This window comes from Pseudomonas sp. ITEM 17296 (assembly GCF_028895205.1).
GTDB classification, from domain to species: domain Bacteria; phylum Pseudomonadota; class Gammaproteobacteria; order Pseudomonadales; family Pseudomonadaceae; genus Aquipseudomonas; species Aquipseudomonas kermanshahensis.
The window spans coordinates 170688-228358 of the sequence record NZ_WJRS01000005.1 but is presented as its reverse complement, the minus strand read 5'-3'; the positions used below and the strand labels follow the sequence as shown (position 1 = coordinate 228358).

The following is a 57671-nucleotide window of genomic DNA, read 5'->3' as shown; positions in this document are numbered from 1 at the left end:
GGCCTGGGCTCCAGCTGCCAGGACTGGGAGCTGCAGATACCGCTGTTGAGCCGCCACTACCGGGTCATCGTCATGGACATTCGCGGGCACGGCCGCTCCGACAAACCCCGCGACGGTTACCAGATCGCCACCTTCAGCGAAGACCTGCTGGCCCTGCTCGAACACCTGCAGACCGGCCCGGTGCACTTCGTGGGCCTGTCGATGGGTGGGATGGTCGGCTTCCAGTTTGCCGTCGATCACCCGCGCTGGCTGCGCAGCCTGTGCATTGTCAACAGCGCCCCAGAGGTGAAGCGCCGCACCCGCAGCGACTGGGCCTGGTGGGCCAAGCGTTGGGGCCTGGCACGCCTGCTCAGCGTCGAGACCGTGGGCAAAGGCCTGGCCCAGCGCCTGTTCCCCAAGCCCGGCCAAGCTGACCTGCGCCAGAAGATGGCGCAGCGCTGGGCACGCAACGACAAACGTGCCTACCTCAAGAGCTTCGACGCCATCGTTGACTGGGGCGTGCAGGAACGCATTGGGCAAATTCGCTGTCCCACGCTGGTGATTGCCGCCGACCACGATTACACGCCGATACATCTCAAAGAGCGCTACGTAGCCCTGATGCCGCAGGCCAGGCTGGTAGTCATCGACGATTCCCGGCACGCTACGCCCCTCGATCAACCCGAGGTCTTCAACCAGACCCTGCTGCAGTTTCTTGCAGCTGCTTCCACCTCTCAAGGATCTTTGAGCCCATGCTGAAAAAACTCCTGCTCACCGCCTGCTCGGTCGCCTTCGCCACCAGCGTCATGGCGTCCGACAAGACCCCTCACGTGTTGCTGGACACCAGCTTCGGTCAGGTCGAAATCGAGTTGAATGCCGAGAAGGCGCCGATCAGTACCAAGAACTTCCTCCAGTACGTCGAGAGCGGCTTTTACAACAACACCATCTTCCACCGCGTGATCCCGGGCTTCATGGTCCAGGGCGGCGGCTTCACCGATCAGATGGTGCAGAAGGACACCAAAGATCCGATCCGCAACGAAGCCAGCAATGGCTTGCTGAACACCCGTGGCACACTGTCCATGGCCCGCACCTCGGACCCGAATTCGGCCACCAGCCAGTTCTTCATCAACGTGGCTGATAACGACTTCCTCAACCCAGGCCGTGACCGTGGTTATGCCGTGTTCGGCAAGGTGACCAAAGGCATGGAAGTGGTCGACCAGATCGTCAACTCACCGACCACCGTGAAAAAGGGCATGCGCGACGTGCCGGCCGATCCGGTCTATATCAAGTCCGCCAAACGTATCGACTGAATGCAGGTTTCACAGGGACGTGAACCCGCCTGAAGGCCGGACCAACAGGAGTGTTGTCACCCATGCTGTACCGCCGTTTCGAACGACTCATCGACATTTTTCGCGAGGCACCGAGCGAAGCACCGCCGAGCACGGTGTGGCCGTTCTACCTGTATTACCTGCGCCAGGTCTGGCCAAGCTTCGCCGCCCTGCTGGTGGTCGGCCTGGTCGCTTCGTTGATCGAAGTGGCGATGTTCAGCTACCTGAGCCGCATCATCGATCTGGCCCAAGGCACGCCCAATGCCAACTTCTTCAGCGAACACAGCGGTGAGCTGATCTGGATGCTGGTGGTGATCCTGCTGCTGCGCCCGCTGTTCTTCGGCCTGCACGACCTGCTGGTGCACCAGACCATCAACCCAGGCATGACCAGCCTGATTCGCTGGCAAAACCACTCCTATGTGCTCAAACAGAGCCTGAACTTCTTTCAAAGCGACTTCGCCGGGCGTATTGCCCAGCGCATCATGCAAACCGGCAACTCGCTGCGCGATTCGGCGGTACAGGCAGTGGATGCCCTGTGGCACGTGCTGATCTATGCCGTCAGCTCGCTGGTCCTGTTCGCCGAGGCCGACTGGCGCCTGATGCTGCCACTGTTGGCGTGGATCGCCTGTTACATCGCCGCGCTGTTCTACTTCGTGCCGCGGGTTAAGGCGCGTTCGGTGATTTCGTCCGACGCACGCTCCAAACTGATGGGGCGCATCGTCGACGGCTACACCAACATCGCCACCCTCAAGCTGTTCGCCCATACCGACTACGAACAGCAGTACGCCCGTGAGGCGATCCGCGAGCAGACCGAAAAAACGCAACTGGCCTCGCGGGTGATCACCAGCATGGACGTGGTCATCACCACCCTCAACGGCTTGCTGGTGGTCGGCACCACCGGCCTGGCACTGTGGCTGTGGAGCCAGTCGCTGATCACCGTGGGGGCAATTGCCCTGACCACCGGGTTGGTGATCCGCATCGTCAACATGTCGGGCTGGATCATGTGGGTGGTCAACGGCATCTTCGAGAACATCGGCATGGTCCAGGACGGCCTGCAGACCATCGCCCAGCCGGTCACCGTCACCGACAAGCCCAATGCGCCGGCATTGAAGGTGAGCCGTGGCGCGGTGCATTTCGACGATGTGGACTTCCACTACGGCAAAGCCAGCAACGTGATCGAAGGGCTCAATCTGAACATCCGCCCGGGCGAGAAGATTGGCCTGATCGGCCCTTCTGGCGCGGGCAAATCGACCCTGGTGAACCTGCTGCTGCGGCTGTATGACGTGCAGGGTGGGCGCATCCTCATCGATGGCCAGGACATTGCCGAAGTGAGCCAGGCCAGCCTGCGTGCGCAGATTGGCATGATCACCCAGGACACCTCGCTGTTGCACCGCTCGATCCGTGACAACCTGCTGTACGGCCGCCCAGAGGCCAGCGAAGCGGCACTGCTTGAAGCCGTACGCCGCGCCCGCGCCGACGAGTTCATTCCGCAGTTGACCGACGCCCAAGGGCGTACCGGCTTCGATGCGCATGTGGGCGAGCGTGGGGTCAAGTTGTCTGGCGGCCAGCGTCAACGTATCGCGATTGCCAGGGTGTTGTTGAAGAACGCACCGATCCTGATCATGGACGAGGCCACTTCAGCGCTGGACTCTGAGGTTGAAGCAGCGATCCAGGAGAGCCTTGAGACACTGATGCAGGGCAAGACCGTGATTGCCATCGCCCACCGGCTTTCGACCATTGCCCGGATGGACCGGCTGGTGGTGCTGGACAAAGGGCATATCGTCGAGAGTGGCAGCCACAGTGAGTTGCTGGCGCAGCAAGGGTTGTATGCGCGGTTGTGGCATCACCAGACCGGCGGGTTTGTTGGGGTGGATTGAGATGTGCGGTTGCCTGCGCCGGCCTCTTCGCGGGGCAAGCCCGCTCCCACAGGTTCATCACTGCCCTTAAAACCAGTGATGCACCTGTGGGAGCGGGCTTGCCCCGCGAAGAGGCCGGGGAAAGCGACATAAAATTCAATCCCTGCGGTAAGGCAACATCCCCCGCGCCTCTTCGGCATACCCCTGCACCCCTTCCCGCTCCTGCAACAAAAACCCTTCCACCGCACGCCGCAACCCGGGATGCAGCAGGTAATGCCACGACCGCGTCAGCACCGGCTCGAACCCTCGGATCAGCTTGTGCTCACCCTGAGCCCCCGCATCGAACCGCTGCAAGCCTTCAGCAATGGCAAAGTCCATGCCCTGGTAGAAGCACGTTTCAAAGTGCAGCCGGTCGAACTCATCCAGGCATCCCCAGTAACGGCCATACAGGCTGTCACCGCCCACCAGGCTCAGGGCCATGGCCACGTCACGCCCGCCTTGCCTGGCCATCACCACCCGCAGCGCCTCGGGCATGCGCTCGGCCAGCAGGCTGAAGAACTCACGGGTCAGGTACGGCGCACGCCGGCGTACTGCATAGGTGTTGGCGTAGCACAGGTAGACGAAGTCCCACTGCGCCTCATCCAGTTCATCACCCCGGTACCACTGAAAGTCGATGCCCTGCCCGGCCACTTGCTCGCGCTCTTTGCGCATCTGTTTGCGCTTGCGCGAGCTGAGCGTGTCGAGAAAGTCCTGGAAGTCCCGATAGCCTCGGTTGCGCCAGTGGAACTGGCAACCCAGCCGCTCCATCCAGCCTGGCAAGCCGGCCATCTGCTGGTCCAGTGCCGGGTCGGTGAAGTTGATGTGCGCGCCAGAGAGCCCGCCCTTGCCCAGGTACTCGGGCAATGCTTGCAACACCAGCAGGCCATCGGCGGGGTCGGCGGCCATCAGGCGCGGGCCGCTGACCGGGCTGAACGGCACGGCGCCCAGCAGCTTGGGGTAGTAGGCAATGCCTGCCCGCTCACAGGCATCGGCCCAGCCGTGGTCGAACACGTATTCGCCAAACGAATGCCACTTGCGGTAGGCCGGCAGCACGGCGCGTACCTGCCCTTCACGCTCCAGCACCAGGTGCTCGGCAGCCCAGCCGGTCGCGGGGGCAACGCTGCCACTGTCCTCCATCGCGCTGAGAAAGGCGTGGCGCAGAAACGGTTGGCCCGCAGGCACCAGGGCATCCCAGGTGGCCGCCGGAAGATCACGCAGATGAGCAAGGCTGTACAGGCTGGTCACGGTTTCGACTCGCTGTCTTGAGGTCCTCAGTATCCCGGAAGAATGGCCCATCACTCAAATGACGATCACCTGGCCAATCCGTTCATTGCCGATTACTTAACAACAGTGCCACTAATTAGACATTAATCTGTCATTCCCCCCCGCAATACTTGCGCCTGTTTTCCGGAACCCCAGAACCTGTCTATTCAGGCCCTTTCCGAAGACATGCCAACACAGGGGCGGGCGCTGAGCCTCCCCCATTTTTTTCTAGTAGGGAGAACCTTATGCGTCTTGTTTCCACACTTACCGGAGTGAGCCTCACCGGCATGATGCTGGCTCTGAGTACTCCGGCCAGTGCTGCTGTCGACGCCAAGCTGCTCGAAATGCTCCGCGCCAATGGCTCGATCAACCAGGCGCAGTACAACGAACTGCAAGGCGATCTGGCAAAAGAGACCAAGGAAAAGGCCGACCAGAAAGCGCAGTCCGAGCGTATGAGTTCCTTTGAACAAAAAGTGGCATGGGCCGCCAAGACCCAGATCAAGGGTGATGTGCGCCTGCGTTACGAAGACGTCAACGTTGACGACCCGAACAGCAGCAGCGGCAACCAGGACCGCCAGCGCGTCCGTGCCCGTGTCGGCTTCTACAGCGAAATCAACCCGCAAGTCGATGCTGGCGTGCGTATCGCCACCGGTAGCAGCGCCGACCGCCGCTCGACCAACCAGAGCTTCGACAACTATTTCGACAAGAAATCGCTGTGGGTCGACCTGGCCTACCTCGACTGGCACCCGACCGCAGTGCCCAACCTGCACCTGATCGGCGGCAAGATGCCACAGCCGTGGGTGAGCATGGGCGATATCATCTGGGACAGCGACATCAACCCGGAAGGCGTGGCCGCGACCTACAAAGCTGACCTGGGCGGCGCCGAAGTGTTCGCCAGTGCCGGTCAGTACACCCTCAAGGACAACGTCGACGGCGACGGCGTGCAGTACAAGCACGATGCGCAGGTCTACCACGGCCAGCTGGGCGCCAAGTTCGCCCCTGCCGACGTGCTGAAAGTCACTGTGGGTGCGAGCATCTATGGCTACGACAACGACAAAGAAGCGGCCATTCTGCAGTCGTTCGGCAACACCACCAATGAGTTCAACCTGGTGGAAGGCTTCGGTCAGCTCGACTTCACTGGCTTCGCCATCCCGCTGTCGGCCTACGGCCAATACGTGAAAAACACCGAGAGCACCGACGGTGAAGACCAGGCCTGGCTGGCCGGTCTGAAAACCAAGGTCGGCGCTTGGAGCCTGGACTACAACTACCGCGATGTTCAACGTAACGCCGTGGTCAGCCTGTTCACCGACTCCGACTTCGGCAACGGCTTCACCGGCTCTCGCGGCCACAAGTTCAAGGTCGGTTACGAGATCGACAAGAACTTCTCGCTGGGCGCGGCGTACCTGATGGCCAAGACCGATCTGTCGCAGCTGCCAAACAGCAATGCTGACGTAGACACGCTGCAGGTAGACCTGGAAGCCAAGTTCTAAGCAACCGCTTCACTGCTTCACTCAAGGCGGGAAATGCCGACCCCATCCGGTATTTCCTGCCTTTTTTTGTGTGTGACATTGTAGGGGGCTGCTTTGCAGCTCATTCGCAGCGCAAGGCTGCTCCTACAGGTGCGGTTCGCGTTCCCTTGTAGGCGCAGCCTTGTGCTGCGAAAGGGCCGCAAAGCGGCCCCGGCAATCAGCGTTTGCGCAAAATCACGCTACCCACCGAATACCCCGCGCCAAACGAACTCAGCACGCCCACCGCTCCCTCGGCCAGGTCATCCTGGTACAGGTGGAATGCAATCACCGACCCCGCCGAACTGGTGTTGGCATAACGGTCCAGAATCACCGGTGCCTCTTCTTCGGTGGCTTCACGCCCCAGCAGCTTCTTGACGATCAAGTGGTTCATGCTCAGGTTGGCCTGGTGCAACCAGAAGCGCTTGACGTCGCTCGGCTGCAGGTCATTGGCTTCAAGGTGCTCACCGATCAGCTCAGCCACCTTCGGGCACACTTCACGGAACACCTTGCGGCCTTCCTGGATGAACAACTTGTCCGCAGCACCTTCCCCCTCCTCCGCCGCGCGGTTGAGGAAGCCGAAGTTATTACGGATGTTGTTGGAAAACCCGGTCCACAACTTGCTGCTGACAATCTCGAACTGGTGCTTCGAGGTGGCCTGGTCGGCACGCTCGATCAGCACGGCGGTGGCGGCATCACCGAAGATGAAGTGGCTGTCGCGGTCGCGGAAGTTCAGGTGGCCGGTGCAGACCTCGGGGTTGACCATCAGTACCGAACGCGCCTGGCCCAGCTGCACGCTGTTGGCGGCGGTCTGGATGCCGAAGGTGGCTGACGAGCAGGCCACGTTCATGTCGAAGGCAAAACCCTCGATGCCCAATGCATTTTGCACTTCGATGGCAATGGCCGGGTATGGGCGCTGCAGGTTGGAGCACGCGACGATCACCCCATCGACATCGGCAGCGGTACGGCCCGCACGTTCAAGCGCCTGGCGAGCAGCGGCCACCGCCATTTCACACAGAATCGACGGCTCGTCATTGGAGCGCTCTGGCAGGCGTGGCTTCATGCGTTGCGGGTCGAGGATGCCAGCCTTGTCCAGCACGAAGCGGCTCTTGATGCCCGAGGCCTTCTCGATGAAAGCGGCGTCGGACAGCGGCGCTGCCTCGACCTCGCCGCGCTCGATGGCGGCGGCGTTGTCGTGGTTGAACTGCTGCGCCCACGTGTTGAAGGACTCCACCAGTTCTTCGTTGGAAATGCTCTGGGCCGGGGTATACAGGCCGGTGCCGCTGATCACGACGTTATGCACGGTCGTTCCTCTGGTCAAAGGCCATCGCCACGGGGCGCTGGCTGGAAAATGCGTAATAGCACTTTAGTGCCAACTCGAAGGCGAGGGCGTTGCCCTCGTTCGCGGGTAAACCCGCTCCCACAGAGGCCGCTAGGCGGCCCCAAATTGCATCAATATTGCCACATCTTCTGCGGTTTAGGCTTCCACCTGAGCCCACTGTTTGCTGAGACGCTTGTCAGAAATCGGCACTTTGGTACCCAACTGCTGAGCGAACAACGACACCCGGTATTCCTCCAGCAACCAACGGTACAGCGTCAGTTGCTCATCACGCTTGCCCTCCTGGGCGTGCTTGTCGGCACGTGTCTTGTACTGGGCCCAGAGGTTTGCCAGCTCGCCACTCCAGACGCGGTCCTTCTGCACCTGCGAGCCGAGCTTCTCCAAGCGTAACTCCACGGCCTTGAGGTAACGCGGCAACTCCTTGAACCAGGCGCCCGGGGTTTCGCGAACGAAGCCCGGGTACACCAGGTTGGCCAGCTGTTGCTTGATGTCGTTCAGCGCCACCGCCTGGCTCAGGTCGATCTTGCCTTTGAAGCGCTTCTGCAGCCCGTGCCACAACTTGAGCACTTCCAAGGTCTGGCGCGCCAGGCGTTCAGCGTGCTCGGCCCAACTGCCACGTTTGCGCTCGGCCAAGCCGGCCAAGGCGGCACCGTCGCGCGGCAGCGGGTGTTCACCCTCGAGGATGCAGCTGTCCAGGCTGGCCAGCAGAATGTCTTCGACCAGTGCCTCGACACGGCCCAGCTCGCGGTACAGCAAGCCCAGTTCGGTCAGCCCGGGCAGCTTGCCACGCAAAAACTTGGCAGGCTCCGCCAACTGCTGCAGCAACAGGCGCTGCAAGGCGCGACGGTGCTGAAACTCGGCTTCGGCCTGGGTCGAAAAACGCCCTTCGCGCACGGTGCCGTTTTCGTCCACCAGCGCCGGGTAGACGGTCATCGACAGGCCGGCGATCTTCTGCTGGGTGCTCTGCGCCACTTCACTGAAGGCCTTGGCCTGCACCGGGCGTTCGGCGTTTTCGCTGCGTGGCACGGCCAGTGCGGCCTGGCTGGCGGCGACAAAGCGTGCGGTCAGCTCGGCCAGGTCGCGGCCTTCGCCGAGGAACTTGCCCTGGCCATCGACCACTTCGATGTTCATCCGCAGGTGGCCTTCGACCAAGTTGACCGATTCTGCCCAGGCCTCGTCGGACACACGCGCACCGGTCATGCGCAGCAGCTCCTGGCCCAAGGCCTGGGGCAACGCGCCCTGGCCGAAGGTCATGCGCGCCAGCGCGGCCTTGACGAAGTCCGGTACCGGCACGAAATTCTTGCGCAGGGCCTTGGGCAGGTTGCGCACCAGCGCCACGCACTTGGCTTCGATCAGGCCCGGCACCAGCCATTCCAGGCGCTCGCCCGGCAAGCTTGGCAACAGCGGCGCCGGTACGCGCACGGTCACACCGTCGCGGGGGTGGCCCGGTTCGAAGTGGTAGGTCAACGACAGGCGCAAGTCCCCTACCTGCAGGCTGTCCGGGTACTGCGCCGCGGTGACCTCACTGGCTTCACGCGCCAGCACGTCTTCTTCGCGCATGATCAGCAGGTTGGCGTCCTTCTGGCTGGTCATGCGGTACCAGGCATCGAAGGTCGCGGTCTGGTGGATTTCCTCGGGCAGGCGCGCTTCGTAGAACGCGTAGAGGGTCTCTTCATCGGCGAGAATATCGCGCCGACGGGCCTTGGCCTCCAGTTCGTCGAGCTGTTCAAGCAGGCGTTTGTTGGCCGCCAGGCACTTGGCCCGCGACTGGATCTCGCCGCCCACCAGCCCCTCGCGGATGAACAGCTCGCGGGAGGTCACCGGGTCGATCGGGCCAAAGTGCACCGGCCGGCGCCCCACCAGAATCAGCCCATACAAGGTGATCTGTTCAAAGGCCACCACTTGCCCGCGCTTTTTCTCCCAGTGCGGTTCGAAGTGGTTCTTCTTGACCAGGTGGGTGGCCAGCGGCTCGATCCAGTCGGGCTCGATCTTGGCGACCACCCGCGCATACAGTTTGGTGGTCTCTACCAGTTCGGCAGCCATGACCCACTGCGGGCGCTTGCGGCCCAAGCCCGAGGACGGGTGGACCCAGAAGCGCCGCTGACGGGCACCTTGGTAATCGCCCTCTTCCGTCTTCTGGCCGATCTGGCTGAGCAGGCCGCTGAGGATGGCCTTGTGCATGCGCTGGTAATCGGACGGTTCCTTGTTGACCGTCAATTGCAGGTCACGGCAAATCAGCGCCAGCTGGCGGTGGGCATCGCGCCATTCGCGCAGGCGCAGGTAATTGAGGAAATTCTTTCGGCACCAGTTACGCAACGGGTTGGCCGTCAACGCCTGGCGCTGTTCTTCGAAACCACGCCACAGGTTGACCAGTGCGGCGAAATCGGAATCGACGTCCTTCCACTGAGCATGCGCCTGGTCGGCCGCCTGCTGGCGCTCCGGCGGCCGCTCGCGCGGGTCTTGCACCGACAGGGCGCTGGTCACGATCAACACTTCCTGCAGGCTGCCCTGGCGGGCGCCTTCAAGCAGCATGCGGCCCAGCCGTGGGTCGATCGGCAAGCGCGCCAGCTGTCGCCCAAGCGGGGTCAACTGGTTCTCGCGGTTGACCGCCGAAAGCTCCTGCAACAGGTTGAAACCGTCGCTGATGGCCTTGCCATCCGGCGGCTCGATGAACGGGAACGCGTCGATCGCACCCAAGCGCAGGTGCAGCATCTGCAGGATCACCGCCGCGAGGTTGGTGCGCAGGATCTCAGGGTCGGTGAAGGCCGGCCGGCCGTTGAAATCCTCTTCGCTGTACAAGCGTACGCAGATGCCCGGTTCGACCCGGCCGCAGCGGCCCTTACGCTGGTTGGCGCTGGCCTGCGACACCGCCTCGATCGGCAGGCTCTGGACCTTGGCGCGGTAACTGTAGCGGCTGATGCGGGCGGTGCCGGTGTCGATCACATAACGAATGCCCGGCACGGTCAGCGAAGTCTCGGCGACGTTGGTGGCCAGGATCACGCGGCGCCCGGTGTGCGACTGGAAAATGCGCTGCTGCTCGGCGGGCGACAGGCGCGCATACAGCGGCAGAATCTCGGTATGGCGCAGTTGCGCCTTGCGCAAGATCTCGGCGGCGTCGCGGATTTCCCGCTCGCCCGGCAAGAAGATCAGCACATCCCCAGGGCCCTTGCCCTCGCTGCGCTCATGCTGCGCCAGTTCGTCCAGGGTGGCGAGGATCGCCTGGTCGACGGTGAGGTCTTCCTCGATCTGGTTGCCTTCCTCGTCCTGCTCGCTGGTCAGCGGGCGGTACCAGGTTTCGACCGGGAAGGTGCGCCCCGACACCTCGATGATCGGCGCGCCATCGAAGTGCTGGGAGAAGCGCTCAAGGTCGATGGTCGCCGAGGTGATGATCAGCTTCAGTTCCGGGCGGCGGTGCAGCAGGGTCTTGAGGTAGCCGAGCAGGAAGTCGATGTTGAGGCTGCGTTCGTGAGCTTCGTCGACGATGATCGTGTCGTAGCGTTCGAGGAAGCGGTCGTGCTGGGTTTCGGCCAGCAGGATGCCGTCGGTCATCAGTTTGACCAGGGTATTGGCATCACTCTGGTCTTCGAAACGCACCTGGTAGCCGACCAGCCCGCCCAGCGGCGTGCCGAGTTCTTCTGCGACACGGGTAGCGACGCTGCGCGCGGCGATACGGCGTGGCTGGGTGTGAGCGATCAGGCCATGGCTACCGCGCCCCAGCTCGAGGCAGATTTTCGGCAACTGAGTGGTCTTGCCCGAGCCGGTCTCACCGGCAATCACCAGCACCTGATGCTCGGCCAGCGCCTTTTTGATCTCGTCACGCTTGGCAGCAATCGGCAGGCTGTCGTCGTAGCGCACGGTTGGCACGCTTTGCTGGCGTGCGGTGACCTGCGCGCAGGAGGCCTGGACCTTTTCCACCCACTGGGCGAGCTTCGCTTCGTCCGGGCGTTTGCGCAGCTCGTGCAGTTGCCGACGCAGACGGTGGCGGTCGGCGATCATGGCGTGGTCGAGGTTTTTCAGGAGCTGGTCGATGGCTTGGTCTGTCATGGGGCTTTTTAGTGATGCAGGTGAGCCTGCTTTTTCATGATCGGCATTTGAAGAGGCGCGATTGTCGCAGATTTGAGGGTTCTTTGCTGTCCGCGCTGACCCCACCTTCTGTTTGTAGGAGCAGCGTTGTGCTGCGAAGAGGCCGGTGACAACAAAGGTGATGTCGGTTGCTATCACCGGCCTCTTCGCAGCACAAGGCTGCTCCTACAACGATCAGGCAGGCGCGCTATGTTTAGTGAAGGCTGATGTAAAGGTTGCCATTCACTGCTTTAATCAACCTTACGCCGCATGTGAGTATCAAAGGCATGACTCCCGCCCAGCCTATCGCCCCACCGTCGTCCCGCCCTTCGCTGCCGAAGGCCAGGAGCCGTGCTGGGGAAAATCCGCTGGTCCACATCATCCTCGCCTTCTGGGCTTTGTGGCACTGCCGTCACGCGCGCCCACCGGACACTTCGCTCACGCCATTGTGACCCAACCCGGCCACCGCCTGGCCGTTTGACTCAACTGGGCCGCCAGCATGCGCGGTGGCCCTGTGCACCCGTGAGCGAATTCATCATGCACTTTGCACCCGTAGAGCACGCCAGCCAATTCCTGGCCGACAACCCCGATATCGAGCTGTTCGAGCTGTTCATCCTCGACGCCAATGGCGTCCCCCGCGGCAAGCTGCTGCACCGCGAGGAACTGCTGGCGGTCTACCAGACCGGCCGCCCGCTGCCCAGCACCATCCTGGGCCTGACCCTCAATGGCGATGACGTCGAAAACTCTGGCCTGGTCTGGGACGTTGGCGACATCGACTGCCGCGCTTACCCGCTGGAAGGCAGCTTGGTGCGCCTGCCCTGGCGGCGCGTACCCACCGCCGCAGTGCAGGTCAGCATGCACCCCAGCGAAGGCCTGCCGGCGAGCATTGCCGACCCACGCCATGTGTTGCTGCGCACTGTCGAAGCGCTCAAGGCCGATGGCTACCACCCGGTGATGGCGTGTGAGCTGGAGTTCTACCTGCTCGACCAAAAACGCGATGCCCAGGGCCGCCCGCAGCCGGCCCTGGACAACGACGGTGGGCGCCCGCGCAGTACGCAGGTGTATGGCCTGCGTGAACTGGAACAGATCGAGCCCTTCCTCGCCGACCTTTACGCCGCGTGCAAAGCCCAGGGTATCCCCGCCCGCACGGCGATCTCCGAGTACGCACCTGGTCAGGTGGAAATCACCCTTGAGCACGGCGATGCGCTGCTGGCCATGGACCAGGCCGTGCGCTACAAGCGCCTGGTCAAAGGCGTGGCCCATGCGCATGGCATGCAGGCTTGTTTCATGGCCAAACCCTTTGCACAACTGGCCGGCACCGGCATGCACATGCACCTGAGCCTGGCCGACAGCGCTGGCAACAACCTGTTCGCCAGCGAGGACAAGGCCGGTACGCCGTTGCTGCGCCAAGCGGTGGCCGGCATGCTGCGCCACCTGCGCGATTCGCTGCTGCTGTTTTGCCCCAATGCCAACTCGTTCCGCCGCTTCCAGGCCAACAGCTACGCGCCACTGGCGCCCACCTGGGGCGTCGACAACCGCACGGTCAGCCTGCGCGTACCGGGCGGCCCGGCCAACAGCCGACACGTGGAGCACCGCATCTGCGGTGCCGATGCCAACCCGTACCTGGCCGCAGCGGCCATCCTCGCCGCCGGCCACCGCGGCATCCGTGAACAGCTGGACCCCGGCGCCCCCGTTGAAGGCAACGGCTATGCCCAGGCCACCGAGCACTTGCCCACCGACTGGCTGACCGCCCTGGATGCCCTGCAGCATTCGGGCTGGGCCCGGGAGGCACTGGGCGATGAATTTCTTGGGGTATACCTGAAGGTCAAGCGCGCTGAGTACCGCCAGTTCATGGCCGAAGTCAGCGAACAGGACTGGCGCTGGTACCTGCACCAAGCCTGAGCCCCACTCATAACAAGGAACACCCATGAACGCAGCATTGAACAAGGGACCGGCCCAACGCGCGCCGTCCTATTACAGCGCCACCCTCAATGACCACACGCAGTACCCGACCCTCAAGGGCACCGTGCACGTCGACGTGGCCATCATCGGCGGTGGGTTCACCGGCGTGGCCACCGCTGTGGAGCTAGCAGAGCGCGGCCTGAAGGTGGCCATTGTCGAAACCAACCGCATCGGCTGGGGCGCCAGTGGGCGTAATGGCGGCCAGGTGACCGGCAGCTTGTCGGGCGACGAAGCCATGCGCACGCAAATGCGCGATCGCCTGGGCAGCGAGGTGGATGATTTCATCTGGCACCTGCGCTGGCGCGGGCACCAGGTCATCGAGCAACGGGTGGCACGCTACGGCATCGACTGCGACCTCAAGCGCGGCCACCTGCATGCCGCGATGAAGCCGTCGCACTTGAACGAACTGCGCGGTTTCGCGGCCGAGGCAGAGCGTCGCGGCATGGGCGATCAGGTCGAGATGCTCGACCGCAGCGCCATGGCCCAGCACCTGCAGAGCCCGCTGTACCTGGGCGCCTTGAAAAACCGCCGCAACCTGCACCTGCACCCGCTCAACCTGTGCCTGGGCGAGGCCCGCGCCGCCCACAGCCTGGGCGCGTTGATCTTCGAGCATTCAGAGGTGCTGGACATCGTCCACGGCCCGCGCCCGGCAGTGGTTACCGCCGAGGGGCGCATCGAAGCCCGCCAGGTGATGCTGGCCGGCGATGTCTACCACAAGCTGGAGCAACGCAAGCTCAAGGGCAAGATTTTCCCGGCCATGGGCGGCATCGTTACCACTGCGCCGCTGGGTGAACTGGCCGAGCAGATCAACCCGCAGGACCTGGCGGTGTATGACTGCCGCTTTGTCCTCGACTATTACCGCCTGACCGCCGACAAGCGCTTGCTGTTTGGCGGCGGCGCCAACTACTCCGGGCGTGATTCACGCGACATCGAAGGTGAACTGCGACCCTGCATCGAACGCACCTTCCCGGCGCTCAAAGGGGTGCCGATCGAGTTCCAGTGGAGTTGCGCCATGGGCATCGTGGTCAACCGCATCCCGCAACTGGGCAAGCTCTCGGACAATGTCTGGTACTGCCAGGGTTACTCCGGGCATGGCATTGCCACCAGCCACATCATGGGCGAGATCATGGCCGAAGCGCTGACCGGGACACTGGAGAAGTTCGACACTTTCGCGCAGTGCAAGCACGTGCGGGTGCCGATGGGGGACTTGCTGGGGAATCCGCTGTTGGCGGCAGGGATGTGGTACTACCAGATGCTCGAGAAATTGCGCTGATTTCAGCGGCCCTTTCGCGGGCAAGCCCGCTCCTACAGTGAGATACCTGTGGGAGCGGGCTTGCCCGCGAAGGGCCAGCAAAGCCAGCCCAGAATACAGGCTCAAGCGATCTTCTTGAGCCCTTGCTTCTTCAGCTCTTCATCGCGCAACTCACGGCGCAGGATCTTGCCCACGTTGGTGGTCGGCAACGTATCGCGGAACTCGATGTAGCGCGGCACCTTGTAGCCGGTGACGTTGGCACGCATGTGCTCCATCACCTGCTCCTTGGTCACGGTCATGCCCGGCTTGACCACGATGAACATCTTGATCACTTCGCCCGACTTTTCGTCCGGCACGCCGATGGCCGCACACTGCAGCACACCTGGCAGGCCGGCCAGCACGTCTTCCAGCTCGTTGGGGTACACGTTGAAACCGGAGACCAGGATCATGTCCTTCTTGCGGTCGACGATGCGCATGTAGCCGTCCGGCTGGATCAACGCGATGTCGCCGGTCTTGAGCCAACCCGCGCTGTCGAGGATCTCGGCGGTGGCGTCTTCGCGCTGCCAGTAGCCCTTCATCACTTGCGGGCCCTTGATGCACAGCTCACCCACCTCGCCCAGCGGCAGTTCATTGCCACTGTCGTCGATGATCTTGCACAGCGTCGAAGGCACCGGAATACCGATGGTGCCAACCTGGTTGGCCTCGGACGGGTTGACGGCGGCCACCGGGCTGGTTTCGGTCATGCCGTAACCTTCGCAGATGGCGCAACCGGTAACGGCCTTCCAGCGCTCGGCCACGCTCAATTGCAGGGCCATGCCGCCAGACAAGGTGATTTTCAGCGCAGAGAAGTCCAGCGCGCGGAACCCCTCGTTGTTGCACAGGGCGACGAACAAGGTGTTGAGGCCAACGAAGCCGCTGAATTTCCACTTGCTCAGCTCTTTGACCATCGCCGGCAAATCACGCGGGTTGCTGATCAGCACGTTGTGGTTGCCGATCAGCATCATCGCCATGCAATGGAAGGTAAAGGCATAGATGTGGTAAAGCGGCAGCGGCGTGATCAGGATCTCGCAGCCTTCATGCAGGTTCGAGCCCATCAGCGCCCGGCATTGCAGCATGTTGGCCACCAGGTTGCGGTGGGTCAGCATCGCGCCCTTGGCCACGCCCGTGGTACCGCCGGTGTATTGCAGCACGGCGACATCATTGGGTTGCGGGTTGGCCTCGGTGACCGGCTGGCCCTTGCCCAGCGCCAGGGTGTCGTTGAAGCGCACGGCACGCGGCAGGTCATAGGCCGGCACCATCTTCTTCACGTACTTGATCACACTGTTGATCAGCAGGCGCTTGAGCGGCGGCAGCAGGTCGGCCACTTCGGTGACGATGACATGCTTGACCTGGGTCTTGGGCACTACTTTTTCGGCCAGGTGGGCCATGTTGGCCAGGCACACCAGCGCCTTGGCACCGGAATCGTTGAACTGGTGCTCCATCTCCCGCGTGGTATACAGCGGGTTGGTATTGACCACGATCAGCCCTGCACGCATGGCGCCGAATACCGCTACCGGGTATTGCAGGACGTTTGGCAGTTGCACGGCAATGCGATCACCCGGTTTCAGGTCGGTGTGTTGCTGCAGCCAGGCGGCAAACGCCCCCGACAGCGCATACAGCTCGCCATAGGTGATAGTCTTGCCCAGGTTGCTAAAGGCCGGTTTGTCGGCAAAGCGTTGGCAGGATTGCTTGAGTACCGCCTGGATATTGGGGAATTCGTCAGGATTGATTTCCGCCGTAATCCCGGCTGGGTATTTATCCTTCCAAAAATGTTCGATCATGGAAGCCCACTCCTTCAGCAACAGCGAAGTTCGATTCACGCGTCGATGCGCTTATTATTGATATGTGATGGCGGCTCATTGCAAACCGGATCATCTGAAAGCGGCCCGAGAGTAACAGCTTTGCCAGGGGTCGCCTAGAGGCCAAAACAGGCCTCACGGTCACAAAAATGACTCAATGAACGATACAAGTCATTTTTAGAGTATTTATCCAAAATGTCGCAAAACGGGCCAAAAGGCCCGTTCCAGAGGTATCCTGCACCGCTATCAAGCGATGTCACGTAACTCGCGCCGCAAGATCTTGCCCACTGGTGTCATCGGCAACGACTCGCGCAGCACGATGTGCTTGGGCACTTTGTAGCCGGTGAAATTGGCTTTGCAGTACGCCTTCAGTTCATCGATGCTCAAGCCGCCCTCGCGCGGCACCACGAACAGTTTCACCGCCTCGCCAGAACGCTCGTCCGGCACGCCGATGGCCGCGCAGTTGGCCACCTGCGGATGGCCCATGATCACATCCTCGATTTCGTTGGGGTACACGTTGAAACCCGAGACGATGATCATGTCTTTCTTGCGGTCGACGATGCGGGTAAAGCCATCCGGGTCGATCACCGCGATATCACCCGTCTTCAGCCAGCCTTGTGCGTCCAGGGTCTGCGCGGTGGCCTCGGGTTGCTGCCAATAGCCCTTCATCACCTGCGGGCCCTTGATGCACAGTTCACCCCGCTCGCCTAGCGGCAGCTCGTTGCCGTCGTCGTCGATTACCTTGAACGCCGTGCCTGCCACCGGGATACCCACCGTGCCCAGCCGCGCCAACTGGCCATAAGGGTTGGTACTGGCGACCGGCGAGGTTTCGGTCAGGCCATAACCTTCGACGATGCGGCAGCCCGTGAGGCTCTCCCAGCGCTCGGCGGTGGCCTTGACCAGCGCGGTGCCACCGGAGTTGGTGACCTTCAGCGCAGAAAAATCCAGTTGCCGGAAGCCGGGGTGGTCCATCAGCGCGACGAACAGCGTGTTGAGCCCCAGCAGGCCGGAAAAACGCCACTTGCCCAACTCCTTGATGAAGCCGGCAATGTCCCGCGGGTTGGTGATCAACACATTGTGGTTGCCGGTGACCATCATGCACATGCAGTTCGCGGTAAAGGCATAGATGTGATAAAGCGGCAGGGGCGCGATCATCACCTCCTGGCCTTCTTTGATCATCTTCTGCCCGTCTGGCCCATGCTGCGAGAAACACGCCAGCACTTGGAGCATGTTGGCCACCAGGTTGGCATGGGTGAGCATCGCGCCCTTGGCCAGGCCGGTGGTGCCGCCGGTGTATTGCAGCACGGCGATATCGTCCAGGCTAAGCGGCACCGGCTTGTGGCTGAGCGAGCGGCCCTCGCGCAGCACCTGCTTGAATGACACCGCCTGGGGCAATTGATAGGCCGGCACCATCTTCTTCAGTTTGTCGACCACGGTGTTGATCAGCCAGCCCTTGGCGGCGGGCAGCAGGTCGCCCATTTTCGCCTCGATCAAATACTCGATACCGGTATCGGGCAGCACCTCCTGCACGCGCTTGCCGAACATGTTCAGGTAGACCAGCGCGCGGGCGCCGGAGTCCTTGAACTGGTGGCGCATTTCACGCTCGGTGTAGAGCGGGTTGGTGTTGACCACGATCAGCCCCGCACGCAACGCGCCGAAGACCGCGATCGGGTACTGCAGGACGTTGGGCATCTGCACGGCGATGCGGTCGCCCGGTACCAGGTCCGTGTGTTGCTGCAGCCAGGCGGCGAAGGCTGCCGAATGGCGCTCCAGCTCGGCGTAGGTCAGGGTCACGCCCAGGTTGCTGAACGCCGGGCGGTCGGCGAAGCGCTTGCAAGAGCGCTCGAACACCTCGACGACGGAGGTGTAGGCATGGATGTCGATGGTGGAAGGCACGCCCGCCGGGCGCTTGTCATTCCAGAAGTCGGCTTGCATTTATTATTGTTCCTCTGCCTGGACCTGCTGCGGGGGGTGTAGCGGGTCGTTTAGTCCTTTGACCTGATCGCCAATGGCAAACAGGCGTTTAACCGACGTTAGCAGGTAAGCCCAAGGCGGCATATACGCCAAGCTCCGCCATTAACATTGTGAATCTTATTTGTGCCCTTCCTGCAATCCAGCCGGTTGCGCATACACTGTGCTCGTACCCCCCGCGCAAAGGACCGGCCATGCCCCACGACGCCTTCTGGCTGCCCGCCAGCGAGCATTGCAGCCTGTACGTACACCAATGGCTGCCGGCCACGCCGGTCAAGGCCGTGGTGCTGCTGGCCCATGGCATGGCCGAGCACGCCGGGCGCTACCAGCGCCTGGGCCATGCGCTGAGCGAGGCCGGCTTCGCCCTGTTCGCCCCCGACCTGCGCGGCCACGGGCGCACCGCCGAACTGGGCAGCCTCGGCCTGTTCGCCCGCCATCATGGCTGGAATGCCGTGGTCAATGACCTCGGCTTGCTCGCCCAGCACATCGGCCAGCAATACCCCTGCACGCCGCTGTTCCTGTTCGGCCACAGCATGGGCAGCTACATTGCCCAGGCGTACCTGCTGCACCACAGCGCCAGCCTGCACGGGGCGATCCTCAGCGGCTCGAACTTCCAGCCCGCGGCGCTGTACCGCGTGGCGCGGCTGATTGCCCGGGTCGAGGCCTGGCGCCAAGGGCCGCTGGGCAAGAGCGCGCTGATCGAGTGGCTGTCGTTCGGCTCGTTCAACAAAGCCTTCAAGCCCAACCGCACCGCCTTCGACTGGCTAAGTCGCGACCCTGGCGAGGTGGACCTGTACGTGAATGACCCCCTGTGTGGCTTTCGCTGCAGCAACCAGTTGTGGCTCGACCTGCTGCAAGGCTTGGCGCAGATCAGCCAGGCAAGTAACCTCGCGCAGATCGATCCGAACCTGCCCCTGCTGGTGATTGGCGGTGAATGTGATCCGGTCAGTACCGGCAAGCGTCTCACCCATCTGGCCGACGCGTTACGCGCGACCGGCAACCAGCATGTACAGCTGCGCATCTACCCAGAGGCACGGCACGAAGTGCTCAACGAAACCAACCGTGACGAGGTCACCGCCGATATTCTCGGCTGGCTCGAACAGGCGCTGGCCCTTGGCCGCCCTGCGCGCAGTGAATGATAGCCGCCCTCGCCCACCGCTTAAGGAAGCCCCGATGTCCCAGGTCACCAACACGCCTTACGAAGCCCTTGAAGTCGGCCAGACAGCCACCTATGAAAAGTCTGTGGAAGAACGTGACATCCAGCTGTTCGCCGCGATGTCCGGTGACCACAACCCGGTGCACCTGGATGCCGAGTTCGCGGCCAAGAGCATGTTCCGTGAGCGCATTGCCCATGGCATGTTCAGCGGCGCGCTGATCAGTGCGGCGGTGGCGTGCACGCTGCCTGGCCCTGGCACCATATACCTGGGCCAGAAGATGAGCTTCCAGAAGCCGGTGAAAATTGGTGACACCCTGACCGTACGCCTGGAAATCCTCGAAAAGCTGCCCAAGTTCAAGGTGCGGATCGCCACCAATGTGTACAACCAGAACGATGAGCTGGTGGTCGAGGGCGAGGCCGAGATCCTGGCGCCGCGCAAGCAGCAGACGGTCGAGCTGGTATCGCCACCGAATTTCGTGGCAAGCTGATTTCAGAGCGGGTTTCTTCACAAGGACAGCCCCTTGATTGAGTGGGAGCGGGCTTGCCCCGCGAACACCGGCGAAGCCGGTGCCCTGCACCGCGTGAACCCTTCGCGGGGCAAGCCCGCTCCCACAGGGGCAGTACTGCCCGCTCATTTCAGGGCCTGGAGCCGCCGCTCGATATGCCGCCGCTCCGGCGCCTGCCGGGTCAAGGCCAACGCCTGCTGCCACGCCGCACGGGCCTCTTCGACATGGCCCAGTTGAGCATGCAGCTCCGCCCTTGCCGCATGCGCCAGGTGATAGTCGTGCAGCTCACCCGCCGCCAGGATCGCCTCAACCTCCGCTAACCCCACCTGCGGCCCATCCCGTTTCGCCAGCGCCACTGCCCGGTTGAGCGCCACCACCGCCGACGGCCAATGCCGTTGCAACACGTCATACAGCCCGACGATCTCGTCCCAGTCCGTGTCATCCGCCGTGGCCGCCTCGGCATGCACCGCGGCTATCGCCGCCTGCACGGTATAGGCGCCATAGCTGCGGCTTCGCAGGGCATGGCGCACCAGCTCACAGCCTTCTTCGATGCGCTCACGGTCCCACACGCTGCGGTCCTGCTGTTCAAGCACCACCAGGTTGCCCTGCGCGTCGATGCGCGCACGCTGCCGCGATGCCTGCAACAGCATCAGCGCCAGCAAGCCGATCACCTCCGGGTCTGGCAACAATTGCCCCAGCAGGCGGCCGAGCCGGATCGCTTCGTCTGTCAGGTCCTGCTGCAGCAAGGCGTCGCCGGACGAGGCCGAATAGCCTTCGTTGAACACCAGGTAAATCACCCGCAACACGCTCTCGAGGCGCTCGGGCAACTCATCGAGCGCCGGCACCTGGTAGGGGATGCCCGCGTCGCGGATCTTGGCCTTGGCGCGCACGATGCGTTGGGCGATGGTTGCCGGGCGTTGCAAAAACGCCCGGGCAATCTGCTCGGTGGTCAGGTCGCAGACCTCGCGCAGGGTCAGCGGCACCTGCGCGTCGGCGGCCAAGGCCGGGTGGCAGCAGGTAAAAATCAGCCGCAGGCGATCATCGCTGAGCAACGCTTCTTCGCTGGGGTCTTGCACCTGGCCTTCCAGCAGCATGATCAGGTCCGCCTGAGAGCGGTCGAAGCGGGCACGTCGGCGCAACGCATCAATGGCCTTGAAGCGGCCGGTCGACACCAGCCATGCCCGAGGGTTAGCGGGGATACCATCGCGCTGCCAGCGCTCAACAGCGATGAAGAACGCATCGTGCATGGCCTCCTCGGCCAGGTCGAAGTCGCCCAACAAGCGGATCAAGGTCGCCAGGATGCGCCGCGAATCGCGACGGTACACCGCCTCGACTTCGGCGCGCACCTGCGCCAGCCCTGCCATCAGTCCGGCATCCGCTGGGTCACCACCTCCACCAGGCGGTCCAGGCTTTCTCCCCAGCCTTGGTGAAAGCCCATTTCTTCATGGGCTCGGCTGTCGGCGGCGCTCCAATGCCAGGCGCGGGCGGTGTAACGGGTCTTGCCGTGCTCCTCGTCGAAGGTCACCACAGCGGTCATGAACGCTTTGTCAGAAGGTACCCAGCCCGGCCCGAAGGCGTCGGTAAACACCAGGCGCCTCGGCGCGGCAATCTCCAGGAATACGCCCTGGGTCGGGTACTCGGTGCCATCCGGGGCCCGCATCAGGGTGCGGAACAGGCCACCGACCCACAGTTGCATTTCGCATTCCGGGGTGGTCATGCCGTGCGGCCCCCACCATTGCATCAGCCACTGGGGCTCGGTCCAGGCGCGGAACACCTTGGCCGGGGGCGCGTCGATCAATCGGCTGATGGACAACTCGTGCTGCGCTTGCGCAGGGTGTGCAAGGCTCATGCTGGTGGTTCTCCGTGAGTGTCAGGGTTGCAGTTCGCGCACAGGTCGCACTTCAACGCTGCCGACCCTTGCGGCGGGGATGCCTTTGGCGATGTTCAGCGCCTCGTTCAGGTCTCGGGCATCTACCAGATAAAAGCCGGCCAGTTGTTCCTTGGTTTCGGCGAACGGGCCATCGGTGAGGCTCATGTGCCCACTGCGCACACGCACCGTGGTGGCGGTTTGCACCGGCTTGAGCGCCTCGGCCGCGAGCATGCGCCCAGCGCCCTGCAACGCCTCGGCATAGGCCATGCATTCGGCGTCTTCCGGGCTGTCGGGCAGGCTGTGCAGCAGCCCTTCGTCACAATAGACCAGGCACAGGTATTTCATGGTCGCCTCCAGGGCATTGGCAAAGTGCGTTTGGCGATATCAGATCAGGGCTTCAGATCGAACAGGGCTTTTTGCGTTTCCATGTCGAACGGTGCCGACCAGTGTTCATGGATGACTTGCCATTGCCCGCCCTGGCGACGATAGCCGACCGTGGCGCGCATGAAGCCGCATTGGCTCTCGTCGTCCGACGGGCCGCAGCGGTTCAACCAGTGCGCCAGGCCCAGGTCGCCGTCGGCGTATAGGGTGAGCTCGGCCAGCTCGAAGATCATCGGGCCGGTGCACAGGCCCATGCACATTTCCCAGTGGGCCTGGTAAACAGCCTTGCCTTTGAATTGCAGGGTTTTGATGGCATCGAAGGCGACGATGTCGTCGGCATAGGGCGCAGTGATGCCGGGGATGTCACGGTCGCGCACGGCCTGCATCCAGCGGTCGATCAATTGGCGGAGTTCGTTTTCGGCTGCGGTGCTCATGGGGGGGCCTCCGATCGTTCGTCAGGTTTGGGCACAGGTGGGGCCTGTGCTTTCAACTGTTAGTCGAACGGTAGCGGGGGAAATCGACAGGTCGGTGAAAATAAATGGGCTTGAGATTAGGTGAGGGCTACAAGGTGCTTGCCTCGGGTTATTTAGCGCCTGGGAGATCGAGCGCCGCCCGCGCGGCGCTTCGCAGCACAAGGCTGCTCCTACATCTGTTTCCGGCCAGTAAAGCCTGTGAGAGAGGCGCGCGACCGCCTTGTTTGTCCGTCTCGATATCGTGTCAGGCGCCTAGGGACCGCGCGCTAATGCCTCAGGAATAATTGGCCCGAAACAGATGTGGGAGCAGCCTTGTGCTGCGAAGCGCCGCGCGGGCGGCGCTCGATCTCCCAGGCGCTGAAAGACCCAAGGCAAGCACCCTGCCTTACACCCCAGGGCTGGCGAGAATGAACTCGCGATACCCCGAAACAATCACGTAAACCGCGAAATAGCAGAAAATAGCCGCCGACAGCAGGTACGACCAGGTCAGCAATCGATCCCCCAGCAATCGCCCTCCGTGGCTGGCAATGCCGCACAGGCTCAGGCACCAGACCAACCCCGCCGCAAAAAAACCGCTGAGGAACAACCCGGCCTCCAGCAAGCTGCCACCACCGGAACGGGAAATCAGCACCCCACCGACCGCCGCGAACCACAAAATCGCGGTGGGTGAGGACATGGCCAAAAAGATCCCGCGCAAGAACTCGCGCCAGCCCGACTCCACCACCACGTCTGCCCGCGTGTCCATGTGCCCGCCGCGCCACGCCGCCAGCAGCATCTTCACTGCGAACCACACCAGCAGCGCAGAACCGCCCAGCCACAAGGTCCAGCGCACGCTTTCAAACTGCAGCAGCACGGTCATCCCGGCCAGTGCGGCCACGGCATAGATCAAATCCCCCACACAGGTCCCCAGCCCCAGCCAGAAACCCTTGAGAAAACCACGCTGCATGGCCAAGGTGATCATGGCGATGTTGGCGATGCCGATGTCCAGACACAGGGACAGGCTGAGGAGAAAACCATTGGAGAAAGGCATTGAGCACTCGATGACCGGCCAATTAAGCGCCGTAGAGCCTGCCACGAGTGATCACGGGATGGGAAGAAGAAGTGTTCGATCAAGCAAAGGCCGCCTGCTCGAATACCTCATCCGCCCATTGGTTCAGGCTCTTGCCGGCGGCCCGGGCGGCAATGCTGGCAGCAGCGTGGACTTCTGGCCGGATACGCAGCATGACCTTGCCTGATGCCGGCTTTTCAGGGGTGATGCCCTGTTCTGCACAATCAGCGAGATAGTCGTCGAGCGCTTCACGGAAGGCTTCATGCAACTCAGGAACGGAGCTTGCGTGAAAGCTGATGATGTCGCGCATGCCAAGCACGCGACCCACAAAAATGTCGTCACGCTCATCGTATTCGATTCGGGCGGCATAGCCCTTATAGCGCATGCAACTCATAGGCTGACTCCTGCCAAGTGCTATCAAAATACGATAGCACTTATTGCGTGTCATTCAGGATTTTTCATCACCCGCCAGCACGCGCGCATAACGCGCGCGATCCACGTTCGCCCCGCTCAGCACCACGGCCACCCGCCGGCCCACTTGCCGCTCGCGCTCCTGCATCAACGCCGCCAGCGCCGCAGCGCCCGCACCTTCGGCGGTGTTATGCGTGGCCTCGTGGTACACCCGCATGGCTTCGGCGACTTCACTGTCACTCACCCGCACGATGCGCGCGGCATGCTCGCACACCAAGGCGAACGCCTCCGGGTGCGGCACCCGGCAGGCCATGCCATCGGCGAAGGTGTCGGCAGTGGCAGTGGTGACGATGCGCCCGCGCTCGAAGCTTTGCGCATAGGCATCGGCCGCGCTGGACACCACCCCCACGATCTCGGTCTTCAACCCCAGCAGGTTGCGTGCCTGGATCAGCCCGCAGATGCCCGACCCCATGCCGATAGGCACGTATACACAGTCCAGCTCAGACACGGCCTCGAACAGTTCCAAGGCATAGGTGGCTACCCCGCGCACCAGCTCCGGGTGAAACGACGGCACCATCATGTAGCCCAATTCGTCAGCCAGCCGGGCCGCCTCTTCACGGGCCACATCAAAATCGACACCGTGCTCTACCAGCTCGGCACCCAGGGCGCGCATGGCGGCGTTCTTCTCGGTGGAGTTGCCTTCGGGCACGACGATCACCAAGGGTATGCCCGCCTGGCGTGCGGCCAGTGCCATGCTCTGGCCATGGTTGCCGCGCGTGGCGGTGACCAGGCCACGGGGCGGCGCGCCATCCGCCAGCAGCGAACGCACGTAGACCAACCCGCCCCGCACTTTGAACGCCCCGGTGGGCGCGTGGTTTTCATGTTTCACCCACACTTGGCAGCCCAGCCGCTCGGCCAGCAAAGGCCAGGCGTGCTGGGGCGTTGCGGGCACATGCTGGTGAACGAAATCGGCGGCTTCGCGCAGGGCTTTCAAGTCGAACATGGCGATCATCCCTCATCGGTAGGTGGTTGATCCGATCCTAAGCGCCGGGCATTGTATGGGTACAACCTTATATTGCATGGGTAGCAATTTCGTGTGGATCCCAACGCTTGTGGATGATGACCAACCCCGCTACCTGGCCTTGGTCGATGCGATTGCCGACGCCATCGAGCGCGGCGAGCTCAAGGTCGGCGACCGCCTGCCACCCCAGCGGCGCCTGGCCTGGAAGCTCGACCTCAACCCCAGCACCACCCAGCAGGCCTACCGTGAAGCTGCCGCGCGCCACCTGGTGGCAGGTGAAGTCGGCCGCGGCACCTACGTGCTGGCGGGCAGCAAGGAAGCGACGCTGTTTCGGCTCAAGCACCACGATGGGCAACAGCCGTTGATCGACCTGTCGACCAACGTCCCGGTGGCCGATCCGCACAATCAGGACCTGCAAAGCAGCCTGCGTAAGCTGCTGGAACGGCACGAGAGTGGCCTGCTGGATCATTACCTGGGGCCCGAGCAGTTACTGCTGGGCCGCATTCATGGCGCGCAATGGCTGGCCAATCGCGGCTTGGCCCTGCCCCCGGACGCACTGCTGCTCAGTAGCGGTGCGCAACAGGCACTGACCCTGGTGCTGCAGTCGTTCTGCCAGGCCGGTGAGCCGGTCATGCTCGAAGCCTTGACCGCACCCGGCATCAAGGCGGCCTGCCGGCAGTTGCGCATGCCCGTGCATGGTGTGGCGTTGGACAGCCAAGGCCTGCGCCCCGACGACCTTGACCGCGTCGCCCGCGCCAGCGGTGCCCGTGTGCTGGTGACCACACCCACCCTGCACAACCCTACCGGCGCCTGCATGGATGACGCTCGCCGCGAAGCGCTCGCTGCGGTCGTCAAACGCCTGGGGCTGCTGGTGATCGAGGACGACGTCTATGGCGCACTCAGCGACAGGCCGCCGCTCTACCCCCTGTTGGGCGAGCAAGGGATTTTCATCAGTAGCTTGTCCAAGACCGTGGCTGCCGGGTTGCGCCTGGGGTGGATCGTGGCCAGCCCACAGTTGCTGGCACAGGTCGACCCGCATGCCCAAGCCAGCCACTGGCCTGTATCGCCGTTGAACCTGCACATCGCCTGCCAGTGGATCGAAGACGGTACGGCTGCGCGGCGGCTGGCCTGGCAGCGGGCGGAAACTACCGAGCGTTGGCGCCTTGCGCGAAGGCTGCTGGGCGATGGCCTGCACAACACAGCGCAGCCTTCACCCCACGCATGGTTGGCCACACCGCAGGGTGCGGAGGGGGTGGTAAGACGGTGTCGCGAGCAGGGTGTGGAAATCGTCCCGGCCAGTGTCTTCGCCATTGGTGCGACCGAGGTGCAGGCGGTGCGTATCAGCCTGTCGGCGGCGGCTAGCCGGGCCGAGCTGAAACGCGGGCTGGAGGTGGTGCGCCAGGTACTGTCCAGCCCATGACACCGAGGCCGGCCTGGCCACCTCTTCGCGACGGCTCGGCGCGAAGAGGCGGTTGGCGTTGCAGTATCAACCCTGCTGGCAACCCTCGCCCATGGCGCGGTACTGAATAGTGTGCACCTGGCCTTGGTGGTCTTCGTAGGTCATGGTCGCAGGCACTACTTCGCAGACATTGGGGATGGTCGACAGGTTGATGACCCGTTTGATATCCAGGTTCATGGAGTAGTCGTATTGCTGGGCCACGGGCTCGTTGGAGACAGGTTTGACCTCATCGGCGAGGGCGAACGAGGACATACCGACCAATGCAAGAATCAGTAATGGTTTCATGTGGGTTTGCCTATAACGCAATCAAGCTGATCGATTGACTTCTAATGCCGTCACTGGCGCGGAGAAGTTGTCATCGACTTCAAAGATGACACGAAGTACCGATCCCGCTTCGTCGTACTGCTGGTGGGATGAGTAAAAGTCTACTCCCGGTTTGCAATAGTTGAACCCCGAAGTCGGATATTCACCCTTGCCGGTTTTGCAACAATCTGCGACATAATGGGTTAGGAATAGTGGGCTAGAGCCTCTGGCACGTACCTGCCCAACTTGGCTGTTTAAACACGGGATACACGCCATTTCTGATTATCTGCATTGCTCCGAGTTGTCGGACACGGAGCGTCGCCTGCTCGATCACTTCTACCGCCAGCACGGCTCCCCCATGCGCGCAGCACGTGATGCTGCGCTGTGGGTGGCGCGGGCCAGCGGCATCATTGCAGGCATGAGCCTGACCGCTGTCGGCGATGGCTTCTGGCTGACCGGGCTGTTCGTCGCCCCGCCCCAGCGGGGCCAGGGTGTCGCCGGGCGGCTGATCGACAGTGCGTTGGCGCAAGCGGCTGGGCCGACCTGGCTGTTTTGCCACCCCGACCTTGTGCCCTTCTACCAGCGCCTGGGCTTCGACGAGGCGCAAGCGCTACCCGAGCCCCTGGCCGCGCGCCTGCAGCGCTACCAACGCAGCAAGCGCCTGGTGGCACTGGTGCGCGGTCAGTCGTCGCTGGCGTCCAGCCCGGGGAACAGCACCTCGGTGTAACCGAATTTGGCGAAATCCTGGATGCGCGAGGGGTACAGCCGGCCGATCAGGTGGTCGCACTCGTGCTGCACCACACGCGCATGGAAGCCATCGGCAAAGCGGTTGATCGGGTTGCCCTGAGGGTCGAGGCCTTCGTAGCGAATGTGCTGGTAACGCGGTACTACACCGCGCAGGCCGGGCACCGACAGGCAGCCCTCCCAACCGTCCTCGACCTCGCTCGACATCGGCGTGATCAGCGGGTTGAGCAGGATGGTCTGCGGCACTGGTTCGGCATCCGGGTAACGCTCGCTGCGTTCGAAGCCGAAGATGACCAGTTGCAGGTCGATGCCTATCTGCGGCGCAGCCAAACCCACTCCCCCGACATGGCGCATGGTCTCGAACATGTCGTCGATCAGTTGCTGCAGTTCAGCGCTGCCGATCATCTGCGGGGGCACGGGCGGGGCGATGCGCAGCAAGCGTTCGTCGCCCATCTTGAGAATGTCACGGATCATCGGGGATTCGGCTCGGTGGTTTGCGGCTCGACGGGGTGTTCATGGCCGAGCACAGTGATGGTTTCCTTGGGCTTATCGCCGTCGAAATCCTTTTCGCCAGGGTTCTTGCCCTCGGCCGACATGTGTTCGATCACGGCGTTCATTTCCGCGCCAAGCAACAGCACGGCAGCAGAAATGTAGAAATACAGCAACAGCACGATGATTGCACCGATGCTGCCATACATGGCGTTGTAATCGGCAAAGGTTTTCACGTAGTAGGCAAAGCCCAGCGACGCGACGATCCACACCACCACGGCCAGCACCGAGCCTGGGGTGATGAAGCGAAACTTCTGCTTAACATCGGGCATCACGTAATAGATCAACGCCACCGCCACCATCATCAGGATGATGATCGCCGGCCAGCGCAGGATGGTCCACACCGTGACGATGACTTCCTGCATGCCGACCTGGGCGGCAATCCACTCCATCACCTGCGGCCCCAGCACCATCAACGCGGCGGCGGCCAGCAGCATGACGGCGATGCCCACGGTGTAGAAGATGGACAGCGGTATGCGCTTCCAAACCGGGCGGCCTTCGGGTACGTCATAGGCGGCGTTCATGGCGCTCATCATCAGCCGCACACCCGCCGAGGCAGTCCACAGGGCAATCACGATACCCACCGACAACAGCCCACCCTTGGACTGTTGCAACTGGTCGATCACCGGGTTCACCTGTTCAAGGGCCTGGGGCGGCAGCACCAATTCTGATTGCAGGCGCAGCCAGGAAAAGAAATCCGGCAAATGCAGGAAGCCGATCAGGGCAATCAAAAACAACAGGAAGGGAAACAGCGAAAACAGCATCTGGTAGGCCAGCGCGGACGCATAGGTGGACATCTCGTCGTCAAGAAACTCTTTGACGGTGCGCACCAGCACGCGGTGCAAGGGCAAACCTTGCAGGGCGGAAAAAATCATAGCGTCTCCTTTCGCCGCTCGATCGATACAACAGACAAGTCTAATAGACCACGCCGTTGCTGTGCTGCTCCCGAGGGTTTAAAAGAAAATGCCTACGTTAAACACAATCCTTGTAGGAACAGCGTTGCGCTGCGAAGAGGCCCGTAGCAACTCACATAATAGTCATTGCTATCACTGGCCTCTTCGCAGCACAAGGCTGCTCCTACAGGGCGACGCCTAAACCCTGGTGAACAGGGCAGGATGCATCAAGGCTTTTTCACAGCGTCCTTCACATCGCCTTTGATCTGCTGGGCTTCACCCTTCAGTTCCTGCGCCTTGCCTTCAGCCTTGAGCTTTTCATTGTCGGTCACTTTGCCGATGCCTTGTTTCACGTTACCGATTGCTTCGTTGGCCAAGCCTTTCGCTTTGTCTTTAGTACCGCTCATGGCAAAACTCCTGCAAATGGAGACACGTGAACCGTGTCGACAGTCTGTGGACCTGAGGCCCTTCGCAAGAGTTTCAACCAATTTGCCACGATCAAGCCGAGCGGCAAATCTGCGGGCGAATACCGCACCAATTCCCGCCAACCACCTGCGCAGGGCCCACTGCCTGCCCTAGAATCCCCGCATACGACCGCCTGCAATAAAAACAACGACTTATCGGAAAACCCGCCCCATGCGTTTAATGCCTGTGCTCGTGGCCATGCTGCCACTGCTCCCCCTGCCTGCCCTCGCCGCCTCGCCGGCCGACACCGAAGCCCTGCGCGTCGAGCGCTATGCCGATGACGGCCAACCCGGCAGCCTGCGCTGGGCGATCGAGACCAGCAACCAGAACCCCGGCCACTACCGCATCGAGATTGCTGCGGTGGGCCAGGCGCCCTATGTGATTAAACCCACGCGCGCGCTGCCTGAAATCAAAGGCCCGGTGAGCATTACCGGCCTGGCTTGGGCCCGCGACGGCCAGTACATCGCCATCGACGGCTCGGGCTATATCAAAGACCAGGGCGTGCACACCTGCCCCGGCGCCCTGCCCGGCCAGTTCGGCACCAACGTACGCACCACAACCCACCCGGGCCTGGTGCTGCGCGACACCCAAGGCGTGCACCTGAGCGGCCTGGAAGTGCGCAACTTCTGCATCGGCATCCTGGTCAACCGCGCCAGCGGCAACGTCATCGAAGACAACCGTGTCATCGCCAACAAAGGCGGCGCCGGCATCATGCTCACCGGTGACGACGGCGCCGGTAACCCCACCGCCACCAGCACGGTCAACAACAAGGTGCTGCGCAACCAGCTGATCGACAACGGCGACGGCCTGGAGCTGACGCGTGGTGCGGCCTTCAACCTGGTGGCGGACAACCTGTTCCGCTCCACACCGGCCAACCCCGAGCCGTCCCAGGGCATCGAGATTCTGCTGGGCAATGACAACACGGTGGTGCGCAACCGTTTCGAGAACTACTCGGACGGCCTGCAGATCAACTGGGGCAACCGCAACTACCTGGGCGCCAACACCTTCACCGGTAACTCGATCGGCGTCAGCGTCACCGGCGAGGGCAACACCCTCGATGGCAACCTGATCCACGGCAACCGCATCGGCGTGGCCTTGCGCCCAGAGCCGAGCGTCACCGCCACACGCCTGAGCGCCAACCGCATCTGGAATAACAGCCAGGACATCCGCCGCTGCGAGGCCGGTGGCTCCTGCGTGCCGAACCAGCGCACCGGCGCCATCGTCTTCGGCGTGCCGGCGCAGGCGCATGCGTTGTATGTAGGGTCGCGCGGGGTGGGTGCGGAGCTGGCGAAGAAGGACCAAGCGATCATCTGCGATGCCAAGGGCGAACCCAAGCCTTGCCAACCGTTGCCTAACCACAACCAGCAGCCACCTCGGCTGATCGCGCTTGAGGGGAATGTGATTCGCGGCGAAGTGCAGGGGCCGGCGTCGAGCCTGTTGCGCGTCGAGTTGTTCGGCAATGCGCAGGCTGCGGGCAGCGAAGCGGAGCAGTATCTTGGGGAAGTGATGGTGAACAGCGATGCCCAGGGGCAGGCGCGGTTTGCACATCCGCTGGAGAATATCGGCGGGTTGCGCAGCTTTACCGCGACGGTGACCACTGCCGATGGGGCCACTTCCGAGTTGAGCCGGCCGGTGAGTCGCTGAAGCAAATGGCCTCTTCGCGGGGCAAGCCCGCTCCCACAGGTTACACCACTGTTCTCAGGGTAATCGTATAAACCTGTGGGAGCGGGCTTGCCCCGCGAAGAGGCCGGCCCAGGCAAAGCAACTGGCAAACCTTGCTCAGCTAACCGCCACCCCTCACAATGCAGGCCTTATTACGCGTCAACCCGCAGGAACCTGCATGAAACTCGACAAACCCGCCGCCATCGCCCGGCGCAACGAAGCACTGGCCCGGCCCGTGCTGACCAGCAGCAACACCCTGTTCGCCATCCTCGACCCCAAACGCAACCTGTGGTGGTTCGAAGTGCCGGTAGCGCTGTTGGGCAAAGGCCAGCCCGATTGGGTCAACCTGCTGCTGCACACCCCGGACAGCGATGAGCTGCAGCACCTGAAAGTACCGACCAACTTCCTCAAGGCTCACCTGGAGCAGATGGAAGTGCGCAAGCCGGGCAAACGCCGTTCGACCATCAGCCTGGCCCTGAGCGCCGACCGCGACTCGCTGCTGCGCGACACCCGCCCGGGTGGCGAGCAGCTGGACTTCCGTACGTTCGTGCAGGCCTGATCAGACCCGCTCGATGCGATCGTCATGGATGACGATGCGGCCTTGCTTGAACAACGCACCAATGGCCTTCTTGAAGTTGCCCTTGCTGACGTTGAACAACTTGGTGATCACTGCCGGGTCGCTCTTGTCGCACACCGGCAGCACACCGCCTTCGGCGTCCAGGCGCGCCATGATCTGCTCCTGCAGGCTGTCAGCCAGGGCCGCGCCCACCGGTTGCAGGCTCAGGGCGATTTTGCCGTCGTGGCGGATTTCCTTGATGAAGCCCTTCTCGTGCATCCCCGAACGCAGGAACTTGAACACCTCGTTCTTGTGGATCAGGCCCCAGTGGCGGTTGTTGATGATCGCCTTGAAGCCCATCGGCGTCTCGCCGGCCACCAGTAGCTCGACCGGCTGGCCGACCTGGTAATCGGCCGGGGTACGGTCCAGGTAGCGGTCCAGGCGCGCGGTCGCGGTGATGCGGCGGGTACGCTTGTCGAGGTACGCGTGCACCACGCAGTAGTCGCCGATCTTCAGTGGCCGCAACTCTTCCGAGTAAGGCATCAGCAGGTCCTTGGACAGGCCCCAATCCAGGAAGATACCGGCACCATTGATGTCCTTGACCTTGAGGCTGGCGAACTCACCGACCTGCACCTTGGGCTTCTCGGTGGTAGCAATCAGCTGGTCTTCGCTGTCCAGGTAGATGAACACGTTCAACCAATCGTCTACCTCGGTCTCGGCGTTCTTCGGGATGTAACGCCCCGGCAGCAGGATCTCGCCATCGGCGCCGCCGTCCAGGTAGAGGCCGAATTCCACGTGTTTAACGATTTGCAAACTGTTGTAACGCCCAAGCAGAGCCATTTCCGATGTTCCTCAAGACAAGACGGCTATTCTACACCTGAAGCCACCGTACTGCCCGACCGCTGATTCGGTGGAACCGTCATCTTCCCCCTTGCGTCTACCGACTGGCCAGCCACTGCAAGGATCAGCACATGCCTCGACGCCTGCTCAAGCCCCTGCTCATCACCGTCGCGCTCGCCCTGGCCCTGGTCGCGTGCAGCCGCATCGACCTGGCCTACCGCAACCTGGACCGCCTGGTGCCGTGGTCGCTCGGTGACTACCTGGACATGAACCGCGACCAAAAGGTGCTGCTCGACGAGCGGCTCAGGCAGCACCTGGCCTGGCATTGCAAAACCCAACTGCCCAGTTACCTCGACTGGCTGGACCGGGTGCGGGCCATGGTCGCCGAAGACCAGGTGACTGACCAGGCGTTGCAGCAGCGCACCCGCGAAGCGCGCGAGGCGATTGGCCGGGTTGCCGAAGAAATCACCCCCTCCGCCACCGAACTGCTGCGTGGCATGAGCGACGCGCAGGTGGCGGAAATGCGCGAGGCGTTCCGCGACGACATCAGCGAACGGCAAAAGCAGTATGTCGATACGCCTCTGCCCAAGCAGATTGCCCGCCGCGCCGAGCGCATGGAAAAACGCCTGACGCCGTGGCTGGGTGAACTCAACGCAGCGCAACGGCTACGCGTGCTGACCTGGTCACAGGCGCTGGGCGATCAGAACCGCCAGTGGATCGCCAACCGTGCCCACTGGCAGCAACAGCTGGTGCTGGCGATGGACAAACGCAGCGATGCCAGCTTCGAACCGCGCCTGGCGCAGTTGCTGCAGCGTAAAGAGAGCCTGTGGACCCCGGAATACCGTATCGCCTACCAGAACACCGAGGTGCAAGCACGCAGGTTGCTGGTCGACCTGATGCAATTGAGTACGCCGGAGCAGCGGCAGCTGCTGCAGGCGCGATTGAGCAAGGTGCGCACCGATTTCAGCGAGCTGAAATGCCTGAAGGGCTAAAACCCCAGACGTGCGTGGCGCTGATAGTTTGCGGCCGCAGCGCAGCCCCAGGGGTTACCGCACCTTGCGCCGATACGGGAACACATCGATCACCTTCCCGTCGCGAATCGTTGCCTGCAAACCCTTCCAGTAATCCGCGTCATACAACTCACCATGCAAGCGGCTGAACAAACGCCGCTGGCCCATATCGGCAAACAGAAACGGCGGGAACTCTTCGGGGAACACGTCATGCGGCCCGATCGAGTACCACGGCTCGCCTGACATCTCGTCTTCCGGGTAGCGCGGTGGCGGTATATGGCGGAAGTTCACCTCGGTCAGAAAACAGATTTCGTCATAGTCGTAAAACACAACCCGGCCATGGCGGGTGACGCCGAAGTTTTTCAGCAACATGTCGCCGGGGAAGATGTTCGCCGCCGCCAGTTGCTTGATGGCCAAGCCGTAATCCTCCAGCGCTTCGAGCACTTGGCCTTCGCTGGCGTGCTCCAAGTAAAGGTTGAGGGGCGTCATGCGCCGCTCGGTCCAGCAGTGGCGGATCAGCACTGTATCGCCTTCCAGGGCGACCGTGGACGGCGCCATTTCCAGCAGCTCGGCCAGGCATTCTGGTTCGAACTTGCTGCGCGGAAAGCGAAAATCGGCGAATTCCTGGGTATCGGCCATGCGCCCTACCCGATCGACGCTTTTCACCAGGCGGTATTTGTCGATCACGGTGGCACGGTCAACGGTTTTCGACGGTGAAAAGCGGTCCTTGATGATCTTGAACACGGTATTGAAGCCCGGCAACGTGAACACGCTCATGACCATCCCCCGCACCCCAGGCGCCATGATGAAGCGGTCGTCACTGTTGGCCAGGTGGTTGATCAGCGCCCGGTAGAACTCCGACTTGCCATGCTTGTAGAAACCGATCGAGGTGTACAACTCGGCAATGTGCTTGCCGGGCAGGATGCGCTTGAGGAAGTTGACGAATTCCGCCGGCACCGGCACATCGACCATGAAATAAGAGCGGGTGAAGGAGAAGATGATCGACACCTCCGCCTCGTCGGTGATCAGCGCATCGGCCTCGATGCCATGGCCTTCGCGGTGCAACAAAGGGATCACCAGCGGCCACTGCTCGTCGGGGGTGTACAGGCGGCCGACCAGGTAGGCGCCCTTGTTGCGGTACAACACTGGCGAAAACAGCTCGACCGCCAAAGCCGGGTCCTTGCACACCCAGTCCGGCAGGCATTCGCGCAGCTGTTCTTCCAGCCGCGTCAGGTCGCCATCAAGGTCACCATAGGGCACATCGAACGGGTAATCGGCGAAGATCGCCCGCAGCAGGCCCTTGAGCCCGTCCTCAAGCTGATAGGTGCGGGTTTGCGCCGCGCGCTCGTGGCTGCGCATGGAAGGCCGGGTGGTGTGGATGAACATGCAGCCGTCGCTGATCTGGTCATGGCTGAACAGGCTGCAGAACAGCGAGTTGTACCAGGTCTCGGACAACTCGTCGTCGAGCCGTGGGTCGATCAGGTGGATGTAGGCGCTCTTGACCAGCGGCCACTGCTCCACATCCAGCAGCACCTCATCGGCAACGCTCTGCCGTAGCCGGCCGTTGGCCTCGGCCACCTTTTCTTCGTAGAGGTTGATACGCGCCGCCGCTGCGCGCTGGATGTCTTGCCAGCGCGCCTGCTCGAAGCGCTCACGGGCGCCGAGGGTGATGCGCCGAAAGTGTTCGCGGTAGTCATCGAAGCCATCGAGGATCATCCGGGCGATTTCGCTGGCAGGCCAGTGCTGGGACATGCAGGGCATCTCGGTGCAGGGTGAGAGATACAGCTTAGCCGGTCCACAGCCCGCCTAGATTCACAGCGCAAGAAAGCACAAGAATCCCACTCCCCCCTGGCGTAAACTCGCGCCCTGCCCAAAACCCGGAGACCGTTGTGACCCCCATTGCCCTAGCCCGCCTGCTGACCCTTGCCGCTGTCTGGGGGGCGAGTTTTTTGTTCATGCGCATCATCGCCCCCGAACTCGGCACCGTGCCGACCGCGTTCTTCCGCGTGTCGATCGCGTGCCTGGGCCTGGTCGCCATCGTCGCCGCCGCGCGGGTACGCTGGGACTTCCAAGGCAAGCTCGGCGCCTGCCTGGTGCTGGGCATGATCAACTCAGGCATCCCGGCGACGTTCTACTCCGTGGCCGCACAAGTACTGCCAGCTGGCTACTCGGCGATTTTCAACGCCACCACACCGCTGATGGGCGTACTGATCGGCGTGCTGTTCTTCCGTGAACCGATGACCTTGCCCAAGCTCTGCGGCATCTTCCTGGGCCTGTTCGGCGTTGGCATCCTCAGCGGCGCTGGCCCCGTCGCGCTGGACCTGGCCTTGCTGCAAGGCGCCCTCGCCTGCCTGGCGGCCACCACCTGTTATGGCTTCGCCGGCTTTCTCGCCCGCCGCTGGGTCAGCGGCCTGGACAGCCGCCTCTCGGCCCTGGGCAGCATGCTGGGCGCCACGCTGCTGCTGAGCCCGCTGTTCGCCTGGAGCGCCTTGGCTCAGCCGCCTGCCAGCTGGGGCGGCTGGCAGGTGTGGCTGTCGCTGCTCGGGTTGGGCCTGCTGTGTACCGCATTTGCCTATATCCTGTACTTCCGCCTGCTCGAAGAAATTGGCCCGGTCAAGGCCAGCACCGTGACCTTCCTGATCCCGGTATTCGGCGTATTGTGGGGGGCATGGTTGCTGGATGAACCGCTGTCGATGGCGCACCTGTACGGCGGTGTGCTGATTGGCGCGGCCTTGTGGCTGGTGCTGCGGCCGACGCGCCATTGAAGCGGGGTACACGATGAACAGTGCATACAAGAAGGTGTTGTTCCGCCTGGTACAGGACGCAGACGGTTACCCGCCGGCCTCGGTCGAGGGCCTGTGGGCCAAGGCAGTCGACGGCGGCTACCAAGTCGATGGCATCCCGTTCTATGTCTATGGCATTGCGCCGGGCGACATCATCGACACGCGGGAGGACAGCGGTGAAACCTGGTTCGACAGCTTGCGCATCAGCAGCGGCCGCTCGGTGTTCCGGGTGATCGTCAAGCCACCGGAAACGCTCGACCAGGTGCGCGCAGCCCTGCAAGACTTTGGCTGCAACTGCGAAGCAGAACAGGCGGTGAGGATGCTTGCCGTCGAAGTCCCCTCGCAGCGCGCGCTCGACACCTTGCTCTACTACCTGCTGACCCAGCGCGAAGCCGACCTGCTGGACTTCGAGGAAGGCGTGCTGCGGCACACCATCCCCGAAGAGTTTCGCTAGAGCGCTACGCCTCCGCCAACCGCGCAGCCGGCTTGCGGAACACGAACAGCAAGCCCACCACGATCAGCCCCATCCCCAGCAGGCTCAGCGCTGCCAAACGGTTACCGAAGATCAGGAAATCCATCACCGCAGTCACCGCAGGCACCAGGTAGAACAAGCTGGTGACATTGACCAGATTGCCCTTGGCGATCAGGCGATACAGCAGCAGGGTCGCCAGCAACGACACCACCAGCCCCATCCACAGCAGTGCACCGACGAAGCCGCCGGTCCACTGCACGTGCAACGGTTGCAAGGGGGCGAACAGCGCGCACAGGGCAAACCCTGCCAGGTACTGCAACGGCAAGGTGCCCATGGGGTTGTCGGTGATGCGTTTCTGCAGGATCGAACCCAAGGTCATGCTGCCCAGCGCCAGCAGCGCGAACAGCATGCCGGCCAGGGACACCCCACCCAGGTTGATGCTTTGATAGACCACCATCACCAGGCCAGCAAGGCCTAGCCCCAGGCCGAACAGCCGGCTCCAGGAACGCTGACGCTCCATCAGTACTACGGTGAGGATCGGTTGCACCCCCATCACCGTGGCCATCACGCCAGGGGTGACATGGGTATTGAGCGCCAGCAGATAGAAGATCTGGTAGGCCCCCAACAATACGCAGCCGGTGCCCAGGGCGCGCAGCACCGCCCCACGACTGCGCGGCCAACGCAGGCCCAACAAGGGGCCGATCATCAACAGGCCCGCAAGGGCCAGCGCCGAGCGCAATAACAGGAAAGCGAACGGGCTGGCGTGCGCCAGGCCCAGCTTGGAGACGATTGCCCCGCTGCTCCACAGCAAGACGAACAGGCTGGTGGTGGCCGCCGAGGCCACGGATGCTTTGGAAATGACAGACATGTATTGCCACCTTTCGGGCGAATGAGCCGAACGGAGGGCGTACGCTTCAGCGAGGGAAGTAGCCGACCGTGTTCAGTAGGTTGCGAGTGCGGTGGGATGCGGCCAGAAGCCGATCAGCCCAGCACGACCACGCAAAGAGGCGGAGCTACGCCGCCTACAACGCCACTGACAGGTGGTGGGTAGTGACTGATCATGGCCGGCTGCTGGCTACCACGCACGACCTCGCCCGCGACTGGCGCGAAGGCAAAGCATGAGGTGGAAGGGATGGCTGGCATGAACAGGTCTTCAGGATGTGATCAATGGCCTGGACTATAGCCCGGCGTTTTCTGGCTGGCAACTGGCTAAACCGACCTTTGTAGGCGCGGCCATTGGTTAATTTTTCACCGCCTTGGCTCGTCTGAATGCGAAACGCCGCACGCATTCACCCGCTCCGAGGACCACTCATGAACGCAAAAGCCTGGCTCTACCGGCCAGCCCAGATCACCTGCCTGCTGCTGGTCAGCGCCTACGCCCACGCGGCCAAGCCAGGTGATGTATTCCAGGACTGCAAGGACTGCCCAGAGATGGTGGTACTGCCCGCCGGCAGCTACGTGATGGGCGCACCCGATGACGAAGCCGGCCGCCAGCCCGACGAAGGCCCGCTGCACACCGTGACCTTCGCCAAGCCTTTCGCGATGAGCCGCTACCAGGTCACCGCCGGCGAGCTGGACGCGTACATCAAGGCCACCGGCACCGTCATCAAGAGCGGCGACGACCGCCCCGGGCGCTGGTGCGAAGCCAGCAAGCCCACCTACAAACAAACAGCCCGCCAACCTGCGGTCTGCGTCGACTATGACGAAGTCCAGGCCTACACCGTGTGGCTGGCAAAAAAAACCGGCAAGCCTTACCGCATGGTCAGCGAGGCTGAACGTGAATACGCCGCCCGCGGTGGCTCTACCGGCCCGTTCCCCTTCCCGTTCGACGAGCCGGGCAAGTACGAGATCAGCAAGCACGCCAACACCTACGGCCCCCGTGACGGCTACACCTTCACCGCCCCCGTGGGCAGCTACCCGGCCAATGCCTTCGGCATGTACGACATGCACGGCAACGTCTACGAGTGGGTCGCCGACTGCTACCACGAAAGCTACGAAGGCGCCCCCAGCGACGGCAGCGCCTGGATCCAGGACCCCAAGTGCATCCGCGCGCACATGCGCGGCAACGACTGGGGCGAGCCACCGATCTTCTCGCGCTCGGCCAACCGCAACGACCGCCTCAAGACCACCCGTGGCGACTTCCTCGGCTTTCGCGTAGCCCGCGAACTCTGAACGTTGTGACGCGGTTAACAGCACCTGCGGAAAAACAGTCAATAAGAATCGTTCCGGTTTTTCACAGGTGCTGCGTCACATACAGCACATAGAAAAAAACCCCTCTGCCAACGAGAACGCAACAGATGTCCATGCCATTGCCCAGTGCGCTCAACCCGCTTGCCAAAGCCTTACTGATTCGTCATTCCCTTCGCCCCCAGCGTGCGCTGTCACGCATTGGCCTGGGCCTGGCGCTGTCCTCTGCGCTGGTTGCACAGGTGCAGGCACAGGAATGGACCCTGGATATTCCCGCGCAGTCGATGAACTCGGCACTGCAGGCGCTGGCCAAGCAGACGGATACTCAACTGCTGTACAGCCCGGAAGACATCAGCGGGCTGCGTTCTTCGGCGCTCAAGGGGCGGCATGATTTGCAGTCCTCGCTGCGCACGCTGCTGCAAGGGACGGGGCTGCGTTACCAGATTGATGGCAATACGGTCACCGTAACCGCCGCAGCGAATGCCGAAGGCCAGATGGAGTTGTCGCCAACCAACGTGAATAGCCACGCGCTAGGGTCGACCACAGAGGGCACTGGCTCCTACACCACTGGGGTCACCAACACTGCCACCAAGATGAACCTGTCGCTTCGCGAAACCCCGCAGTCGATCAGCGTCATCACCCGCCAGCGCATGGATGACCAACAGCTTCACAGCATGACCGATGTGCTGACCCAAACCCCTGGCATTACCATGTCCCAGGATGGCGGCGAGCGTTTCAACATTTATTCCCGCGGCAGCCAGATCAACACCTATCAGATCGATGGCGTCACCACGACCCAGGAGAACCAAACCCGCACCCTGCCCAGCACGTTTTTCGACACAGCGCTCTACGACCGGATTGAAGTGGTCAGGGGTGCGACCGGTTTGATGACCGGTGCCGGCGACCCAAGTGGTGTAGTCAACATCATTCACAAACGCCCCACACGCCACTTTCAGTCTTATGTACAAGCTGGTGTAGGGTCGTGGGATTACAACCGCCTGGAGGCGGACGTGTCCGGGCCGCTGACTGACAGCGGCAATGTGCGTGGCCGCTTCGTCGCAGCCAAGCAAGACAATAACTCCTTCATGGACTGGTACAGCCAGCGCAAGGACATTGTCTACGGCGTCGTCGAAGCCGACATGACCGATTCCACCCTGGTACGTTTCGGCGTCGATTATCAAAAGTACAAGGCCAATGGCGCCCCAGGCGTACCGCTGATGTACAGCAACGGCCAACAGACCAACTTTTCTCGCTCCACCAGCTCGGGCGCGCGCTGGGCATTCGACGATTACGAGACGCTGAACTACACCCTCAATGTCGAGCAGAAGCTGGCCAACGACTGGGAATTCAAGGTCGCTGCCAACTACATGGACGTGGACCGTGATTTTGCCGATGCCACCTATGAAACCGCCAGTGGCACCTCATCGCTGGATCCGGTGACCCTCGAGGCATCTGCAGACATTGGCAAGGCGCATGCCGAACAAGTCCAGAAAGGCGTGGATGTCACCCTGCAAGGCCCCTTCGAGCTGCTCGGGCAAACGCATGATTTGATCTTTGGCTGGAACTGGAACGAGTACAACAACGATCACTTCTCTGCGTTAGGCTCAGGGTCGAACAGCTTCAACTTCGGCAGCTGGGACAATTACATGGAGAAGCCCGACAGTTACATTCCGCTGCTGGACTTCAACATCAACTCACGGCAAAGCGGCTACTTCGCCGCCACACGCCTTAACTTCACTGACCAGCTTCACCTGATCCTCGGCGCCCGCGGGACCAACTACAGCTACAACTACTACTCAAAAGTACTCACCATCGCCCGTGCGCCGACCGACTATCACATTGGCGAAACCGGCGTGGTTACCCCCTATGCAGGGCTCGTATACGACCTCACGCCTGAACAGTCGGTGTATGTCAGCTACACCGACATCTTCAAGCCCCAGTCTGCACGTGACATCGAAGGCAAGGTACTGGACCCCGTGCTTGGCAAGAACTATGAGATGGGCTGGAAAGGTGAGTTCTTCGACAGCCGCTTGAATGCCAGCGCAGCAGTCTACTGGATTGAAAGGGACAACCTGGCAGAGCGTACTGGCCAGACCATCCCCGACAGCACGAATGGCGAAGAGGCCTATAAAGCTGTCAACGGTGCTAAAACCAGAGGTGTTGACCTTGAGCTGACGGGTGAAATCCTGCCAGGCTGGAATGTGCAAACCGGCTACAGCTATTCCAGGACCGAGAACGGCGACGGCGATCGCATGTTGACGCAACTGCCGATGGATTCCCTGCGCTTCTGGACCACGTACCGCCTGCCGGGTGAGCTCGACAAACTGACCGTAGGGGGTGGCCTTAACTGGAACTCTGGCACTTCTTTGTACTTCTCGTCGTACAAGACCCGGGCTACCCAGGATGACTACTACGTCGCCAGCCTGATGGCGCGCTACCAGATCACCGACCATCTATCGACAACGCTGAACCTCAACAACCTCTTCGATGAGAAATACTACGCCGGCTTCGCGGGCAACTACGGCCACTACGGTGCGCCACGCAATGCTCAGATGAACCTGCGTTACGACTTCTGATCCTCCTTGACCCCTGGCGTCAACGCCAGGGGTTTTTCCCGCTCGTATAGCATTCGCATCACCTCCCCCTCGCCTGACCAAATCCCGCGCAAACGCATGACCACGCTGGGGCCTCAAAAAAAAGGTTCTTCACGTAATGCTGGGGAAGCGTGGCTGCGATTTGTTTGGCGAGAGATAGGGTGAAGGCTGCCAGGTGCCTGTCTTGGGTTCTGAGGGGGGCGCAAATCGAGCGCCGCCCGCGCGGCGCTTCGCAGCACAAGGCTGCTCCTACAGCTGTTTCGGGCCAATTACGCCTGTACCTACGCGCGCGACCGCCTTGTTTGTTCCACACGATATCGAGGTGGACGCCAAAGGGCCGCGCGCTCAGGACTCACTGGCCCGAAAAAGCTGTAGGAGCAGCCTTGTGCTGCGAAGCGCCGCGCAGGCGGCGCTCGATCTCAACGGCGCAGAAGATCCAGCAACAAGTCCCCAACAAAAGGGGCTTCACGTGATGCCTGGGAAGCGTGGCTGCGATGTGTTTGGCGAGAAATAGGGTGAAGGCTGCCAGGTGCTTGTCTTGGGTTCTGAGGGGGCGCAAATCGAGCGCCGCCCGCGCGGCGCTTCGCAGCACAAGGCTGCTCCTACAGCTGTTTCGGGCCAATTACGCCTGTACCTACGCGCGCGACCGCCTTGTTTGTTCCACACGATATCGAGGTGGACGCCAAAGGGCCGCGCGCTCAGGACTCACTGGCCCGAAAAAGCTGTAGGAGCAGCCTTGTGCTGCGAAGCGCCGCGCAGGCGGCGCTCGATCTCAACGGCGCAGAAGATCCAGCAACAAGCCCCCCAAAAAACGGGAAGCTACCCTCACTCCACCATTGAACCCTCCTGAATCAACTGCACTGCCAGCCCTTCGATCACCTCAGAGGCCTTGAGGATGTCGTAATGGCCAGCGTCCACCTGACAATGGACCGCGTCTCCCAGCACCGCGCCGGCCGTGTTCCCAGCCCACCAGCAATGCGCCATAGCCTTGGTCTGCGGAAGCCCGGCAAGCTGCTGCGACAACGCTTTCAAACGCATGGCCACGACGAAGGTATGAGCCAGTTCGGCACTGTCGATTTCGGCATAGGCCGATTGCAGCGCCTGGGCCGAACGGACCTGATCGATCACTCCCTGCAAATGAACGACGTCGCTATCGGCAGAAACGCCAGGCACCACCAGGTCGTCCTTGGCCCCTCCCAGAACTACACTCAGGAAGCCCTGCAAATCCTGGCTCCAGTCATCAGAGAACGACTCTTGCAGGCCTGCCGGAATGAAGCTGTCAACCAAACCAAGCAATGCGACCTTCTGCCCCTGGTTTTCCAGCTCTTGGGTGACAAGTACCGCCAACGCCCCACCCAGTGACCAGCCTGCCAACCGGTACGGCCCTTCGGGCTGCTTCTGGCGAATGTACTGCGCATACTCAATCGCCATCGACTGGAGCGAATCGTCTTGCCATTCGCGGTCAAGCAACATGCGGCACTGGATACCGTAGACACTGCAATACCCATCCAGGCGACGAGCCAGAGGCTCGTAATCGAACACCGTACCAAAGCCGGCATGCAGGCAGAACAGCGCAGGTGCCTGATCGACACGGGTGTTGAGCAATAGCAGTGGATCAAGGCTTGCCTCATCGGCCGAATAGCCAGACAACTCACCGATTGTCGGCTTGGCCATCACATCGCGCAGCTTCAACTCGATGGGCAGATCATCGTGGCTGCGTACTTTTGACAGCATTTTCAGCACACGCAATGAGTCGCCGCCCAGTTCGAAGAAGTTGTCGTCGATGCCCAGCGCCTCCACCCCCAGCACGTCTTGCCATATCTGCACCAATACCCGTTCGATGCCGTTACGCGGCGCCAGACGTACACGCTGCCCGCCCAGCTCAGGCGCTGGCAGCGCCTTACGGTCGATCTTGCCATTCGGGGTAAGGGGCATGGCCGCCAGCAGCACAAGTTGTGCTGGCACCATGTAGTCCGGAAGCTCAGCACGCAAGGCATCGCGCAACTGGCCAGGCGTCGTTACGCCTGTGCCGGTCACGACATAACCGACCAGTTGCTTGCCCGTTGCACCCTCCCGTGCAACAACCACCGCATCCCTGACCTCTGGCAGATTGCGCAGGCGCGCTTCGATCTCACCCGGCTCAATGCGGAAACCGCGAATTTTCAGCTGATTGTCCAAGCGCCCGATGAAGTCGATCACCCCATCTGCGCGGCGGCGTACTCGGTCACCGGTGCGGTACAGGCGTGCACCTTGACCGAATGGGTCGGCAACGAAGCGCTCGGCAGTAAGGGCTGCACGCTGATGGTAACCTCGTGCAACACCCTCACCACCAATGTACAGCTCTCCAGCCACCCCATCAGGCAACGGGTTGAGGTCCTGGTCGAGCACATGCAGTGTGCGCTGACCAACCCGCTCACCGATCGGCGCATAGACCGCGGCGCAGGCCTGTTGCGCCGATACTTTCCACAGCAGCGGCGTGACCACCGTCTCGGTGGGGCCGTAACCGTTAGTCAGGTATTGGGGCTGCAAAGTGCGCTTGACCAACTCGAACAAAGCGTCAGGCACTGCATCACCGCCGAAGCAATAAATGCGCACAGGCGGTGCAGCCTGCTGTTGGCTTTCGGCAAACTCGGCCATTTGCTGCAGGTACGCCGGTGGGAAGCAGGCAATGTCGATGCGCTGCTCATGCAGCACCTGCAAGGTCTCCTCAGCAGTCCACAAGCGATTGTCCCGCACGATCAGGCAACCACCCGAGGAGAGTGTCGACAGCCAGCGTTCCTGGGCACCATCGAAGGCAAACGACATGAACAGCAATTCGCGGGTGGACGCGTCCATCTCATAAAGCTGCGCGATAGCCTGGCAGTGCATACGGATCTGGCCATGGCTCACCGCGACGCCTTTCGGTTTGCCGGTCGAGCCCGAGGTGTAGATCAGGTAGGCAAGGTTGTCGTCCATCACCGAGACCTCAGGCACACTCGCAGCCTGCTCAGCCAACGCCAAACGGTCCAGCGCCACGCAATGCTCCACCTCCGGGAACCGCTCGCGCAGGCCGCTGCTGGTCAGCAGCAAGTGCATGGCCGAATCCTCGACAATCCACTGCAAGCGCTCCTGAGGATAATCAATGTCCAGCGGCACATAGGCAGCGCCTGTCTTCATCACCGCGAGGAAGGCCACGATCACCTCGACTGAACGTTCCAGGGCCACCCCCACGGTGACTTCCGGACGGGCGCCAAGGCCGATCAGGTGATGAGCCAGGCGGTTGGCACGGTCCTCCAGTTGCGCATAGCTCAGTTGCTGATCGGCGCAGATGACCGCCACCGCATCGGGGTATGACTGCGCATGCCGGGCGATGACCTGCGCAAGCCGAGGGCCATTCGGCTCGCTTGGTTGCAACAGATTGCGCTGAGCCGCTTGCTGTATTTGTACGGCGCTGAGCATTTCCAGGTTGCCGATCGTGGCATGCGGATCATCCAGCATCGCGCTGAGCAGGCATTCGAAACTGCTGCGGATGGCTTCGGTAGCCGCTTCGGTGAAACGGCTACGCAGGTACATGAACTCCACCGAGAAGGTGTCATTCAGATGCACGGCCAGGTCCATCGCATAGTTGGTGACGTCGCGATCATTGACCTCGCCAAATTGCAACGTACCGCTGCCATCGCCCTGCAAGCGCTCACCCACAGGGTAGTTTTCAAAGACCAGGATGCTGTCGAACAACGGCTGCCCCGGACGACCCGCCCAGCGTTGCACGTTGGAGAGCGCAGCATGTTCGTGGTCGCGCAGCTCCAGGTTGTAGCTCTGCAATTGCTGCAACCAGTCACTGACCTTTTGCTGCGGCTCCGGCGTCTGCACCACCGGCAAGGTATTGATGAACAGGCCCAGCATCTCGTCGGCCCCCGGCAAAGAGGCGGGGCGGCCCGCCACGGTCGCACCGAAGCAGACCGTCTGTTGGCCGGTATAACGCTGCAGCAATAGCAGCCAGGTCGCCTGGACGAGCGTGTTGGGTGTCACGCGCAGGCGCTGGGCGCGCTCACGCAGGTTCTCGGTGCGCTTGGCATCCCAGTGCAAGTAGAGCGCGGCATGCCCTGGCAGTTGGCCAGCGGGCTTGGGTGCGAGAGTGTCCGCCAACAAGGTCGGGCCTTCGAGCGCCCCAAGCTTGCTGCTCCAAAATGCTTCCAGCTGTGCCTGCGACTGCCCATCGAGCCAACGGATGTAATCGCCGAACCGTCCTTTAGGGCTGTCGAAAGCCTTCCCATGATAAGCCTGGAACACCTCTCCCAGCAGTCTGGCGTTACTCCAGCCATCCATCAGAATGTGGTGACGGGTCCAGATCAATTGCATGCGATGGTCGTCCAGGCGCACCAGGATGACCCGCATCAAGGGCGCCGACATCATGTCGAACGCTTCACCCGACTCTGACGCGGCCAACGCCTCCAAGGCCTCTTGCGTGACAGTACGGTCGCGCCAGTCCAGCACGCGGATCGGCAAGTTCAGATGACGATGGACAATCTGCAGTGGCTGCGCCAAGTGGCCCGCCGACCAGAAGCCGGTACGCAAGATATCGTGACGCGCGATCACGAAATTCCACGCCTCGACGAACTGCTCGATCACCAAGCCTTCCACCGCCACCGAAGTCTGGTTGATGTAGATCCCCCCTTCCGCTCCCTGCGCGCTGTAGAACAGCATCCCTTGCTGCATGGGCGACAACGGATAGATGTCGCCGACCTGCAAGGCAGGTACCGGCAAGCTGTCGAGTTGCGCCTGGGTCAGGCCGGCCAATGGTAAGTCGGACGGTGTGACGCCTCGATGTTGTTCCTGGCAACAGTGAGTTACCAGTGATTTGAGCTCCTCGGCATAGGCATCTGCCAGCCCGCGGACGGTCGAGCGTTCGAACAGCTGCGAACTGAACGACCAGGCCAGTTCCAGTTCACCGCCGTACACCTGCCCGTTCACTGCCAGCAAACTACCCAACGGGGCGCACGCATCATGGCTTGCGCCGCCGTACTCTTTGGCCGGTACGAACAGCCCTGTTTGCTCATCGAAACTTGCGTCGAACTGCCCCAGGTAGTTGAACACGATCTCGCCCTGCGGCAGCGCAGCCAGCGTCTCAGCGGCCTGAGCACCACTCAGGTAGCGCAGCAGGCCATAGCCCAGGCCTTTGCTCGGCACTGCTCGCAGCTGTTCTTTGATGGTTTTGATCGAGCCGGCCAGGTCGGCCTGCGGGCTGAGCTTGACGGGGTACATGCTGGTGAACCAGCCCACCGTACGGCTCAGGTCTACGTCATCGAACAGGTCTTCACGGCCATGCCCCTCCAGGCGCACCAATACGTCACTGCGCTGGGTCCAGCGGCTGATTACTCGTGCCAGGGCGGTCAGCAGCAGGTCGTTGATTTGCGTTCGGTAGGCAGCTGGGGCGTCCTGCAGCAGTTGTCGCGTGGTTTCGCGGTCCAGGCGGGTGCTGACCGAGGTGGCGTGCTGCAACTGGTTGCCACCTTGTGGGTGATCGCAAGGCAATTCATCGCTTGCCCCTTGCAGCTGGTTTTGCCAGTAGGTCAATTCGGCACGCAGGGGTTCGCCTTGTGCGTAGTGTTGCAAGTGCTCGGCCCATGTTTTGAGCGAGCTGGTCTTGGCCGGCAGGGTCACCGGCTGCCCGTCCCTCAGTGCCTGGTAGGCCTGCTGCAAGTCCTCCAGCAGCAAGCGCCACGACACACCGTCCACCACCAAGTGGTGAATCACCAGCAGCAAGCGCTGGCTGCCATCTGGCAGCCCGACCAGCAGCGCCCGTAGCAGCGGGCCTTGCCCAAGGTCCAGGCTGCGCTGCGCCTGCTCTGCGATATCGAGCAGGTCTTCTTCGGCGGCCAGTGTCCGCACCCAGACCAGATCCTGAGCCGCATCAGCGGTGAACTCGGCTCGCCACGCCCCCTCGACCTGCTCGAAGCGCATGCGCAGCGCATCGTGGTGATCGAGCACCGCGTGCAACGCCGCATGCAACTGCTCAGCGACAATAACTTCGCCAGGTTGCAGCAATACCGACTGGTTCCAGTGATGCCGAGCGGCGATGTCCTCTTTGAAGAACCATTGCTGAATCGGTGTCAGTGGCGACGATCCCGTCACCCTGCCTTGATCAATGGAGGTGCCGACGACACGCCGGGCCACCGCTGCCAGTTCCTGAACCGTCTGATGCTGGAACAGCTCCTTGGGTGAGAACTGGATACCGGCCTGACGGGCGCGGCTGACCACCTGCAGGGAAATGATCGAGTCGCCACCCAGTTCGAAGAAGTTGTCGGTAACGCCGACCTGCTCCAGTTTCAGCACGCCCGCCCAAATTTCAGCCAGTTGCTGTTCAAGCGCGCCCTGCGGGGCCACATAGTCTTTTTGCGACTGATCGTGATCGGCAGCAGGCAAGCGCTTGCGGTCCAGCTTGCCGCTTGGCGTCATCGGCATGTGCTGCATGATCACCAGGTAGGTCGGGATCATGTAGTCCGGCAAGCTGGCCTTCAGGTACTGCTTCAAGGAGGCACGCAGGTCGCTTTCGTCCTCGACTTCATCGGTCGGCACCACATAGCCGCACAGCTGTTTGCCAGCCGCCTGATCGACAGCGATCACGGCGGCCTCGCGCACCTGCGGATTCGCCTGCAGATGCTGCTCGATCTCTCCCAACTCAATGCGGAAGCCGCGCACCTTCACCTGATGATCAACGCGGCCGCGGTAGGCGATTTCACCCTGCTCGTCGAAATACCCCAGATCCCCCGTGCGGTACAGCCGCCCCCCGCCGACTTCATCGAATGGGTCCGGGATGAAACGTTCTGCCGTCAGCGACGGTCGCTGGTGGTAACAACGCGCCAGGCACCCGTCACCGCCAATGTACAGTTCACCGGCTACGCCAATCGCGGTCGGCGACAATCCGCCGTCCAGCGCGCGCATCACCCGCCCAGGCAATGCGCGACCAATCGGCACACCGCTGTCTGCCGCCGGGGCATGGGCCAGGCGCGAGCAGTCATAGGTCGTGGCGACCACCGTGGCTTCAGTCGGCCCATAGGTGTTGAGCAAGCGTACTGCCGGCGGGCCATCTGCCAGCCAGGCTTGCAGGCCATCGAGGGCCACGGCTTCGCCACCGACATGGATCTGCTTCAATTGGCCATAGGCCTCAGGCTTGCGGCGATCGAGTGCCAGCAAGCGCCAATACGCGGCAGGCAGGTCGGCGACGGTTACCCCATGCCGAATGATCTGTTGGCTGAAGGTGTCGGTATCCCAGAGCTGTTGACCGCGCATCACGATGCAAGCCCCCCGGGACAGTGGCGGGAAGAACTGCTCGATGAACCCATCAAAACTGAACGTCGCGAACTGCAACACGCGGTCTTCGGCTGACAGGCGCGAGTAGCCACTGGCAACCTCGCAGAAAACCGACAGCGCATGGTGAGCAATGGCTACACCCTTGGGCATGCCGGTGGAGCCCGAGGTGTAGATCACATACGCCAGGCTGTCTGCTGTGACCTGTGTTTCCAGCGGCTGGGCACTGAGGTGCTCCAGCCACTGCCCGCCTTGCTCCAGACCCACGCACGGCAAGCCGTCAGGCATTGGCAGACGCGCCATGGAGGCCGCGTCCGCCAGCAGCACACCGATGCCACTGTCCTGAATCAGATAGGCCAACCGATCTTGCGGATAGTCCGGGTCCAAAGGCACATAAGCCGCACCGGCCTTGTGGATGGCAATCAAGGCTACAGCCAACGCAAGCCCACGTTCGGCAGCAATACCCACCAGTGTGTTCGGTACTACTCCTTGCTCCATGAGCTTGCGCGCCAACTGGTTACTGCGCAGGTCCAGCTCGCGGTAGCTCAGTTGCTGGTCGTCGAACACCAGCGCCACCGCATCCGGACGCTGGTGTGCCTGTGCTTCGATCAACTGGTGAGCGCACTTGCCGGTTAGCGCAACGGCTTCGCTGCGGTTCCACTCGTGGAGGATCTGCTGACGCTCGGTGCTGCCGAGCAACGACAGCTCTCCCAGCGCAGTGCTCGCATCCGCAATGAGCGCTTGCAGCAGATTGAACAAGTGATCGGACACTCGCTGAATACTGGCTTCGCTCCAGGACGCGCGGTCATAGCTGTATTGGATGGACAAAGTTTCCCCGAGCATGGCCGCCAGGGTCAGGGGGTAGTTGGTCTTCTCACGGTGTGAAACCACGCCGAAACTCAGCCCCTGTGGCGCCCCTTCCTGAAGCGCCTGGGAAACCGGATAGTTCTCGAACACCATCAGGGTATCGAACAGCGCCTCGCCCCCCAAGCCTGCCCAGCGCTGAACCTCATTGAGCGGCGTGTGTTCGAACTCGCGCAGGGCCAGGTTGCTCGCCTGCACCTGTTCGATCCATTCGGCCACGCTCTGCTCCGAGCGTGGTGCACAAATGACCGGCAATGTATTGATGAACAGGCCGATCTGTTCCTCCACCCCCGGTAGCTCTGCAGGGCGCCCGGCCACGGTAGCGCCGAAACACACAGTGGATTGCCCGGTGTAGCGTTGCAGCAGAAGCAGCCACGCCGACTGAACCAACGTATTGACGGTTACCCGATTGGCTCTTGCAAACCCTTCGATGCGCTGGGTCAATGCCTGATCGAACACCTGATGAAGCTCACCCTGGCCAGGCAGTTCTTGCGCCGACGCGCTACGCAGCACCTGAGCCAGACGGGTCGGTTCTTCCAGGCTGGCCAGTTGGCCCTGCCAGAAGGTCTGGGCAGCACTCGCACTCTGCTGCTGCAGCCAACCGATGTAATCGCGGTAGTGCACAGGCTGAGTGGCCAGCGCGTGGCCGGTGTAACGCTGCAACACTTCGCCCAGTAGCCGAGAGGTGCTCCAGCCATCCATGAGGATGTGATGATGGGTGCAAATCAAGTGATGCCGATCGGCGTCTGTACGTACCAGCACCAGCCGCAACAAGGGCGCCTCGTCCAGCACGAACCCTTGCTGCTGCTCGCTTTCAGCCAGCGCATGCAAGGCGCTTTCCAACATCGGCTGGGCGCGCCAGTCAAACGCGCTGAACGGCAGGGCAACCCGCTTGCGCACCACTTGCACTGCCTGGTTCAGTTCTCCCTGCCAGACGAAGCCGCTTCGCAGGATGTCATGGGCATCCAGCGCTGCCTGCCAGGCCTGCTTGAAGCGCTCCACGTCCAACCCGTCTACATCGACTCGCAGTTGGTTGATGTAGCTGCCGGCTTCCTGCTCGTACAGCGTGTGGAACAGCATGCCCTGCTGCATGGGTGACAGCGGGTAAACGTCGGCGATCTGCTCCGGCGGTACCGGCAGGCCATCCAGTTGCGCCTGGGTTAGCCCGGCCAACGGGAAGTCCGAAGGCGTGACGCTGCGGTGCTCTGGCTGGCAGCAATGAGCGATCAGTGCCTTGAGCTCTTCAGCGTAGTCATTGGCCAGCCGCTCAATCGTCGCTTCATCGAATTGCTCCCGGCTGAAGTTCCAGCCCAGTTTCAGCTCACCGCCGTAAACCTGCCCGTTGAGCGCCAGCAGGCTACCCAGAGGGGCCTGCGCGTCCTGTGGGGCGCCGGCATATTCCTTGGCAGGTACGAACAACCCCGCCTCATCGAAACTGCCATCGAACTGGCCCAGGTAGTTGAACACGATCTCACCCTGCGGCAACGCTGCCAGGGCCGCATTGGCCTCGGCGCCGCCCAGGTAACGCAGCAGGCCGTAGCCCAGCCCTTTGTTCGGGACCGCTCGCAGTTGCTCCTTGATGGTCTTGATCGAACTCGCCACGTCAGCCTGGGGGCTGAGCTTGACCGGGTACATGCTGGTGAACCAGCCCACCGTGCGGCTCAGGTCGATGCCATCGAACAGGTCTTCACGGCCGTGGCCTTCCAGGCGCACCAGTACTTCATCTTGCTCCGTCCAACGCCCAACCACGCGCGCCAAGGCGCTCAGCAGCAGGTCGTTGATCTGTGTGCGGTAGGCTGCTGGGGCCTCCTGCAGCAGTTTCCGGGTAGTTTCCCGGTCCAGGCGGGTGCTGACCGAAGCGGCATGACACTGTTGATTGCCCCCCTGCGGATGGTCGCAAGGCAAGGTATCGCTGGCGCCCTGCAACTGCGCCTGCCAGTAGCCCAGCTCAGCCTGCAGCTCGGCGCCTTGGGCGTAAGCTTGCAGGTGCTCTGCCCAGGCCTTGAACGAACTGGTCTTGGCCGGCAGCTTCAGCGCTTGCCCTGCACGCAGCGACTGGTAGGCCTGTTGCAAGTCTTCCAGCAGCACCCGCCACGACACACCGTCCACCGCCAGATGGTGGATGACCAACAGCAAGCGCTGCTCACCCTCCGGCATCTCGACCAACACAGCACGTAGCAGAGGGCCTTGCTCCAGACTCAGGCTACGGTGTGCCTCATCGGCGACGCGATGCAACGCCTGTTCATCCGCACATGGCCTGACCCACAACAACGCGGTCGTTTCAGGGGGGCCGAAGGTGGCCTGCGCGCCGAAGCGCAGTCGCAGCGCGTCATGATGCTCGACCAGGGCCAGCAACGCGGCATTCAGCGGTTCGCTCAGCAGTGTTTCGCTGGGCGCCAGCAACACGGACTGGTTCCAGTGATGAGGCGCTGGCATCTTCGCCTCGAAGAACCCGTGCTGGATCGGTAGCAAGGGCGTGACACCCGTCACCGGCCCCTGATCGACTGCGCTTTGGGACGCACGCCGGGCGACCGCTGCCAGCGCCTGCACGGTCTGGTTGAGGAACAGCTCTTTGGGCGTGAACTGGATGGCTTGCTGTCGGGCACGGCTGACCACCTGCAGCGAGATGATCGAATCACCACCCAGCTCGAAGAAGTTGTCGGTCAGGCCGACCTTCTCCAGCTTCAGCACATCCGCCCAGATCGCTGCGATCTGTTGCTCCAGCTCGCTCTGCGGCGCCACGTACTCGCCTTGCAGCAGGCTGGCATCCGGTTGCGGCAGGGCCTTGCGGTCCAGCTTGCCGTTCGGTGTTACCGGCAGCTTGCCCAGCAGCAGCAGGTGCGCGGGCACCATGTAATCTGGCAGGCCGGCCTTGAGGGCCTCACGCAGGCTGTCGCGCAAGGCGGCCTCGTCTTGCGTGCTGTTGGCGGGTACCACATAGCCCACCAACTGTTTACCGCTCGGCCCGTCCTGGGCCAGCACCACCGCTTCCTGCACCGCTGGCAATTCCAGCAGGCGCGCTTCGATTTCACCCAGTTCAATCCGCAACCCGCGGATCTTCACCTGGTGGTCGAGACGCCCGGCGTAGTCGATCACGCCATCGGCGTTGTAACGCGCCAGGTCACCGGTGCGGTACAGGCGCCCGCCGTTATCGCTGAACGGGTCCGGCACGAAGCGCTCGGCCGTCAGCGCTGGGCGCTGGTGATAACCACGTGCCAAACCTACGCCGCCCAGGTACAGCTCGCCGGCGCTGCCGCGTACTGCAGGTTGCAGGCTGCCTTCGAGGATGTGGGTCTTGAGGTTGTCGATCGGCTGGCCGATTGGCACGCTGATGCTTTCGTCCGCGCGGCAGGTCCAGTGGGTGACGTCGATGGCCGCTTCGGTCGGGCCGTACAGGTTGTACAGGCCGGCCCCTGGCAGGCGCTGCAGAGTCTGGCGCGCCAGCTCGGCCGGCAGTGCCTCGCCACTGCACACCACACGCTTGAGGCTGCGGCAGCTTTCCACCGCTTCGTGGGTCATGAACGCCTGCAGCATCGACGGCACGAAGTGCAAGGTGCTGATGGCGTACTGGTTGATGGTGTCGACCAGCAGCTGCGGGTCGCGGTGGGCGCCCGGCTGGGCCATGACCAGGCGCGCGCCGGTCATCAGTGGCCAGAAGAACTCCCACACCGACACGTCAAAGCTGAACGGGGTTTTCTGCAGCACGCTGTCACTGGCGTCCAGGCCATAGGCCTTCTGCATCCACCACAGGCGGTTGACCAGTGCCTGGTGGCTGTTGCCGGCGCCTTTCGGGCGGCCGGTGGAGCCGGAAGTGTAGATCACATAGGCGAGGTTCAGCGGGACCATGTCGATAGCTGGGTTGGCATCGCTGTAGCCATCGAGGTTTTCGCTGTCCAGGTCCAGGCTGCGCAGCCCAGCCGGGATCGGCAAGGCATCGCGCAGGTGCGACTGGGTCAGCAGCAAGGCAATGCCGCTGTCTTCGAACATGTAGCTGAGGCGGTCCTGCGGGTACTCCGGGTCCAGCGGCACATAGGCGCCACCGGCTTTGACGATACCCAGCAAGCCGATGACCATCTCCAGGCTGCGCTCCATGGCGATGCCCACCAGCACGTCCGGGCCCACGCCGAGTTCACGCAGCTTGTGCGCCAGCTGGTTGGCTTTGCCGTTGAGTTCGGCGTAGCTCAGGGTCTGCTCACCAAACACCAACGCCGGGGCGTCCGGGGTGGTGAACACCTGGGCTTCGATCAGCGAGTGAATGCTGCGCTCGACTGGGAATTCGGCGGCGGTGGCGTTCCACCCCTGCACCATCGCCTGCTGCTCTTGATGGCTCAGCAAAGGCAAATCAGCAACCTGCTGCCCAGGTTGGCTGACAATACCTTCCAGCAGGTTACGCCAATGTTGCGCCATGAGCTCAAGGGTCGGCGCCTCGAACAAATCGGTTGCGTAGGTCAGTGCGGCCTCGATCCCACCCGCGTGCTCGACGGTGTCCAGCTTCAGGTCGAACTGGGCCGTATCATTGCTCCAGGCCACCCCTTCGACCTCAAGGCCGGGCAAGCTGTGGCGCTCACCTTTGACCTGCGTCTGGTGGTTGTACATCACCTGGAACAAGGGGCTATGGCTCAAGCTCCGTTCAGGCTGCAAGGCTTCGACCAATTGCTCGAATGGCAGGTCTTGATGGGCCTGGGCCCCCAGCACACGCTGTTTGATCTGCGCCAACAGGTCATTGAAGTGGGCATCTGCAGCGAACTCGGCCCTGAGTACCTGTGTGTTGACGAAAAAGCCGATCAAGCGCTCCGTCTCCACCCGGTTGCGGTTGGCCACTGGCACACCCACACGAATGTCCGCCTGCCCGGAATACCGGTGCAGCAGCACCTGGAAGCTCGCCAGCAACAGCATGAACAACGTCACGCCCTGCTGTTGCGCGCATTGCTTGAGCGATGCCGCCAGCTCAGGCGGCAAGCTGATGCCGACACAAGCACCGGCACCGCTCGGTACTGCTGGGCGTGGTCGGTCGGTGTGCAATTCAAGGACCGGCTGTTCATCGCCCAGCTGTTCCTTCCAGTAGGCCAGCTGGCGCTCCTGCTCCCCAGCTTCCATCCAACGACGCTGCCAGATGGCGTAGTCGGCGTACTGGATGGGCAGCGCCGGCAGCGTAACCTCCTGGCCTTGGCTGTAGCCCTCATAAAGACGGACAAGTTCTTCCACCATCACCGGCATGGACCAACCGTCGGAAACAATGTGGTGCAGGGTTACCGCCAACACATGTTCGCGCTCCGCCAGGCGCAACAATTTGACCCGCAGCAGCGGCCCGTTGGCCAGGTCGAAAGGCTGACGCGCCTGAGCCTCGACCCACCCGCGAACAGCCTGCTCGTCTGCCTGTTGCTGGTCCTCCAGCGACAACTCAAAAAGTTGCTCTTCGTGTAGCCGCTGCACGGCCTGCTCGCCCTCCAGGTGGAAGGTGGTGCGCAGCGTCTCATGGCGGGCGATCAGCGTTTCAAAACTGCGCCGCAGTGCAGTTGTGTCCAGTGCCCCTTTGAACTTCAAGGCAGTGGGGATGTTGTAGGCCGCGCTCTCCGGCTCCCACTGCCAAAGGAACCATTGGCGTTGCTGAGCATAGGAAAGCTCGGGCCTTTCTACCTCATGGCGCACGACCGGAATGGGCAACTGCGCGAGGCTGATGCCTTTGTCACTCAGCTTTTCGAGAAAGAGCTTGCGCTGTGCAAGAGGCAGCCGAACGAAGCGCTGGACCAGGTCCGAATTTCTTTTATCCATGTGCATCTCAAATTGCCTCAAGCTCATTCATGAAGTCCTGGAGCTCATCCAGGTCTTCGTTACTATTGGTATTCAGTTCACTGATCATGGCCGCGTAGGCCTGCAGGTTTTCAGCCTGGAACAACAGGGCCAGCGGCAGGTTGATGCCCAGCTCGATCTGCAGACGGGCCAGCACCTGGGTTGCCAACAGCGAATGGCCGCCCAGCTCGAAGAAGTTGTCGGTCAACCCGACTTTCTCCAGCTTCAGTACCTCGGCCCAGACAGCTGCAACTTGCTGTTCAAGCTCACTGCGTGGGGCGAGGTACTCGCTCTGCAGCAGGCGTGCATCCGGTTGTGGCAAGGCCTTGCGGTCGAGCTTGCCGTTTACGGTGAGCGGCAAGGTGTCCAGCAACAGCAGATGTGCTGGCACCATGTAATCCGGCAGGTCAGCCTTGAGCGAAGCACGCAAGGTGTCGCGCAGGGCGGCCTGGGCCTCGACGCTGGCGAGCGCCGCGACGTCGGCAGGCACCACATACCCCACCAGTTGCGGGCCACTCGGCCCCTCCTGGGCCAGGACCGCGACTTGACGCACTGCCGGCTGGTTCAGCAGGCAGGTTTCGATCTCGCCCAGCTCGATGCGGAAGCCGCGAATCTTCACCTGATGGTCGATCCGGCCCATGTACTCGATCACCCCGTCGGTGCGGTAGCGGGCCAGGTCCCCCGAGCGGTACAGGCGGCCGCCGTGTGCGCCATACGGGTTGGGCACAAAGCGCTCGGCGGTCAACCCTGCACGGCCGTGGTAGCCACGGGCCAGGCCGGCCTCACCGATCACCAGCTCGCCATGCCCTCCGGGTACCACAGGGTTCAGCGCTGCATCGAGCAAGTACCAGCTAAGGTCGGGAATGACCTCACCAATAGGGCTGGTCGCGCCCTTGTGCAAGTCTTCGAGGGTGATCGGCCGGTAAGTGACGTGCACCGTGGTTTCAGTGATGCCGTACATGTTGATCAACCGTGGCTGGCTGTCGCCGAACACCTCGAACCAGGGTTTGAGGCTTGCAACTTCCAACGCCTCGCCGCCAAACACCACGTGCCGCAGCGCCAGCTTCTGCCCTGCCGTTGCCCGCTCACAGGCAACAGGCATCAGCTGTTTGAAAGCCGAAGGCGTCTGGTTGAGCACGGTCACGTGCTCGCGCGCCAGCAAGGCATGGAACGCGTCGAAGTCACGAGCCACATCCTTGGCCACGATCACCGCCTTGCCGCCATACACCAGCGCCCCAAACAGCTCCCACACCGAGAAGTCGAAGGCATAGGAGTGGAACACCGTCCACACGTCGCTCGCGTCGAAGGCAAACCAGTCGTGGGTCGCTGCAAACAACCGCACCACGTTGCCGTGCGGCAGCAGGGTGCCCTTGGGCTTGCCGGTGGAGCCCGAGGTGTAGATCACGTAGGCCAGGTTGTCCGGTGTCAACGCGATCGCCGGGTTGGCATCGCTGTAGCCGGCAAACGCATCAGCGACGATATCCAGGCACTGCACCTCAGCAGGCACCGGCAGGGCGTCGGCCAGATGCTTCTGGGTCAGCAACAGCTCGATACCACTGTCTTCGAACAGGTAAGCCAGACGCTCGCTCGGGTAGCCTGGGTCCAGCGGGACATAAGCGCCGCCGGCCTTGAGGATGCCCAGCAGCCCAATCACCATCTCCAGGCCGCGCTCCATGGCAATACCCACCCGCACATCCGGGCCAACGCCAAGCTCGCGCAGCTTGTGTGCCAGCCGGTTGGCACGGCGGTTGAGCTCGCCATAGCTCATCGTCTGCTCACCGAAGGCCAGGGCCGGCGCGTTCGGTGCACGTTGCACCTGGGCCTCTATCAGGTGGTGGATAGCGCGATGATCCGGATACTGCCCGTGGCTGGGGTTCCAGCCTTGCAGGATCTGTTGTTGCTCATCGGCATCAAACAACGACAGCTCGCCGAGCACTCGGCCTGCATCCTGAGTCA

38 protein-coding genes (2 of these 38 cut by a window edge) are annotated in these 57671 nt (G+C 62.4%); 17 read left to right on the top strand and 21 right to left on the bottom strand.

Translation table 11 applies throughout. From position 1 onward, the window contains the following. The 3 genes from GIB19_RS08480 to GIB19_RS08470 all read left to right on the top strand — a co-directional run. Positions 1–735 carry the 3' portion of an alpha/beta fold hydrolase gene (locus GIB19_RS08480; RefSeq protein ID WP_027593142.1) on the top strand. The gene continues 78 nt to the left of window position 1, outside the view, so the window shows 735 of its 813 coding nt (coding positions 79–813); its start codon lies beyond the left edge, outside the window; the stop codon is at positions 733–735. Further along, a complete protein-coding gene (locus GIB19_RS08475) occupies positions 729–1286 on the top strand; it encodes a peptidylprolyl isomerase (RefSeq protein ID WP_099430151.1) in 558 nt (185 codons plus the stop codon). The genes GIB19_RS08480 and GIB19_RS08475 overlap by 7 nt, the downstream gene beginning before the upstream one ends. A 62-nt stretch (positions 1287–1348) precedes the next feature. Next, entirely contained in the window at positions 1349–3181 is a 1833-nt protein-coding gene (locus GIB19_RS08470; protein WP_027593144.1) for an ABC transporter ATP-binding protein, read from the top strand. 135 nt (positions 3182–3316) lie between these two features. Here GIB19_RS08470 and GIB19_RS08465 read toward each other — a convergent pair whose 3' ends face one another. Beyond that, positions 3317–4444 carry a GNAT family N-acetyltransferase gene (locus tag GIB19_RS08465; protein WP_274885192.1) on the bottom strand — a complete coding sequence of 376 codons (1128 nt, stop codon included), beginning with the start codon at positions 4442–4444 and terminating at the stop codon, positions 3317–3319. Between the two features lie 263 nt (positions 4445–4707). Here GIB19_RS08465 and GIB19_RS08460 point away from each other — a divergent pair, with 263 nt between their 5' ends. Next, positions 4708–5952: a putative porin gene (locus GIB19_RS08460; RefSeq protein ID WP_027593146.1), complete on the top strand. Its 1245-nt coding sequence runs from the start codon at positions 4708–4710 to the stop codon at positions 5950–5952. A gap of 196 nt (positions 5953–6148) precedes the next feature. Here the strand turns inward: GIB19_RS08460 and GIB19_RS08455 are convergent, their stop codons facing one another. Next, on the bottom strand, positions 6149–7270 hold the full coding sequence (locus GIB19_RS08455; RefSeq protein WP_099430154.1) for a beta-ketoacyl-ACP synthase III: 1122 nt from the start codon (positions 7268–7270) through the stop codon (positions 6149–6151). A 174-nt stretch (positions 7271–7444) separates the two neighbouring features. Beyond that, positions 7445–11350, bottom strand: coding sequence for an ATP-dependent RNA helicase HrpA (gene hrpA, locus GIB19_RS08450; RefSeq protein WP_274885191.1), 3906 nt, complete (start codon positions 11348–11350; stop codon positions 7445–7447). Positions 11351–11905: 555 nt separating this feature from the next. On the opposite strand from hrpA, the gene GIB19_RS08445 reads away from it, so the two are divergent. Both GIB19_RS08445 and GIB19_RS08440 read left to right on the top strand, forming a co-directional pair. After that, positions 11906–13270, top strand: a complete 1365-nt coding sequence (locus GIB19_RS08445) for a glutamine synthetase family protein (RefSeq protein WP_274885190.1) — start codon at positions 11906–11908, stop codon at positions 13268–13270. 25 nt (positions 13271–13295) lie between these two features. Beyond that, positions 13296–14603, top strand: a complete 1308-nt coding sequence (locus GIB19_RS08440; protein WP_099430156.1) for an NAD(P)/FAD-dependent oxidoreductase — start codon at positions 13296–13298, stop codon at positions 14601–14603. A 101-nt stretch (positions 14604–14704) separates the two neighbouring features. Here the strand turns inward: GIB19_RS08440 and fadD1 are convergent, their stop codons facing one another. Together fadD1 and fadD2 are read right to left on the bottom strand one after the other, a co-directional pair. After that, a complete protein-coding gene (gene fadD1 / locus GIB19_RS08435; protein WP_027593151.1) occupies positions 14705–16402 on the bottom strand; it encodes a long-chain-fatty-acid--CoA ligase FadD1 in 1698 nt (565 codons plus the stop codon). Positions 16403–16666: 264 nt separating this feature from the next. Beyond that, positions 16667–18355, bottom strand: coding sequence for a long-chain-fatty-acid--CoA ligase FadD2 (gene fadD2, locus GIB19_RS08430; RefSeq protein WP_274885189.1), 1689 nt, complete (start codon positions 18353–18355; stop codon positions 16667–16669). 230 nt (positions 18356–18585) lie between these two features. Here fadD2 and GIB19_RS08425 point away from each other — a divergent pair, with 230 nt between their 5' ends. Continuing rightward, the gene (locus tag GIB19_RS08425) at positions 18586–19530 is read left to right on the top strand and encodes an alpha/beta hydrolase (protein WP_252825373.1); all 945 of its coding nucleotides are present in this window, start codon (positions 18586–18588) and stop codon (positions 19528–19530) included. A gap of 34 nt (positions 19531–19564) precedes the next feature. Then, positions 19565–20035, top strand: a complete 471-nt coding sequence (locus GIB19_RS08420; protein WP_099430159.1) for a MaoC family dehydratase — start codon at positions 19565–19567, stop codon at positions 20033–20035. 143 nt (positions 20036–20178) lie between these two features. Here GIB19_RS08420 and GIB19_RS08415 read toward each other — a convergent pair whose 3' ends face one another. The 7 genes from GIB19_RS08415 to GIB19_RS08385 all read right to left on the bottom strand — a co-directional run bounded on the left by GIB19_RS08415 (position 20179) and on the right by GIB19_RS08385 (position 25239). After that, the gene (locus GIB19_RS08415) at positions 20179–21417 is read right to left on the bottom strand and encodes an RNA polymerase sigma factor (protein WP_274885187.1); all 1239 of its coding nucleotides are present in this window, start codon (positions 21415–21417) and stop codon (positions 20179–20181) included. Then, complete coding sequence (locus tag GIB19_RS08410; protein WP_027593156.1) at positions 21417–21902, bottom strand: SRPBCC family protein; 486 nt, start codon at positions 21900–21902, stop codon at positions 21417–21419. Before GIB19_RS08410 ends, GIB19_RS08415 begins: the two co-directional genes overlap by 1 nt. A gap of 21 nt (positions 21903–21923) precedes the next feature. After that, the gene (locus GIB19_RS08405; protein ID WP_027593157.1) at positions 21924–22268 is read right to left on the bottom strand and encodes a YciI family protein; all 345 of its coding nucleotides are present in this window, start codon (positions 22266–22268) and stop codon (positions 21924–21926) included. A gap of 44 nt (positions 22269–22312) precedes the next feature. Then, the gene (locus GIB19_RS08400; RefSeq protein ID WP_099430161.1) at positions 22313–22738 is read right to left on the bottom strand and encodes a YybH family protein; all 426 of its coding nucleotides are present in this window, start codon (positions 22736–22738) and stop codon (positions 22313–22315) included. A gap of 424 nt (positions 22739–23162) precedes the next feature. Beyond that, entirely contained in the window at positions 23163–23807 is a 645-nt protein-coding gene (locus GIB19_RS08395; RefSeq protein ID WP_027593159.1) for a LysE family translocator, read from the bottom strand. Between the two features lie 79 nt (positions 23808–23886). Then, positions 23887–24219, bottom strand: a complete 333-nt coding sequence (locus GIB19_RS08390; protein ID WP_274885184.1) for a type II toxin-antitoxin system HicB family antitoxin — start codon at positions 24217–24219, stop codon at positions 23887–23889. Between the two features lie 54 nt (positions 24220–24273). Then, positions 24274–25239, bottom strand: a complete 966-nt coding sequence (locus GIB19_RS08385) for a threonine dehydratase (protein WP_027593160.1) — start codon at positions 25237–25239, stop codon at positions 24274–24276. Between the two features lie 76 nt (positions 25240–25315). Here GIB19_RS08385 and GIB19_RS08380 point away from each other — a divergent pair, with 76 nt between their 5' ends. Beyond that, positions 25316–26677: an aminotransferase-like domain-containing protein gene (locus tag GIB19_RS08380; protein ID WP_274885183.1), complete on the top strand. Its 1362-nt coding sequence runs from the start codon at positions 25316–25318 to the stop codon at positions 26675–26677. Positions 26678–26743: 66 nt separating this feature from the next. Here the strand turns inward: GIB19_RS08380 and GIB19_RS08375 are convergent, their stop codons facing one another. Then, a complete protein-coding gene (locus GIB19_RS08375; RefSeq protein WP_027593162.1) occupies positions 26744–27001 on the bottom strand; it encodes a DUF2790 domain-containing protein in 258 nt (85 codons plus the stop codon). A 340-nt stretch (positions 27002–27341) separates the two neighbouring features. Here GIB19_RS08375 and GIB19_RS08370 point away from each other — a divergent pair, with 340 nt between their 5' ends. Further along, the gene (locus GIB19_RS08370; RefSeq protein ID WP_342456457.1) at positions 27342–27746 is read left to right on the top strand and encodes a GNAT family N-acetyltransferase; all 405 of its coding nucleotides are present in this window, start codon (positions 27342–27344) and stop codon (positions 27744–27746) included. Here the strand turns inward: GIB19_RS08370 and def are convergent. From def to GIB19_RS08355, 3 genes are all read right to left on the bottom strand, one after another. Next, complete coding sequence (def, locus tag GIB19_RS08365) at positions 27701–28237, bottom strand: peptide deformylase (RefSeq protein ID WP_027593164.1); 537 nt, start codon at positions 28235–28237, stop codon at positions 27701–27703. The two genes, GIB19_RS08370 and def, sit on opposite strands and share 46 nt — an antisense overlap. Further along, complete coding sequence (locus GIB19_RS08360) at positions 28234–29187, bottom strand: YihY/virulence factor BrkB family protein (protein ID WP_027593165.1); 954 nt, start codon at positions 29185–29187, stop codon at positions 28234–28236. The genes def and GIB19_RS08360 overlap by 4 nt, the downstream gene beginning before the upstream one ends. Before the next feature lie 245 nt (positions 29188–29432). Next, positions 29433–29612: a CsbD family protein gene (locus GIB19_RS08355; RefSeq protein ID WP_099430165.1), complete on the bottom strand. Its 180-nt coding sequence runs from the start codon at positions 29610–29612 to the stop codon at positions 29433–29435. Between the two features lie 229 nt (positions 29613–29841). Between GIB19_RS08355 and GIB19_RS08350 the strand changes: the two genes are divergently transcribed. Then, on the top strand, positions 29842–31314 hold the full coding sequence (locus tag GIB19_RS08350; protein WP_274885179.1) for a right-handed parallel beta-helix repeat-containing protein: 1473 nt from the start codon (positions 29842–29844) through the stop codon (positions 31312–31314). 196 nt (positions 31315–31510) lie between these two features. Further along, entirely contained in the window at positions 31511–31891 is a 381-nt protein-coding gene (locus tag GIB19_RS08345; RefSeq protein WP_027593168.1) for a hypothetical protein, read from the top strand. Here the strand turns inward: GIB19_RS08345 and GIB19_RS08340 are convergent, their stop codons facing one another. Continuing rightward, positions 31892–32728, bottom strand: coding sequence for a CvfB family protein (locus tag GIB19_RS08340; protein WP_027593169.1), 837 nt, complete (start codon positions 32726–32728; stop codon positions 31892–31894). Between the two features lie 131 nt (positions 32729–32859). Between GIB19_RS08340 and GIB19_RS08335 the strand changes: the two genes are divergently transcribed. Then, on the top strand, positions 32860–33720 hold the full coding sequence (locus tag GIB19_RS08335) for a DUF6279 family lipoprotein (RefSeq protein ID WP_274885177.1): 861 nt from the start codon (positions 32860–32862) through the stop codon (positions 33718–33720). A gap of 54 nt (positions 33721–33774) precedes the next feature. Here GIB19_RS08335 and aceK read toward each other — a convergent pair whose 3' ends face one another. After that, positions 33775–35490: a bifunctional isocitrate dehydrogenase kinase/phosphatase gene (gene aceK / locus GIB19_RS08330; RefSeq protein ID WP_274885176.1), complete on the bottom strand. Its 1716-nt coding sequence runs from the start codon at positions 35488–35490 to the stop codon at positions 33775–33777. A 137-nt stretch (positions 35491–35627) separates the two neighbouring features. Here aceK and GIB19_RS08325 point away from each other — a divergent pair, with 137 nt between their 5' ends. After that, positions 35628–36503, top strand: a complete 876-nt coding sequence (locus GIB19_RS08325) for a DMT family transporter (RefSeq protein WP_099430169.1) — start codon at positions 35628–35630, stop codon at positions 36501–36503. A gap of 13 nt (positions 36504–36516) precedes the next feature. Continuing rightward, on the top strand, positions 36517–36975 hold the full coding sequence (locus tag GIB19_RS08320; protein ID WP_027593173.1) for a DUF4265 domain-containing protein: 459 nt from the start codon (positions 36517–36519) through the stop codon (positions 36973–36975). Between the two features lie 4 nt (positions 36976–36979). On the opposite strand, the gene GIB19_RS08315 is transcribed toward GIB19_RS08320, so the two are convergent. Then, positions 36980–37861, bottom strand: a complete 882-nt coding sequence (locus GIB19_RS08315; protein ID WP_186681965.1) for a DMT family transporter — start codon at positions 37859–37861, stop codon at positions 36980–36982. A gap of 443 nt (positions 37862–38304) precedes the next feature. Between GIB19_RS08315 and pvdO the strand changes: the two genes are divergently transcribed. After that, the gene (pvdO, locus tag GIB19_RS08310) at positions 38305–39165 is read left to right on the top strand and encodes a dihydropyoverdine dehydrogenase (protein ID WP_172960382.1); all 861 of its coding nucleotides are present in this window, start codon (positions 38305–38307) and stop codon (positions 39163–39165) included. A gap of 125 nt (positions 39166–39290) precedes the next feature. Beyond that, entirely contained in the window at positions 39291–41756 is a 2466-nt protein-coding gene (locus tag GIB19_RS08305; RefSeq protein WP_099430171.1) for a TonB-dependent siderophore receptor, read from the top strand. An 843-nt stretch (positions 41757–42599) separates the two neighbouring features. Here the strand turns inward: GIB19_RS08305 and GIB19_RS08300 are convergent. Next, positions 42600–55697, bottom strand: a complete 13098-nt coding sequence (locus GIB19_RS08300) for a non-ribosomal peptide synthetase (protein WP_274885173.1) — start codon at positions 55695–55697, stop codon at positions 42600–42602. A 7-nt stretch (positions 55698–55704) separates the two neighbouring features. Continuing rightward, positions 55705–57671 carry the end of a non-ribosomal peptide synthase/polyketide synthase gene (locus GIB19_RS08295; RefSeq protein ID WP_274885172.1) on the bottom strand. 10405 nt of this gene lie beyond the right edge of the window, so the window shows 1967 of its 12372 coding nt (coding positions 10406–12372); its start codon lies off the right edge, out of view; it ends in the stop codon at positions 55705–55707.

Excerpts from the sequence above, each read along its gene's own strand:
- GIB19_RS08475 (WP_099430151.1), top strand. The coding sequence starts at position 729 with ATGCTGAAAAAACTCCTGCTCACCGCCTGCTCGGTCGCCTTCGCCACC.
- GIB19_RS08390 (WP_274885184.1), bottom strand. The coding sequence starts at position 24,219 with ATGAGTTGCATGCGCTATAAGGGCTATGCCGCCCGAATCGAATACGAT.
- GIB19_RS08345 (WP_027593168.1), top strand. The coding sequence starts at position 31,511 with ATGAAACTCGACAAACCCGCCGCCATCGCCCGGCGCAACGAAGCACTG.
- GIB19_RS08445 (WP_274885190.1), top strand. The coding sequence starts at position 11,906 with ATGCACTTTGCACCCGTAGAGCACGCCAGCCAATTCCTGGCCGACAAC.
- pvdO (WP_172960382.1), top strand. The coding sequence starts at position 38,305 with ATGAACGCAAAAGCCTGGCTCTACCGGCCAGCCCAGATCACCTGCCTG.
- aceK (WP_274885176.1), bottom strand. The coding sequence starts at position 35,490 with ATGTCCCAGCACTGGCCTGCCAGCGAAATCGCCCGGATGATCCTCGAT.
- GIB19_RS08410 (WP_027593156.1), bottom strand. The coding sequence starts at position 21,902 with ATGAGCCTTGCACACCCTGCGCAAGCGCAGCACGAGTTGTCCATCAGC.
- GIB19_RS08420 (WP_099430159.1), top strand. The coding sequence starts at position 19,565 with ATGTCCCAGGTCACCAACACGCCTTACGAAGCCCTTGAAGTCGGCCAG.
- GIB19_RS08340 (WP_027593169.1), bottom strand. The coding sequence starts at position 32,728 with ATGGCTCTGCTTGGGCGTTACAACAGTTTGCAAATCGTTAAACACGTG.
- GIB19_RS08385 (WP_027593160.1), bottom strand. The coding sequence starts at position 25,239 with ATGTTCGACTTGAAAGCCCTGCGCGAAGCCGCCGATTTCGTTCACCAG.
- GIB19_RS08355 (WP_099430165.1), bottom strand. The coding sequence starts at position 29,612 with ATGAGCGGTACTAAAGACAAAGCGAAAGGCTTGGCCAACGAAGCAATC.
- fadD2 (WP_274885189.1), bottom strand. The coding sequence starts at position 18,355 with ATGCAAGCCGACTTCTGGAATGACAAGCGCCCGGCGGGCGTGCCTTCC.
- GIB19_RS08315 (WP_186681965.1), bottom strand. The coding sequence starts at position 37,861 with ATGTCTGTCATTTCCAAAGCATCCGTGGCCTCGGCGGCCACCACCAGC.
- GIB19_RS08335 (WP_274885177.1), top strand. The coding sequence starts at position 32,860 with ATGCCTCGACGCCTGCTCAAGCCCCTGCTCATCACCGTCGCGCTCGCC.
- GIB19_RS08460 (WP_027593146.1), top strand. The coding sequence starts at position 4,708 with ATGCGTCTTGTTTCCACACTTACCGGAGTGAGCCTCACCGGCATGATG.
- GIB19_RS08305 (WP_099430171.1), top strand. The coding sequence starts at position 39,291 with ATGTCCATGCCATTGCCCAGTGCGCTCAACCCGCTTGCCAAAGCCTTA.
- fadD1 (WP_027593151.1), bottom strand. The coding sequence starts at position 16,402 with ATGATCGAACATTTTTGGAAGGATAAATACCCAGCCGGGATTACGGCG.
- def (WP_027593164.1), bottom strand. The coding sequence starts at position 28,237 with ATGATCCGTGACATTCTCAAGATGGGCGACGAACGCTTGCTGCGCATC.
- GIB19_RS08440 (WP_099430156.1), top strand. The coding sequence starts at position 13,296 with ATGAACGCAGCATTGAACAAGGGACCGGCCCAACGCGCGCCGTCCTAT.
- hrpA (WP_274885191.1), bottom strand. The coding sequence starts at position 11,350 with ATGACAGACCAAGCCATCGACCAGCTCCTGAAAAACCTCGACCACGCC.
- GIB19_RS08415 (WP_274885187.1), bottom strand. The coding sequence starts at position 21,417 with ATGGCAGGGCTGGCGCAGGTGCGCGCCGAAGTCGAGGCGGTGTACCGT.
- GIB19_RS08395 (WP_027593159.1), bottom strand. The coding sequence starts at position 23,807 with ATGCCTTTCTCCAATGGTTTTCTCCTCAGCCTGTCCCTGTGTCTGGAC.
- GIB19_RS08320 (WP_027593173.1), top strand. The coding sequence starts at position 36,517 with ATGAACAGTGCATACAAGAAGGTGTTGTTCCGCCTGGTACAGGACGCA.
- GIB19_RS08405 (WP_027593157.1), bottom strand. The coding sequence starts at position 22,268 with ATGAAATACCTGTGCCTGGTCTATTGTGACGAAGGGCTGCTGCACAGC.
- GIB19_RS08350 (WP_274885179.1), top strand. The coding sequence starts at position 29,842 with ATGCGTTTAATGCCTGTGCTCGTGGCCATGCTGCCACTGCTCCCCCTG.
- GIB19_RS08400 (WP_099430161.1), bottom strand. The coding sequence starts at position 22,738 with ATGAGCACCGCAGCCGAAAACGAACTCCGCCAATTGATCGACCGCTGG.
- GIB19_RS08470 (WP_027593144.1), top strand. The coding sequence starts at position 1,349 with ATGCTGTACCGCCGTTTCGAACGACTCATCGACATTTTTCGCGAGGCA.
- GIB19_RS08380 (WP_274885183.1), top strand. The coding sequence starts at position 25,316 with ATGGGTAGCAATTTCGTGTGGATCCCAACGCTTGTGGATGATGACCAA.
- GIB19_RS08425 (WP_252825373.1), top strand. The coding sequence starts at position 18,586 with ATGCCCCACGACGCCTTCTGGCTGCCCGCCAGCGAGCATTGCAGCCTG.
- GIB19_RS08360 (WP_027593165.1), bottom strand. The coding sequence starts at position 29,187 with ATGATTTTTTCCGCCCTGCAAGGTTTGCCCTTGCACCGCGTGCTGGTG.
- GIB19_RS08300 (WP_274885173.1), bottom strand. The coding sequence starts at position 55,697 with ATGGATAAAAGAAATTCGGACCTGGTCCAGCGCTTCGTTCGGCTGCCT.
- GIB19_RS08375 (WP_027593162.1), bottom strand. The coding sequence starts at position 27,001 with ATGAAACCATTACTGATTCTTGCATTGGTCGGTATGTCCTCGTTCGCC.